Source organism: Sphingomonas sp. GC_Shp_3 (assembly GCF_026540945.1).
GTDB lineage: Bacteria > Pseudomonadota > Alphaproteobacteria > Sphingomonadales > Sphingomonadaceae > Sphingomonas.
Map to the genome: position 1 here is coordinate 1 of NZ_JALNUT010000013.1, position 55,382 is coordinate 55,382.

General features: G+C 65.9%; 57 protein-coding genes. 21 read left to right on the forward strand and 36 right to left on the reverse strand.

Going from position 1 to position 55,382, the window contains the following annotated elements; genetic code table 11:
- Positions 1-162: 162 nt before the first annotated feature.
- From OXR00_RS17610 to OXR00_RS19830, 3 genes are all read right to left on the reverse strand, one after another.
- Entirely contained in the window at positions 163-405 is a 243-nt protein-coding gene (locus tag OXR00_RS17610) for a hypothetical protein (RefSeq protein WP_267389535.1), read from the reverse strand.
- A 63-nt stretch (positions 406-468) separates the two neighbouring features.
- A complete protein-coding gene (locus tag OXR00_RS19825; RefSeq protein WP_346732012.1) occupies positions 469-696 on the reverse strand; it encodes a hypothetical protein in 228 nt (75 codons plus the stop codon).
- Between the two features lie 157 nt (positions 697-853).
- Positions 854-1,417: a TonB-dependent receptor gene (locus OXR00_RS19830; RefSeq protein ID WP_346732015.1), complete on the reverse strand. Its 564-nt coding sequence runs from the start codon at positions 1,415-1,417 to the stop codon at positions 854-856.
- A 477-nt stretch (positions 1,418-1,894) separates the two neighbouring features.
- Here OXR00_RS19830 and OXR00_RS17620 point away from each other — a divergent pair, with 477 nt between their 5' ends.
- On the forward strand, positions 1,895-2,170 hold the full coding sequence (locus OXR00_RS17620; RefSeq protein WP_267389536.1) for a helix-turn-helix domain-containing protein: 276 nt from the start codon (positions 1,895-1,897) through the stop codon (positions 2,168-2,170).
- Between the two features lie 172 nt (positions 2,171-2,342).
- On the opposite strand, the gene OXR00_RS17625 is transcribed toward OXR00_RS17620, so the two are convergent.
- From OXR00_RS17625 to OXR00_RS17665, 9 genes are all read right to left on the reverse strand, one after another.
- The gene (locus tag OXR00_RS17625; protein WP_267389537.1) at positions 2,343-4,124 is read right to left on the reverse strand and encodes a sensor domain-containing phosphodiesterase; all 1,782 of its coding nucleotides are present in this window, start codon (positions 4,122-4,124) and stop codon (positions 2,343-2,345) included.
- Positions 4,125-4,300: 176 nt separating this feature from the next.
- Positions 4,301-5,272 carry an FAD:protein FMN transferase gene (locus OXR00_RS17630; protein WP_267389538.1) on the reverse strand — a complete coding sequence of 324 codons (972 nt, stop codon included), beginning with the start codon at positions 5,270-5,272 and terminating at the stop codon, positions 4,301-4,303.
- A gap of 10 nt (positions 5,273-5,282) precedes the next feature.
- Positions 5,283-6,122, reverse strand: a complete 840-nt coding sequence (locus tag OXR00_RS17635; protein WP_267389539.1) for a DUF4198 domain-containing protein — start codon at positions 6,120-6,122, stop codon at positions 5,283-5,285.
- A 9-nt stretch (positions 6,123-6,131) separates the two neighbouring features.
- Complete coding sequence (locus tag OXR00_RS17640) at positions 6,132-6,626, reverse strand: DUF2271 domain-containing protein (protein WP_267389540.1); 495 nt, start codon at positions 6,624-6,626, stop codon at positions 6,132-6,134.
- An 11-nt stretch (positions 6,627-6,637) separates the two neighbouring features.
- Positions 6,638-7,297: a PepSY-associated TM helix domain-containing protein gene (locus OXR00_RS17645; RefSeq protein WP_267389541.1), complete on the reverse strand. Its 660-nt coding sequence runs from the start codon at positions 7,295-7,297 to the stop codon at positions 6,638-6,640.
- Between the two features lie 479 nt (positions 7,298-7,776).
- The gene (locus tag OXR00_RS17650) at positions 7,777-8,733 is read right to left on the reverse strand and encodes an alpha/beta hydrolase (RefSeq protein ID WP_267389542.1); all 957 of its coding nucleotides are present in this window, start codon (positions 8,731-8,733) and stop codon (positions 7,777-7,779) included.
- Positions 8,734-8,810: 77 nt separating this feature from the next.
- Positions 8,811-9,833, reverse strand: coding sequence for a glycoside hydrolase family 43 protein (locus OXR00_RS17655; RefSeq protein WP_267389543.1), 1,023 nt, complete (start codon positions 9,831-9,833; stop codon positions 8,811-8,813).
- 98 nt (positions 9,834-9,931) lie between these two features.
- Positions 9,932-11,770, reverse strand: a complete 1,839-nt coding sequence (locus tag OXR00_RS17660; protein WP_267389544.1) for a glycoside hydrolase family 15 protein — start codon at positions 11,768-11,770, stop codon at positions 9,932-9,934.
- Positions 11,763-12,575 carry a glucose 1-dehydrogenase gene (locus OXR00_RS17665; protein WP_267389545.1) on the reverse strand — a complete coding sequence of 271 codons (813 nt, stop codon included), beginning with the start codon at positions 12,573-12,575 and terminating at the stop codon, positions 11,763-11,765. The genes OXR00_RS17660 and OXR00_RS17665 overlap by 8 nt, the downstream gene beginning before the upstream one ends.
- 400 nt (positions 12,576-12,975) lie before the next feature.
- On the opposite strand from OXR00_RS17665, the gene OXR00_RS17670 reads away from it, so the two are divergent.
- The 4 genes from OXR00_RS17670 to OXR00_RS17685 all read left to right on the forward strand — a co-directional run bounded on the left by OXR00_RS17670 (position 12,976) and on the right by OXR00_RS17685 (position 16,644).
- The gene (locus OXR00_RS17670) at positions 12,976-13,626 is read left to right on the forward strand and encodes an opacity protein (RefSeq protein WP_267389546.1); all 651 of its coding nucleotides are present in this window, start codon (positions 12,976-12,978) and stop codon (positions 13,624-13,626) included.
- 114 nt (positions 13,627-13,740) lie between these two features.
- On the forward strand, positions 13,741-14,835 hold the full coding sequence (locus tag OXR00_RS17675; protein ID WP_267389547.1) for a spore photoproduct lyase family protein: 1,095 nt from the start codon (positions 13,741-13,743) through the stop codon (positions 14,833-14,835).
- A complete protein-coding gene (locus tag OXR00_RS17680) occupies positions 14,832-15,338 on the forward strand; it encodes a metallophosphoesterase family protein (protein WP_267389548.1) in 507 nt (168 codons plus the stop codon). The genes OXR00_RS17675 and OXR00_RS17680 overlap by 4 nt, the downstream gene beginning before the upstream one ends.
- Positions 15,328-16,644 carry an AarF/ABC1/UbiB kinase family protein gene (locus OXR00_RS17685; protein WP_267389549.1) on the forward strand — a complete coding sequence of 439 codons (1,317 nt, stop codon included), beginning with the start codon at positions 15,328-15,330 and terminating at the stop codon, positions 16,642-16,644. The genes OXR00_RS17680 and OXR00_RS17685 overlap by 11 nt, the downstream gene beginning before the upstream one ends.
- On the opposite strand, the gene OXR00_RS17690 is transcribed toward OXR00_RS17685, so the two are convergent.
- Positions 16,632-17,696, reverse strand: a complete 1,065-nt coding sequence (locus tag OXR00_RS17690) for a spore photoproduct lyase family protein (RefSeq protein ID WP_267389550.1) — start codon at positions 17,694-17,696, stop codon at positions 16,632-16,634. The two genes, OXR00_RS17685 and OXR00_RS17690, sit on opposite strands and share 13 nt — an antisense overlap.
- 79 nt (positions 17,697-17,775) lie before the next feature.
- Between OXR00_RS17690 and OXR00_RS17695 the strand changes: the two genes are divergently transcribed.
- Complete coding sequence (locus OXR00_RS17695) at positions 17,776-19,125, forward strand: FAD/NAD(P)-binding protein (protein WP_267389551.1); 1,350 nt, start codon at positions 17,776-17,778, stop codon at positions 19,123-19,125.
- A gap of 38 nt (positions 19,126-19,163) precedes the next feature.
- On the opposite strand, the gene OXR00_RS17700 is transcribed toward OXR00_RS17695, so the two are convergent.
- Positions 19,164-20,180 carry an LLM class flavin-dependent oxidoreductase gene (locus OXR00_RS17700; RefSeq protein WP_267389552.1) on the reverse strand — a complete coding sequence of 339 codons (1,017 nt, stop codon included), beginning with the start codon at positions 20,178-20,180 and terminating at the stop codon, positions 19,164-19,166.
- 88 nt (positions 20,181-20,268) lie between these two features.
- Positions 20,269-22,281, reverse strand: a complete 2,013-nt coding sequence (locus tag OXR00_RS17705; protein ID WP_267389553.1) for a PAS domain-containing sensor histidine kinase — start codon at positions 22,279-22,281, stop codon at positions 20,269-20,271.
- A 125-nt stretch (positions 22,282-22,406) separates the two neighbouring features.
- Here OXR00_RS17705 and OXR00_RS17710 point away from each other — a divergent pair, with 125 nt between their 5' ends.
- Positions 22,407-22,586, forward strand: a complete 180-nt coding sequence (locus OXR00_RS17710; protein WP_267389554.1) for a hypothetical protein — start codon at positions 22,407-22,409, stop codon at positions 22,584-22,586.
- Between the two features lie 48 nt (positions 22,587-22,634).
- Here the strand turns inward: OXR00_RS17710 and OXR00_RS17715 are convergent, their stop codons facing one another.
- A complete protein-coding gene (locus OXR00_RS17715) occupies positions 22,635-23,066 on the reverse strand; it encodes a DUF488 domain-containing protein (RefSeq protein ID WP_267389555.1) in 432 nt (143 codons plus the stop codon).
- 104 nt (positions 23,067-23,170) lie between these two features.
- Here OXR00_RS17715 and OXR00_RS17720 point away from each other — a divergent pair, with 104 nt between their 5' ends.
- On the forward strand, positions 23,171-24,085 hold the full coding sequence (locus tag OXR00_RS17720) for an NAD(P)/FAD-dependent oxidoreductase (protein WP_267389556.1): 915 nt from the start codon (positions 23,171-23,173) through the stop codon (positions 24,083-24,085).
- 7 nt (positions 24,086-24,092) lie between these two features.
- On the opposite strand, the gene OXR00_RS17725 is transcribed toward OXR00_RS17720, so the two are convergent.
- The gene (locus OXR00_RS17725) at positions 24,093-24,350 is read right to left on the reverse strand and encodes a hypothetical protein (protein WP_267389557.1); all 258 of its coding nucleotides are present in this window, start codon (positions 24,348-24,350) and stop codon (positions 24,093-24,095) included.
- Between the two features lie 179 nt (positions 24,351-24,529).
- On the opposite strand from OXR00_RS17725, the gene OXR00_RS17730 reads away from it, so the two are divergent.
- Together OXR00_RS17730 and OXR00_RS17735 are read left to right on the forward strand one after the other, a co-directional pair.
- A complete protein-coding gene (locus OXR00_RS17730) occupies positions 24,530-24,667 on the forward strand; it encodes a hypothetical protein (protein ID WP_267389558.1) in 138 nt (45 codons plus the stop codon).
- Positions 24,668-25,085: 418 nt separating this feature from the next.
- Positions 25,086-25,772 carry a hypothetical protein gene (locus tag OXR00_RS17735; protein ID WP_267389559.1) on the forward strand — a complete coding sequence of 229 codons (687 nt, stop codon included), beginning with the start codon at positions 25,086-25,088 and terminating at the stop codon, positions 25,770-25,772.
- 107 nt (positions 25,773-25,879) lie between these two features.
- On the opposite strand, the gene OXR00_RS17740 is transcribed toward OXR00_RS17735, so the two are convergent.
- The 3 genes from OXR00_RS17740 to OXR00_RS17750 all read right to left on the reverse strand — a co-directional run bounded on the left by OXR00_RS17740 (position 25,880) and on the right by OXR00_RS17750 (position 31,319).
- Complete coding sequence (locus tag OXR00_RS17740; protein WP_267389561.1) at positions 25,880-27,295, reverse strand: glycosyl hydrolase family 28 protein; 1,416 nt, start codon at positions 27,293-27,295, stop codon at positions 25,880-25,882.
- Between the two features lie 139 nt (positions 27,296-27,434).
- Positions 27,435-30,404: a TonB-dependent receptor gene (locus OXR00_RS17745; protein WP_267389563.1), complete on the reverse strand. Its 2,970-nt coding sequence runs from the start codon at positions 30,402-30,404 to the stop codon at positions 27,435-27,437.
- A 90-nt stretch (positions 30,405-30,494) separates the two neighbouring features.
- A complete protein-coding gene (locus tag OXR00_RS17750) occupies positions 30,495-31,319 on the reverse strand; it encodes a fumarylacetoacetate hydrolase family protein (RefSeq protein ID WP_267389564.1) in 825 nt (274 codons plus the stop codon).
- Positions 31,320-31,672: 353 nt separating this feature from the next.
- Here OXR00_RS17750 and OXR00_RS17755 point away from each other — a divergent pair, with 353 nt between their 5' ends.
- On the forward strand, positions 31,673-33,613 hold the full coding sequence (locus OXR00_RS17755) for a glycoside hydrolase family 97 protein (protein WP_267389565.1): 1,941 nt from the start codon (positions 31,673-31,675) through the stop codon (positions 33,611-33,613).
- A 324-nt stretch (positions 33,614-33,937) separates the two neighbouring features.
- Here the strand turns inward: OXR00_RS17755 and OXR00_RS17760 are convergent, their stop codons facing one another.
- Positions 33,938-34,207 (reverse strand): HU family DNA-binding protein, encoded by a 270-nt coding sequence (locus tag OXR00_RS17760; protein ID WP_242148385.1) that lies wholly within the window; start codon positions 34,205-34,207, stop codon positions 33,938-33,940.
- A 155-nt stretch (positions 34,208-34,362) separates the two neighbouring features.
- Here OXR00_RS17760 and OXR00_RS17765 point away from each other — a divergent pair, with 155 nt between their 5' ends.
- Entirely contained in the window at positions 34,363-35,013 is a 651-nt protein-coding gene (locus OXR00_RS17765; RefSeq protein WP_267389566.1) for a UPF0149 family protein, read from the forward strand.
- Here the strand turns inward: OXR00_RS17765 and OXR00_RS17770 are convergent.
- From OXR00_RS17770 to OXR00_RS17790, 5 genes are read right to left on the reverse strand one after another with little or no spacing between them, the layout of a single operon-like run.
- Positions 34,994-35,188, reverse strand: a complete 195-nt coding sequence (locus OXR00_RS17770) for a hypothetical protein (protein WP_267389567.1) — start codon at positions 35,186-35,188, stop codon at positions 34,994-34,996. The two genes, OXR00_RS17765 and OXR00_RS17770, sit on opposite strands and share 20 nt — an antisense overlap.
- Positions 35,189-35,198: 10 nt before the next feature.
- Complete coding sequence (locus OXR00_RS17775) at positions 35,199-35,795, reverse strand: hypothetical protein (RefSeq protein WP_267389568.1); 597 nt, start codon at positions 35,793-35,795, stop codon at positions 35,199-35,201.
- Positions 35,795-36,391 carry a DUF6468 domain-containing protein gene (locus OXR00_RS17780; protein WP_267389569.1) on the reverse strand — a complete coding sequence of 199 codons (597 nt, stop codon included), beginning with the start codon at positions 36,389-36,391 and terminating at the stop codon, positions 35,795-35,797. Before OXR00_RS17780 ends, OXR00_RS17775 begins: the two co-directional genes overlap by 1 nt.
- Positions 36,388-37,404 (reverse strand): flagellar motor switch protein FliM, encoded by a 1,017-nt coding sequence (gene fliM / locus OXR00_RS17785; RefSeq protein ID WP_267389570.1) that lies wholly within the window; start codon positions 37,402-37,404, stop codon positions 36,388-36,390. Before fliM ends, OXR00_RS17780 begins: the two co-directional genes overlap by 4 nt.
- Entirely contained in the window at positions 37,401-37,928 is a 528-nt protein-coding gene (locus OXR00_RS17790) for a flagellar basal body-associated FliL family protein (protein WP_346732013.1), read from the reverse strand. The genes fliM and OXR00_RS17790 overlap by 4 nt, the downstream gene beginning before the upstream one ends.
- A 139-nt stretch (positions 37,929-38,067) precedes the next feature.
- Between OXR00_RS17790 and OXR00_RS17795 the strand changes: the two genes are divergently transcribed.
- From OXR00_RS17795 to OXR00_RS17825, 7 genes are all read left to right on the forward strand, one after another.
- Positions 38,068-38,811, forward strand: coding sequence for a flagellar hook-basal body complex protein (locus OXR00_RS17795; RefSeq protein ID WP_242148398.1), 744 nt, complete (start codon positions 38,068-38,070; stop codon positions 38,809-38,811).
- Positions 38,812-38,830: 19 nt separating this feature from the next.
- On the forward strand, positions 38,831-39,616 hold the full coding sequence (flgG, locus tag OXR00_RS17800) for a flagellar basal-body rod protein FlgG (RefSeq protein WP_242148400.1): 786 nt from the start codon (positions 38,831-38,833) through the stop codon (positions 39,614-39,616).
- Entirely contained in the window at positions 39,613-40,062 is a 450-nt protein-coding gene (gene flgA / locus OXR00_RS17805; RefSeq protein ID WP_267389572.1) for a flagellar basal body P-ring formation chaperone FlgA, read from the forward strand. Before flgG ends, flgA begins: the two co-directional genes overlap by 4 nt.
- A gap of 27 nt (positions 40,063-40,089) precedes the next feature.
- Positions 40,090-40,842 (forward strand): flagellar basal body L-ring protein FlgH, encoded by a 753-nt coding sequence (flgH, locus tag OXR00_RS17810; RefSeq protein ID WP_242148405.1) that lies wholly within the window; start codon positions 40,090-40,092, stop codon positions 40,840-40,842.
- A gap of 283 nt (positions 40,843-41,125) precedes the next feature.
- Positions 41,126-41,944 (forward strand): flagellin, encoded by an 819-nt coding sequence (locus tag OXR00_RS17815; protein ID WP_267389574.1) that lies wholly within the window; start codon positions 41,126-41,128, stop codon positions 41,942-41,944.
- Positions 41,945-42,049: 105 nt separating this feature from the next.
- Positions 42,050-42,493, forward strand: coding sequence for a hypothetical protein (locus tag OXR00_RS17820; protein WP_267389575.1), 444 nt, complete (start codon positions 42,050-42,052; stop codon positions 42,491-42,493).
- A 255-nt stretch (positions 42,494-42,748) separates the two neighbouring features.
- Positions 42,749-43,120, forward strand: coding sequence for a hypothetical protein (locus OXR00_RS17825; RefSeq protein ID WP_267389576.1), 372 nt, complete (start codon positions 42,749-42,751; stop codon positions 43,118-43,120).
- 389 nt (positions 43,121-43,509) lie between these two features.
- Here OXR00_RS17825 and OXR00_RS17830 read toward each other — a convergent pair whose 3' ends face one another.
- The 8 genes from OXR00_RS17830 to OXR00_RS17865 all read right to left on the reverse strand — a co-directional run bounded on the left by OXR00_RS17830 (position 43,510) and on the right by OXR00_RS17865 (position 52,473).
- A complete protein-coding gene (locus OXR00_RS17830) occupies positions 43,510-44,187 on the reverse strand; it encodes a flagellar hook capping FlgD N-terminal domain-containing protein (protein WP_267389577.1) in 678 nt (225 codons plus the stop codon).
- Between the two features lie 13 nt (positions 44,188-44,200).
- On the reverse strand, positions 44,201-45,304 hold the full coding sequence (locus OXR00_RS17835) for a flagellar hook-length control protein FliK (protein WP_267389578.1): 1,104 nt from the start codon (positions 45,302-45,304) through the stop codon (positions 44,201-44,203).
- Positions 45,305-45,325: 21 nt separating this feature from the next.
- Positions 45,326-47,407 (reverse strand): flagellar biosynthesis protein FlhA, encoded by a 2,082-nt coding sequence (flhA, locus tag OXR00_RS17840; RefSeq protein ID WP_267389579.1) that lies wholly within the window; start codon positions 47,405-47,407, stop codon positions 45,326-45,328.
- Positions 47,408-47,415: 8 nt separating this feature from the next.
- The gene (locus OXR00_RS17845) at positions 47,416-48,726 is read right to left on the reverse strand and encodes a sigma 54-interacting transcriptional regulator (protein WP_267389580.1); all 1,311 of its coding nucleotides are present in this window, start codon (positions 48,724-48,726) and stop codon (positions 47,416-47,418) included.
- A 5-nt stretch (positions 48,727-48,731) separates the two neighbouring features.
- Positions 48,732-49,070, reverse strand: a complete 339-nt coding sequence (gene fliN / locus OXR00_RS17850; RefSeq protein WP_267389581.1) for a flagellar motor switch protein FliN — start codon at positions 49,068-49,070, stop codon at positions 48,732-48,734.
- 11 nt (positions 49,071-49,081) lie between these two features.
- Complete coding sequence (gene fliF / locus OXR00_RS17855) at positions 49,082-50,674, reverse strand: flagellar basal-body MS-ring/collar protein FliF (protein WP_267389582.1); 1,593 nt, start codon at positions 50,672-50,674, stop codon at positions 49,082-49,084.
- A gap of 273 nt (positions 50,675-50,947) precedes the next feature.
- Positions 50,948-51,718, reverse strand: a complete 771-nt coding sequence (locus OXR00_RS17860) for a hypothetical protein (RefSeq protein WP_267389583.1) — start codon at positions 51,716-51,718, stop codon at positions 50,948-50,950.
- A 188-nt stretch (positions 51,719-51,906) separates the two neighbouring features.
- Positions 51,907-52,473 carry a carboxymuconolactone decarboxylase family protein gene (locus OXR00_RS17865; protein WP_267389584.1) on the reverse strand — a complete coding sequence of 189 codons (567 nt, stop codon included), beginning with the start codon at positions 52,471-52,473 and terminating at the stop codon, positions 51,907-51,909.
- A 97-nt stretch (positions 52,474-52,570) separates the two neighbouring features.
- Here OXR00_RS17865 and recF point away from each other — a divergent pair, with 97 nt between their 5' ends.
- Both recF and OXR00_RS17875 read left to right on the forward strand, forming a co-directional pair.
- Positions 52,571-53,632, forward strand: a complete 1,062-nt coding sequence (gene recF, locus OXR00_RS17870; protein WP_267389585.1) for a DNA replication/repair protein RecF — start codon at positions 52,571-52,573, stop codon at positions 53,630-53,632.
- A gap of 85 nt (positions 53,633-53,717) precedes the next feature.
- On the forward strand, positions 53,718-54,521 hold the full coding sequence (locus tag OXR00_RS17875; RefSeq protein WP_267389586.1) for an OmpA family protein: 804 nt from the start codon (positions 53,718-53,720) through the stop codon (positions 54,519-54,521).
- Between the two features lie 60 nt (positions 54,522-54,581).
- Here the strand turns inward: OXR00_RS17875 and OXR00_RS17880 are convergent, their stop codons facing one another.
- Together OXR00_RS17880 and OXR00_RS17885 are read right to left on the reverse strand one after the other, a co-directional pair.
- A complete protein-coding gene (locus tag OXR00_RS17880; protein ID WP_242148431.1) occupies positions 54,582-54,737 on the reverse strand; it encodes a hypothetical protein in 156 nt (51 codons plus the stop codon).
- An 83-nt stretch (positions 54,738-54,820) separates the two neighbouring features.
- On the reverse strand, positions 54,821-55,138 hold the full coding sequence (locus OXR00_RS17885) for a hypothetical protein (RefSeq protein ID WP_267389587.1): 318 nt from the start codon (positions 55,136-55,138) through the stop codon (positions 54,821-54,823).
- Positions 55,139-55,382: the final 244 nt, after the last annotated feature.

Genomic DNA, 55,382 nt, shown 5'->3' on the forward strand with positions numbered 1-55,382 from the left:
CTTGATTTGCAATGCCTCCCCGGTCACCACCGCGGGGGCCTTTTGCGTTTCCCACCCGGCGCATAGCCACAGTATCAACGAGGTCGTGCTCGGCAGGCGCGTTCTGGATTTCTAGCCTGTGCCGCAGCCACGGTCTCTTGCTGAAGTTAATGAGCATCGACGTCACCAGCCGACCGCGAATGCCCGCCAGCGCCGGGGTGTTGGGTGGTGCTGATCGAAACGCTGTCGCATGTTCCAGTGCGGTGACCTTTGCAGCGCCACGGCCATCGCCGTTCGCCGGGATAGTGCGCCGCATACACCGCAGGTCACCAGCTCGGTGAGCAGGTGGGCTGGGCGCTGCGCGCCGCTCAGCAGATTGCCGGCCAGCTTGAACTTCGCGCCCCCGCGCGCTGCGCGATAGCGCATGCCTCAAACGGCCATGGTTTCAAGCTGCCAGTCTTGCCGATGCGACCGGCAGCCAAGATTAAGCTAGAAGTTCACGCGGGCGCCCAGCCGCAGTGTGCGCGGCTCTACGACGCGGCTCAGTCGCCCATCGCTCGGACCGGTAGTGTCGAACGCGGGAATGTAGGACTCGTAATAATAGGCGATATCCTTGTCGCGGCTGTTCAGGATGTTGAGCAGCTCACCATAGACCTGAAAGCGCCCAATCCTGCGTGCCGCACGCAGATTGACGACCGTGCTCCCGCTCTCGCGCACGCTATTAGATCAGCGGATAGGGCCCGAGATGACGCACCCGGATACTTGCTTCCCAGGGATCAAGCACGATCGATGCTCCGGCCGAAGCGGCGTTCTCGAACGCGTTGGGAATGCGGTCGCCGTTGTCATAACGTGAGTGGCTGGCGATAAGTTGCCGTCAAGCGCCAGCCACGGCAGCGGCCGCCAGAAGGCGACCAACTCGTAGCCGTGCCGCTTGCTCGCCCCGGTCGGCTCGACTGCATTGGAGTCGCCGACGAAGCGCAGCTCGCTGTCGACGTCGAGCCACCATTAGGTCGCTGTCAGCATCAGCCCCGATGCCTGCCAGCGTGCGCCGACCTCGCGACCGTCGCGCGCACCAGCACCGGCACCGGGTGTCGACGTTCACCGCACCGCGCACGTCGTTGGAGTGAAAGCCACGGCCCCAATTGGCATACAGCTCCACATGCTCAGTCGGGGCATAAACGACCGACGCCTTGGGTGAGACAATCGCATCGTCACCGCAGCCTGTTCCTGCCGCCGCTGCCGCGCTGTTCTGCGCGCGCACGGCGTAATGATAATACTCGCCACGTAGCCCGCCGACCGCTCGCACGCCGGCGAGTGGCGTCCACGTCGCTTCACCATAGAGCGAAGTCGACGCCTCCTCGACGTGGTAGCGACCGAGCGAGAACAGAAACGCACGCGCGGCGGTGCGGTCGACACCGACGCGTCTGGTGTGGTCGATATGCCCCGCTTCGCCATCACCGCCGTCGCGCCGTCAACAGCCAAAGGCTGCGTGCGTGCTTCGGCCGGGGTTAGCATCTCGATCGGCTTGCCGCCGAGGCCCGCAGGCGCATCCAGTCCCATCTGCATGTCGGGCGCTGCCTTGGGCGGCTGCGTGCTGATTGCAGGCGGCGGGGGCGGGGCGGCGCGCTGACTGCACGCGGCGATTGCGCGAATACGCCTGCAGATGCCGTCATCAGCGCGGTGGCCACGACACCGAGGATAAGTGGCTGTCTTGAGATCATGCGTTCCTCCTCTCACTCCAGGCATGAACAATCGAGCGCTTCGCAACCTTTCTGTACGAAACCGTTCCGAACATGCATGGGCACAGGAGAAGCAATGGCGACGATCGTGCCCATCAGTGGCACAACATCGCCCGCCGCCCCGAACAAGCGGCAACCGTCTGCTTGCTGCGGTCGGGCAGAGCACGTCATTGCGCATGGCGCTGCTGCGGTTCGCGCACGTCTTTATGTTGCAGATGGGACGCAACATCGTGTCCTCACTGGCGCATTCGATCGACCGCCGAATGGCCCGCTGGATCCTGTTGTATCATGATCGCGTGCAAGCCGATAAGATTTGCATGACGCAAGAGGAATTTCGTTTGATGCTGGGCGTGCGGCGCAGCAGAGTTACCGACGCACTTCATCGCCTTGAGGAGGGGCGGGCGATCCAAGCCGTACGGGCCAAGGTGCTGGTCGTCGACCGCGCCAGCTGATGGCGTTGGCGGGTGATACGTATGGCTACGCCGAACAGGAATACGCGCGCTTGGGTGACGTGATGCGGTACGGAGCAACTTATTGGTTGCTAAAGTCTCCGCAGACGCGGCCTCCCAAATTCAGGAGATCGGCACTAGGCAAAGGCAAAGCAGAATTCGGGTAAGCTTTGCGTCAGGCGGCTTTCATAGAGGTCCGGCCGCTGTCACCGCCTTCTGTCATCCAGCGCTCAAGTTGGATGGCTTCCATCGGTCTTGCGAATAGGAAGCCTTGCGCTTCCTCGCATCCGGCGTTCGTGAGGATCGCTGCCGCTTCCGGCGTTTCCACGCCTTCGGCGACGACACGGTAGGCCAGCTTGTGTCCCAGGCCGATCATCGTTTCCACCAGCACGAAGTCCGGCCCGTGGTTCTCTATGAGATCGCGCACGAAGGACTGATCGATCTTGACGACCTGCGCCGGCAACTTCTGCAGATAGGCGAGACTGCTCTGGCCAGTCCCGAAATCATCGATCGCGACGCAGATACCGGCATCTGCCAACTCGCGCAGCATTTCCAGCGCCTGATCCGGCTGATCCATGATTGCGCTCTCGGTAAGCTCGACTTCGAGTTGGTCAGGGCGCAGCTGACGTTTGAGCAGGCCAAGCTGTATACGTTGTATCAGGTCGGCTTCCGCAAGATTTGCAGCCGAAATGTTGATCGAAAGCGTGAGGCCGATGCCGCGCGCTGTCCAGGATGCCAGCTGATCCAGCCCGGCATCCAGCACCCACTGCGTGACCGTTCGGGCCAGCGATGTTTGTTCAACCAAAGGGATGAACTCGCTGGGAGAAATTTCGCCCAGCATCGGATGACGCCACCGTAGCAACGCTTCAGCGCCAACGCAGCGTCTGGTCGCCAGATCGATGCGTGGCTGAAAGACAAGCCGCAATTGGTCCGTCGCATCCAATGCCGTACCGAAGTCTTGGAGCAAGCCGTACTGACGGCGATGAGTCCTATCCCGGGAGGCAGAGTACAGGCTGATTGCTCCGTCCGTCGAGCGGGCATCTTGTGCTGCACTCATGGCGCCGCGCAGAATGTCGTCAGCCGATATCGCGCCCAATGTAAAAGGACGCATGCCTATGGAAACGCTCGTAACGAAGCGGACCGAAGACGATACCCGTATCTGCTCGAACCCGGACCGCAGGATCTCCATATATGCCTCCTGTCCGAGTCCCGACGGCGACAGAAATGCGAACTGTGTGGCGCCTACATGATAAACGGATCGGCTAGGCCCAAGCGCTTCGCGAAGCGCCAACGCAGCTTCACGGACCATCTCGTCTACCCGGCCGCTACCCAAGGCGCGGGTCATCTTGCCGACTTGATCGTCGCGGGCGAGGTCGACCACGACAGCAAAACGCTCTTCGCCCGGCAGATCACGCGCGAGATCGGTCAGGTCATCACGGAACTGAGTCCGGGTGGGCAGGCCGCTGACCGGATCGATGCGCCCGAACGCGTGTTGCAGCTCGATCTGCCCCATCACCATCGCCGCGAGGTCGGTAAGCGCTCGCATTTCCGCTGGTGACGCGTGCCGCGGCTCGGTACCCAGAACGCACAACGAGCCAAGTCCATAGCCATCGCTGGTGACGAGCGGGGCACCGGCATAGAAGCGCGTTCCAGCGCGTGCCAGCAGGCTATCCGCGTAACATGGGTCGGCGAGGAAGTCGGTGATCACCAACGGGCTGGCGGTTTCGGCCACCTCGGCACAAGGCGCCTTGTCGCGCGGGATGCTCCAGTGATCGATACCGACGCGTGACTTGAACCACTGCCGGTCGCGATCCGTCAGTGAGATGGCGGCAATCGGCAGATCGAAAATCTGGCTCGCCATGCGCGTGATCCGGTCGAAGCTCTCGCTTGCTGGAGTATCCAGCAGTTTGAGTTGACGCAGGGCGTCTAGCCGAGCCTCTTCCTGATAGTTACGCACTGATTGCTCCTTCGAGCGCGACGATACCGTGGCCGAATTAACAACTTGCTGCCGTTCTGATTGCCAAGGGTCGCCAGTCGCAGAGCGTCCGTGCCGCCGGCGTTTCGCCCGCCTTCGCGAGGAAATAGCATTTTGCAGGATGCTACCTGTCCGGGGTATGTATGGAGAGGCAGCGATCAGTCGCTCACCATCGCCGATAGACCGGGGGTGAAATATTCTCGGACTGTGCCGTCGATCACCGTGACGATCCGGGCGGCGATCCCGAAATCGTGCGCGAGCTCTAGGCCGCCCTGACCCAAAACGGTGAGCGCCGTCGCCCAGGCGTCGGCGTCCAGTGCGGTCTGATGGATCACGCTCGCGGATACGACGTGCGTTTCGACCGGACGACCGGTGCGCGGGTCGAGCGTGTGGGCGCCGCGGCGATAGTTGCCCGAGGTCGCCACGGCCATTCCGTGCAGCGCTATACGCAACGCGGGGAGCGCCAGTCCCGGCGGGCTTTCCAGATCGACCCACCAGGGATCGCCATTTGGCTTGATGCCCCGACCGACGAGTTCACCGCCGATCTCGACCAACGCGTTTAAAATGCCGGAGTTATGCAGAAGGTCGGCGATGGCGTCGACCGCGTGCCCCTTGGCGATCCCCGACAGGTCAAGCGCCAAGCCGCCCGGTTGGCGAAGATGGGCGCCGCTGGGCGCGAATACGAGCCGGCGCCAGCCCGATGACGCCCGCGCCGTCTCTACTTCAAGTCGGCTGGGCACGTGCGTGACGGGGAAAACGCCGAAACCCCAGGCATCGACGAGCTTGCCGATTGCGGGATCGAACGCCCCGGTCGTTGTTTCGGCGATCGCAAGGCCGCGCGTCATGACATGCGCGAAGTCGGGCGGAAGCGTCGTCCAAGTGCCGGGGGGCGACCGGTTGAAGCGGGACAGCAGAGAGTCCGGCTCCCAGTGGCTCATCTCCGCGACGAGGCCGCTCAGTCGCGCGACGATCGCCTTGCGGATCGCCGTTGCATCGACGCCGGCGGGCGCAGCGAAGCGCACACTCCACGATGTCCCCATGGTCTTGCCGTGCAGATCGAGCACCGCCGCCGACGACTCGCGCGCCGCGAACGCCGCGGCGTCGATCGTTGGCGGAAGCGCAATCCTCATGCCGAACGCCTCAGGGCGTCAGGACTTCGAGCGTCGTGGCGTAGCTCATCCGACGCTCGGTCGCGCGTGGCGAGGTTGCTTTGGTGTCGGTCAGTGTGGCGTTGAGCCAGTACATGCCAGCTGCCGGCCACGAAACGCGCAACATCCCGTCAGCGCCGGTGGTCAGCTCGCGTGCACCCTCGTCGTTGCGATAGCGCTTGCCGCCGGGGATCACCGTGACCTTCAGGCCGGCGGCGGGCTGGCCGTCGACCAGGAAGCGGAAGCTGGCGGTCTCGCCCGCGACCAGTTCGTCGGGGTGCGTGACCGGTGCGAACTCGAGACCCTTGCCGGTCGTTTTGAAGACGGTGGTGGTCGGCGCGCCTGCTGTCACGAAGATCTCGTTGCGGCCCGATACCTCGGTGACCTTCACATCGGTCGCGTTGGCGGGGATGTCGGCGATGGTCAGCGGGGCGGGTGCGTTTGGCTGCGGCGGGCCGCGACGACCGCCGATCCGCTTCTCGACCCCATCGACCTTGAAGCTACCCATGACGGCGGACATCTGCGCGCCGATCTTCCAGGTGCCAGGCTTATCGAGCTTGACGTCGAATACCGAGCGATAGCGCCCGGTCGCGCCGTTCTGGAGAATGCCTTCGCTGCCGTCGGGCTGCCAGACCTTTACGCCATCGAGGCGGAGCGGCTGGTGATCAAAGAAGAACAAGTCGTTTGAGACGGCGGCGTCGACTGTCACCCAGCCGTCGGTGCCAGAGAACACGGTGGCCGACGGCAACAGCCACATGCGGTGCGCAGACAGTGCGGCGGGTACTGACAATAGCGCAGCGGCGACCATCATGCGTATGGCAAAAGGCTTCATGATACATCCTTAGCGGGCGGAGACGGAGACGGTGCCAAGCTCGGTCTTGCCCGTGGTGCGGGCTCCGGCGGCAAGCGGTACGGAGACAAGCTCGCGACCGCCGGTTTCGCGCGCAGCCTCAACGTTCAGGACGTATTCGCCGGGCCTGACGTCGGCGGGCAGGGGGATGGTGTACTGGCCCGGCGCGCGCGTGGCGCCGCTGAGGCCATCAGCGGGCATTGTCATGCTCCGGCCGCCCTTGCGCCACCATGCGCGCAGGTCCGCGAGCCATTTGGTGCCAGGGTCGTTCCCGCGCTTCTTGAGATCGTACCAGACCGCCAGCGTGCGCGACGCACCGCCGCCGACCGGCTCCAGCCATATCGCCACATAGGGCTTGTGATATTCGGCGACGCGCAGCCGCGGGATGGCGATCGTGATGGTGCCAGCGGGCGCGGCGCTGGCCGGCAACGACAGGGCCGGCGCGGTGATCACCCCGCCAAGCAGCAGGAACACGGTAGAACGCATGGCAGGACCCCTCAATGTGCGAACAGGAAGACAAGCAGGATGGGAATGGCGAGCCCGGCGGCCACGATCGGCCAGGTCGTCGGCCGATGCCGCGCATGCAACTGGAGCAGCAGCAACCCGGTCAGCGTGAACAGGATGCAGGTGCCGGCGAACATGTCGATGAACCACGCCCATGCCACGCCCGTGTTGCGGCCTTTGTGGAGGTCGTTCAGATACGAAATCCAGCCGCGATCGGTCGTCTCAGCCGTTATGCGCCCGGAGGCACGCTCGATACTGATCCAGGCGTCGCCACCTGCCCGGGGCAGCGCGACATAGGCGTCGGAATCGGACCACTCGACTGGCTTGCCGGCGGGATCGAGGCCGACCGTGGCCGCGACGCTTTTCGCGACCGGCGTGGGCAGAGGCGAATCCGGGGCGCGTGATGCCGTCAGCATGCGCTGTAAGGAGGGAGGCAGCATCCCGTTCTTTTCGACGACCACGGGAGTGGCACCGATCGTAGCCGCATGGTTGAGCGTGATGCCGGTGATCGCGAACAGCAGCATACCGGTCAGCGACAAAGCCGCGCTGATCCAATGCCAGCTATGAAGCTGCTTTAACCACAAGCTACGCCACCTTTTCCGATCGCGGCTGACGGACGCTCGCCTAGGTGTAGAAGGAGATTGGGATGTCACGCCTCCGCTTAAGGCGAGTCGAGATGTGCATCAAGGCTAATGCGAATAATTATCATTATTGAGATGTCGTTCGCAACCACTCAGTCTGGCTGACTGACTATGGCAGCAGAAACTGAATCGCGCGAAGGCTGCTGCCGATTGCGCGGAAAGCTGGATCTGGCTTTGCAAGCTGCGATGCCGGTCGACGCCGACAACACCAAGCTGCGCCGAAGCAGAGCTGACGACACCGAAGTGGTGGCCGCCGTACCCGGACGCCAATACGACATGCGCCACACGGCTGGCAGCAGGAGAACTTCGGCGTGGGGCTCCGGCGGCCGTCGTCGTGGGTTCGGCAGCCACCGGGTCTGGCTAGCGTGGATTACCCAACCATCTTCACCGCATCACCGCGCGGGAGGGATGTGATCCGGCAACTTTCGGCCCAACGTTAGTGATGCGTGCCACGGCAGCCGGCCAACACAGCTCCTACTGCCGATCGCATTTCAGCCTTTAGGCTTCATCCAATCGTGCATCGTCATCCAGCGCGCGAACTCGTCGAACCAGCCGGTGCTGGTCGTCTTCTTCGGGTACATGCCAAAGCCGTGTCCGCCCTGTTCGAACAGGTGGAATTCGATTGGCCGCTTGGCCGCGCGCCAACTGTCGATCAGCCCGAATGATCCGCCGCCGAACAACGGGTCGTCAGCGGCGAGCGCCACGAAGATCGGCGGTGCGTCCGCTGGCACCGTCATTGCGGAGACCGGTCCGTAAATGTCGCCGACGAATGCCGGCTTGGCGTCCGGCTGGCCGTTCAGCGTCGTCGCCATTGTCAGCATCGCACCAGCCGAAAAGCCGACCATGCCGATCTTGGCCGGGTCGACGTGCCACTCTACGGCCCGCTTGCGGATCAGGGCGAAGGCGGCGCGGGCATCGGCAAGCTGGGGCGCCAGCTTCGCCATCATCGCCTCGGCAGTTGGCCGTGGTGCGCCGCCGGCGCCAAGGTTCTGTAGCGATTTCTGATAGGCGGCCATGTCGCCCGGGGTCTGGTTGAGCCGGTACTTGAGGACGAACGCCGCGACGCCGCGTGCGGCAAGGGCGCGCGCAACGTCCCAGCCTTCGTTCTGCATCGACAATGTCGTAAACCCGCCGCCGGGAGCGACGATGACCGCCACGCCGCTTGCGTTCGCTGGATCAGGCAGGAAGGGCGTCAGCGTTGCGACCGTCACATTGCGGGCAAACACGCTGTTGTACTGGCTGTGCCAGGACTCCTTCGCCGTAGCGCCGGGGAGGGCGCCCGTCCCGAGCACGATGGCGTCGGGCTGAACCGGCACCGCAATCGGCATCATCCGATCGGACTGCGCCTGAGCAGGCGAGATCACCGCCGTGGATGCGGCGAGAGCCAGGGCGCAGGACCGCACGCCGACCCGCGCGGCCGCAAGTTTATCGTATAAGAACCTCAGCATGACATCTCCCTCGTTATGGTTTTTACCCGTGTTACGGCTGCGCGCTGAGTTTGATCCTGCCGCACCGGCCCGTGCTGCTAAGACCTCTTCGACGATTGCTCTTCTGCCGGGGCCGAGACACCCGCCTCGGTCTGGATGACCGGCTTCATCGTGCCGTCCGGGTTATAGTAGAGATGTTCCACCGTCACCGCGCGCCGCCCGATCGCGCCGCTCTGATCGCCGATCGCGAGCGTGGCATTATGGAGGAACAGATACCAGTTACCCTTGAACTCGGCGATGCCGGGATGGATGGTGAAACTGTACTTTCCCGAGCCGGTGAGTTCGCCGCGATAGGTCCACGGCCCGGTGATCGCAGGCGCTGTCGCGTAGGAGACATGTTCATCGCGCTGCGTTGCCCGGTCGAGCGAGGCATACGTCAAATAGTAGAGCTTGCCGCGCTTATGCAGCCAGGGACCTTCTTCATAATGCGGCAGCGTGATCTCGGTGATCGGCCCGTCGAGTTCGATCATGTTCGGCTTGAGTTTGGCGATGTAGCACTCGCGATTGCCCCACGCGATCCAGGTGGTGCCGTCGGTGTCGGTCAGCACGGTGGGATCAATGTCCTCCCAGCTATGCTTACCCTTTGGCGTCATTTCGTTGGTGATCAGCGCTGATCCGCGGGCGTCCTTGAACGGACCTGTCGGCGTGTCGGATACGGCTACCCCGATCGCCTTGCCAGGATGGGTGCTGTCATGCTCGACGGGCGCGTAGAGATAGAACTTCCCGTTCTTCTCGATCGCCTGCGGCGCCCAGGCGTCCTGCTTGGCCCATTTGAAATCCTTGACGCTCATGATCGGCGGGTGCGCCGTCCACGTCTTCATGTCGGTGGTTGAATAGACCAGCCACTCGCGCATGTTGAACATCTCGTCACGCTGCGCCTCGTCGTGGTCGACATAGAGATACAGCGTGTCGCCAACGACGAGAGGCGCCGGGTCTGCTAAGAACTTGTCACGAATGATCGGGTTCGAACCGGGAACATGGGGACTGTGATCGACCATTGTCGGTGCAGTCGTCGCCGCGGACAACAGGAGCGCCGCTAGCGACATTCCAAACCAAACCATCTGCCATCTCCCGGAGAACGACTTGTAGGGTAGTGCAACGGTTGGATTGGTCAACGGGGGATGCCGCCCATACGGTCGGTGCAACCATGTGTCGCCGTCTATGGTTGCCAGTTCGGTCGATAGCTAGGATCCAGCCGACGATCGATGAAGTACGCCGCGCTGATGAACGCAAGATGCGTCAACGCCTGCGGGAAATTACCAAGCGGCAGACCACGCACGTCGACTTCCTCCGAAAACAAGGCGAGCGGATTGGCGTAGGCCATCCCCTTGCCCAGCACGATCTGCGCCTCGTCGAGCCGGCCGGCACGGGCGAGGCATTCGGCATACCAGAACGTGCAGGTGGTGAACGCACCTTCGCCGCCCTCCAGGCCATCGGCGTTGCGGTAGCGATAGACCAGGCCATCGTCGCGCAACTGCGTGCCGATCGCATCCAACGTCTTCAGCCATACCGGGTCGGTCGCGGGCACGAAGCGAACCAGCGGCATCATCAGCAGCGCCGCATCGAGTTCGGTGCCGCCGCGTTCCTGCACGAAATAGCCGTGCTCCGGGTGGCGGAAATTCTCCCACACATCTGCCACGATCGCGTCGCGACAGGCCGTCCATTCCGCCATCGGCGCGGTCAACGACCGCTTGTGCGCCAGCCGGAGCGCACGGTCGATCGCCACCCAGCACATCACCCGCGAATGAAGGAAGTGGCGGGCCTCCCCGCGCATCTCCCAAATACCGGCATCCGGCTCCTGCCAATGCCGCATGACGTATTCGACGATGCCGCGGACGTGCTGCCAGCCTTCGTGGCTGATCGCGGCGCCATATTTGTTGGAAAGGTACACGCTGTCCATCAGCTCGCCGAAGATATCGAGCTGGGTCTGGTCGTGCGCGGCATTGCCGATCCGTACCGGGCGACTACCGGCATAACCGGCGAGGTGCGGCAGTTCCTGCTCGTCGCGGGCCTCCGATCCGTCGAGCGCATACATGATGCGGATCGGGTGTTCGGGGTCGGCGACCATCACCCGCTTGGCGGCCCAGCGCCGGAAATCCTCCGCCTCGTCGGTAAAGCCGAGCCGCATGAAAGCGTACACGGTAAACGAGGCGTCGCGGATCCACGTCGCGCGGTAATCCCAGTTGCGCCCGGCGCCCGATGCTTCCGGCAGGCCGAACGTCGCCGCCGCCGCGATCGAGCCATGCTCCGCCGAGGTCAGCAGCTTCAGCGCCAGCGCCGACCGCAGCACAGCCTCGCGCCACCGTCCCTTGTAGCTGGCTTGATGCAGCCAGTGGCGCCACGCCGCGACGGTTCCGTCGATAGCAGCGGCGAGAGCAGCGTCGTCGGCAGGCATGGTCAGCGTTTCACCACCGAGGATGAACCACGCGCTTTCACCGACGTGTAACGTAAAGCTGCTCCGCGCGGCGCCCTCCGCACACGTCAGCGGAACCGACGCGAACAGCCGCAGCGTGAGGCCCGGTCCGCTGAAACACACTCCCCCCCCCACCGGGGAGACATCCGGCACCGCGCGTGCGTAATCGAAGCGTGGCGCGCAGTCGGCGGTGAAGGCGACCGTGCCTTTCGTCACCGTGACGCGCCGGATCAGGCAGCGCGCGCCGTGATCGGGGCGGGGGTGCGCATCGGGATGCGGCATCAAGTCGACGACCTCCGCACTGCCATCTTCGCCCATCCAGCGGGTCGTCAGCACGTTGGTGTCGGGAACGTAGATCTGCATGTGGCGCGGGTTCTGGAGCGCCGGCGTGATCGCGAACGCGCCGCCGCTGCCGACATCGAGCAGGTCGGCGAAGATCGTCGGGCTGTCGAGCGCAGGCCAGCACAGATAGTCGATCGTGCCGTCGCGCGCGACCAGCGCCGCAGTGGTAAGATCGCCGATGATGCCGTGATCGCCGATCGTGCGGAGCGACGGCACGCCGTCCGAGCGGTGGCGTTCAACCATTGTCGCGGAACTCGGGGTACAGCGACATGCCGCCATCGACGAACAGGGTGGTGCCGGTGACGTAATCCGCCTCGTCCGAGGCAAGCCACACCGCGGCACGGGCGACATCCTCGGGATCGCCGATGCGGCCGTACGGGATCAGCCGCAACAGCTTGCTGAGCGCCTCGTCACTGTCCCAGGCATCCTTGTTGATCGGCGTCTTGATCGCTCCCGGCGCGATCGCGTTGACGCGGATGCCGTCGCTTGCGACCTCCTGCGCGAGCGTGCGGGTCAGCATTCGGATGCCCCCCTTGGCCGAGGCATAGTTGATGTGGCCGGCCCAGGGGATCACCTCATGCACCGAACTCATCGCGACGATGACGCCCGCGCTGCGCGCCGGGCGGCCCGCCGCCGGCTGCGCGCGGAAATGCCGCACCGCCTCACGCGCGCACAGAAACTGACCGGTCAGGTTGATGTCGATGACGGTGTTCCAGTCCTCCAGCGTCATGTCGGCGATCGCGGCATCCTTCTGCACGCCGGAATTGGCAACGAGCACATCGACCCGGCCGAATGCGGCGGCGGTCTGCTCGAACAACGCGGCGACCTCGTCCTCCTTCGACACGTCGGCCTGCACCGCGATCGCGCGGCCGCTGCCGGCGGTGATGCGCGCGACGAGGTCTTCGGCGGCGTCGCGACCGGAGCGATAGTTCACCGCCACCGCCGCTCCCGCGCCGGCTAGCGCCTCCGCCACGGCAAGACCGATGCCGGAACTCGCGCCGGAGACGATGGCGACATGGTCGATCAGTGGCTGGTGTTGCGTCGGCATCGGGATCTCTCAAATGGTGCTGTCGCTAAACACTTCAACGACGAATGGGATGCCCGCGCCGGTCGCAATCGCCTGAGCGCGCGCTACGCCGCTCTGCAGCAGCATCAGGCCCCGATCGACCTCCAATGCCTTAAAGTTGCCGCAAAATCGGGCGGAATACACGGCTCAATAAGGGGACGTGCTAGAAAGCGCCGCGAGTCGCCCCGCAAGTACGGCGAGATGAGCGTGCCAGCTATATACAGCGGCAAATTTGTTCATCGAGGAGCAAGAAACCGTTGCAGAAAAGTGACAATTTCCGGGTTCCCGGCTTTTTTCACTTCGCAGTGCAACAAGTCGCCACAAAGCAGGTTCAGTGGGCTCTGGGTTCAACCATTCCGTAAGCTTGTAAGGTCTCAAACAGATGCTGAAAATCAAACTCGCCGCCGCCGCTCTCGCCGTGTTCGCAGCCGCCCCTGCCATCGCGCAGGACACGTCGGCTCCGATGCCTGCGGACACCTCCACCCCGACCGCACCGGACGGCAGCAAGGCGTTTGGCATCGTGCCGTATGTCGGCGTGATGGGCAGCTATGAGTCGTTCGACAACCAGCCGAACCACGGCATCCCGCAGGCGCTGAACTCGAATGGTTCGCTGCGCAACAACTACCGCCTGACCGGCGGCCTGGTTGAGGGCGTGGTCGGCTTCAACGTGCCGCTCGGCCCGGTGTTCGTCGGTGCGGAAGGTACCGTTGCCAAGGGCTTCACCGGCAACATCGATTGGGAATACGGCGGTGCAGGCCGTTTCGGCGTGCGCGCTGGTGACAGCGGCCTGTTCTTCGGCAAGGTCGGCTACAAGTGGGTCAACTTCGACCACTACGCGCCCTATGTCAGCGGCAACCGCAACGACAAGACGCATGACGGCATGGATTACGGCATCGGCTTCGAAGTCGGCCCGCAGGACATCGGCCTGAAGGGCATCACCGGCAACGCCGGCTTCCGCATCCGCGGCGAAGTCGACACCTTCGGTGCGTTCCACAGCTTCACCCCGAAGCTCGGCGTCATCACGCACTTCTAAGACTTCGGTCCTAGGATGCTGCCGAAAGGGCGGGGAACGGCGACGTTCTCCGCCCTTTTGCGTATGCGGCACCTCGGGTCTGAACGCCTTGCTCACTCAACCGTTTAGGGTGGGATGACACCCGCTCGCCCCGATCCCGCCCCGCGTGAAAGCGCGCGTGAATGGCTGCCGCGCCGGGTGCTGCTGACCCGCAGCGCGCGCGACTGGCCGCACGCGCGCGCCATCGCCGGACGCGCGGCGGCGCGCGGCGTAGAGGTGATCGAGCTGGCGAACGATCGGCTGTCGCTCGATCTGCCTGACGATCCGCGCCGGGCCTATGCCGCGGCCAAGGCGACGCTCGCGGTGGTCGTCGCGCCCCCCTCCAAGCGCAAGTTCCAGCCGATCGCGCCCAGCGCGGACTGGCGCGTCGATCTTGCCGAGGGCTGCCCGGCGCATTGCGGCTATTGCTACCTCGCCGGCTCGCTGAAAGGCCCGCCGATCACCCGGGTCTATGCCAATCTCGACGAGATCCTCGCCGCCGTGCCCGCCTATCTCGGTCAGGGCACGATCACCTCGCGCAGCACCGCGCGCGCGCACGAAGGCACCACGTTCGAGGCGTCGTGCTATACCGATCCGCTCGCGCTCGAACCGCTGACGGGGTCGCTCTCCACCGCGATCACCTGGTTCGGCAGTTGGCAGGCGGACGCGCAGCTGCGCTTCACCAGCAAGTTCGCCGATGTCACGCCATTGCTCGGCCTCGCCCACAACGGTCGCACGCGGATGCGCGCCTCGCTCAACCCGCGCGCTTTTGCGCGGTTCGAGGGCGGCACCTCACCGGTGGCGGAGCGGCTGCGCGCGCTGCGGCAGATGGCGCAGGCGGGCTATCCGATCGGGCTGACGATCGCGCCGATCATCGCCGCTGACGGCTGGCGCGAGGCATACGCCACGCTGATCGACGATGCCGCCACCGCGCTCGCCGATCTGCCCGCGCTCGACCTGACGGTTGAACTCATCACCCACCGCTACAATCCGGGATCGAAGGCGGTGCTGGAAAGCTGGTATCCCGGCTCGTCGCTCGACATGGGGATGGACCGGCGCACCATCAAACGCACCAAGTTCGGCAGCGAGAAACTCGTGTATGACGCTGCGACGATGCGCGAACTGCGCAGCTTCTTCGAGGAAAAGATCGCCGCCGCGCTGCCGCTCGCGCGGGTGTTGTACTGGACATGACCGTGTTCTTCACCGCCGACACCCATTTCGGCGACCACCGCACCATCAACATCTGGAAACGCCCGTTCGCGAACATCGCCGAGATGGACGCCCTGATCCTGGAGCGCTGGAACGCCACCGTCACGCCTGAGGATGAGGTGTGGCACCTCGGCGATGTCGCGCGGCGCCCGGCGGATGTGGCGGGCTGGCTGGCGCGGCTGAACGGCCGCAAGCACCTGCTGCGCGGCAACAACGATTCCGACACCACGCTCGCCGCAGACGGCTGGGCAAGCGTCGGCGACTATGCCGAGATCGAACTGGACGGGCGCAAGCTCGTGCTGTGCCACTATCCGTTCCGATCGTGGAACGGGCAGCATCGCGGCAGCCTCAACCTGCACGGCCACAGCCACGGCCGCCTGAAACCGATGCCGCGCCAATATGATGTCGGCGTCGACGTTCACGAATACACGCCAGCCACCCTCGCGGCGGTGCTGGCCAGCAAGGACACACAGCATGGCGGATGACAACGGACGCGCGATCCCGAGCGGGCGGCTGTCGCGGCTCGGCCGGTTCGGGCGGATGGCGGGCGGCATCGCCGGCGGCGTGGTGGCGGAGGGCGCGCGCAAGCTGGCGAGCGGCGAACGCCCGCGCATGAGCGACCTGCTGCTCACCCCCGCCAATGCGACGCGGGTGGCGGATCAGCTCGCCCATCTGCGCGGCGCGGCGATGAAGCTTGGCCAGATGATTTCGATGGACGCAGGCGACATGCTCCCGCCGGAACTCACCCGCATCCTGTCGCGGCTGCGCGACAATGCGCACCACATGCCGCCGCAACAGCTCGACAAGGTGCTGATCGCCGAGTGGGGCCGCGACTGGCGGCGGCGCTTCCGGCATTTCCAGGCGCAGCCGGTCGCCGCCGCGTCGATCGGGCAGGTCCACCGCGCCGAACTGCCCGACGGGCGTATCCTCGCGATCAAGGTGCAATATCCCGGTGTGGCGGCTAGCATCGATGCGGATGTCGACAACGTCGCCACGCTGCTGCGCGTCTCCGGGCTGCTCCCGCGCGAGGTCGACATCGCGCCGCTGCTCACCGAGGCGAAGCGGCAGTTGCACGAGGAGGCGGATTACACGCGCGAACGCACCATGCTGGAACGCTACCGCACGCTGATCGGTGACGATCCCGCCTACATCGTCCCCGCTGCCGAGCCCGCGTTCAGCACCCCCAACGTGCTGGCGATGGACTTCATCACCGGCGAACGCATCGAGGCGCTGGAGACACGCGGGCAGGAAGAACGCGACCGCGCCGCGCACGCGCTGATCGCGCTGGTCTTACGCGAACTGTTCGCGTGGGGTACGATGCAGACCGACCCCAACTTCGCCAATTATCGCTGGCAGGCCGACACCGGCAGGCTGGTGCTGCTCGATTTCGGCGCGACCCGCGATATTCTGCCGGAAACCCGCGCCGGCTATCACCGCCTGCTGATGGCCGGGCTCGTTGGCGATCGGGATGCGGTGCGCGACGCGGCGGTGGCGGCGGGGTTCCTCGGGGAACCGGCGGTGACGCGGCACCGCCCGGCGGTCGACCGGATGATCGACGTGATCCTCGGCGAGATGACGCGCGAAGGCCCGTTCGACTTCGGCGACCGCAGCTTCGTCGGCGTGATCCGCGAGGAGGCGCAGGCCATGGCGGAGGATCGCGCGACCTGGCACGTACCCCCTATCGACACGCTGTTCGTGCAGCGCAAGATCAGCGGCACCGCATTGCTGTGCGCGCGGCTCAAGGCCAAGGTCGAGGTGCGCGGAATGATCGAGGCGTATCAGAACGCGTAACGCACCGTGCAATACGGCATCGCCTCGCCCAGCCAGCCGAGGAAGCGGTCGAGCCATTGCCGCTTCCACGCCACCTTGTAGCGCAGGTTGCGCATGCCCGACTGGCTCCACTTGGTTTCCTGGATATCGGGCCGCCACAGCCATTCCTCGGCGCGCGGGTGCCATTGCAGGTTGGTGTCGTGGAGCGCTTCGTTGTGCGTCAGGAAGATCACCTCGCATTTGAGCTGCGCCTTGGCCGCCGGGGAGAGCGTGTCGTTCAGCTCGGCGAACAGCGCCTTCCACTCCGGCTCCCAGTTTTCATGCACGATCACCGGCGAGAAGTTGACGTGCACCTCGTAACCGGCGGCGACGAAATCGTTGATCGCGGCGATCCGCTCGAACACGGGCGAGGTGCGCACGTCGACGATCTTCGCGATCGTCTCGGGCATCAGCGAGAAGCGGATGCGCGTGCAACCCTGCGGATCATAGTCAAGCAGATCGCGGTTGACGTATTTGGTGGCGAACGATCCCTTCGCATTCGGGATGTCCCGAAACGCCGCGACTAGATCGCGCACGTTGTCCGACAGCGCGGCATCCAGCGACAGATCGCCATTCTCGCCAAGATCGTACACCCAATCGACCGGATCGATCGTGTTCGGCTCGGGCTTCACGCCTTGTTTGGCGGCATGACGCGCCAGCGCCCGCGTAATATCGTCGATGTTGACGAAGATGCTGATCGGGTTCGCATAGCCCTTGCGCCGCCCGACGTAACAATAAGCGCACGCCATCGCGCAGCCATTCGAGGAGGACGGCGCGATGAAGTCGGCCGATCGCCCGTTGGGCCGCATCGCCAGCCCCTTTTTCACGCCGAGCACGAGGATTTCGCGCTTCACCCGCAGCCAATCCTCGGCGAGCGCGGGGTCGGAAAGCTGCTCGATCTTCCAGTGGCTCGCCACCTCGACCAGCTCGGCAGCGGGAAAGCGCGCCAGCACCTCGCGCCCACGCGGGTAATCGCGCACGGCGGGTTCGAGGTAGATCAGGCGGGGGTCGATCAGCGTGCGCGGCAGGGCCATGTCGGTTCAACGCGGGCGCCGCCGGCCGGGTCCGCGCGAGCCCTCGCAATCGCCGCGCGGAGATGCGATGGAGCGGGGCATGACGAACACCATCGCGATCATCGGCGGCGGCTTCACCGGTACGCTCGCCGCCATCAACCTGCTCCGCCACGGCGATGCCAAGCTGTTGCTGATCGAACGGCATGCCGCCGCCGGCGAGGGGCTGGCTTACGGCGCGGCGCACCCCGCCCATCTGCTTAACGTGCGCGCCGCCAACATGAGCGCCTTCCCCGACGATCCCGAGCATTTCCGCCGCTGGCTGGCCGCGCGCGACGTGTCGGCCGATCCCAACCCGTTCGTGCCGCGCCTGCGCTACGGCGATTACCTGCGCGATCTGCTGGGCGAAGCGCAGGCGGCGGCGGCGGGGCGGCTGGAGATCGTCCACGGCGACGCGGTCGATGTGGTGCGCGCGGACGGCTGCACCCACGTCACGCTCGCCGACGGGCGTGTCGTCACCGTCGATACCGTCATGCTCGCGGTTGGCAACCTGCCGCCGCACTCGCCACCGGGCATGGGTGATCTGCCTGCCCATCTCTACGCGCCCGATCCGTGGGCGAAGGGTGCGCTGGACGGGCTCGGCAAGGGCGACACGGTGATGGCGCTCGGCACCGGGCTGACCATGGTGGACGTGGTGCTCGCTTTACGCGCGCGCGGTTTCGCCGGGCGGATCGTGGCGATGTCGCGGCGCGGACAGTTGCCGCACCCCCACGCCGCCGCCGGCGCGCCCGCCGATCCGCTGCGCGAACGCCCGCGCGAGACGGGTGCGGCGCTGCTCCGCCGGGTGCGTGCGCGCGCTAACGAGATCGGGTGGCGCCCCGCCATCGACGAGTTGCGCCGCTTCACGCAGGATATGTGGCGCGCCGCCAGCGATGTCGAACGCGCGCGCTTCCTCCGCCACCTGCGGCCGTGGTGGGACATCCACCGCCATCGCATCGCCCCCTCGGTCGCCGATGCGCTGGCGGCGCTGCGCCGCGACGGCACGCTGACGATCTGCGGCGGGCGTATCCTCGGCACCGAGGCGGAGGGTCATTGCCTCGCCGTGTCATGGCGCCCGCGTGGCGAGACGGACGCGCAAACGCTCCGCCCGGCCCGCATCATCAACTGCACCGGCCCGCAGGGCGATCTGCTCCGCGCCGACGAGCCGTTGCTGCGCGCGCTGGTCGCACGCGGCACGATCCGCCCCGATACCCTGCGTATCGGTATCGACGTCGATGCGCAGAGCCGCACGGTCGCCACCGACGGCACCGGCAACGACTGGCTCTATGCGCTTGGGCCCATGACGCGCGGGGAATTTTGGGAGATCGTCGCGGTGCCCGACATCCGCGTGCAGAGCTGGTCGGTCGCGCGCCGCCTGGCCAACGCGCAATGGGTCGGCTGGGAGGGGCTGTAACCGAGCGGCGCGGACTGTGCCCGTCCGACGAAATCCGATTACCGCCAGCCGAGTGCCGGTGCGACGTGCGTCAGAATGGCATCCAGCACATGCGCGTTGTACTCGACGCCAAGCTGGTTGGGCACGGTCAGCAGCACCGTATCCGCCTCCGCGATCCCCTCATCCTCGCGGAGCTGCTTCACCAGCACGTCCGGCTCAGCGGCATAGGAACGGCTGAACACCGCGCGCATCGAATCGATGATGCCGATCTGGTCGCTGCTCTCGCCCCGCCCAAAATAGGCGCGGTCGCGATCGTTCATCAGCGCGAAGATCGAGCGCGAGACGGAAACGCGCGGTTGCCAATCATGCCCGGCCGCCTTCCACGCCTCCCGGTAGAGTCGGATCTGCCGCGCCTGCTGGACGTGGAACGGTTCACCGCTCTCATCCGCCTTCAGGGTGGAGCTTTGCAGGTTCATACCCTTCTGCGCCGCCCACACGGCGGTGGCGTTCGCGCCTGACCCCCACCAGATCCGCTTTCGCAACCCTTCCGAATGCGGTTCCAGCCGCAGCAGGCCGGGCGGATTGGGGAACATCGGGCGCGGATTGGGCCGGGCGAAACCCTTGCCGTCGAGCAGATCGAGGAACACCTCGCCGTGACGGCGGCCCATGTCCGCATCGCTCTCGCCCTCGGCCGGCGCATAGCCGAAATGCCGCCATCCTTCGATCACCTGCTCGGGCGAACCCCGGCTAAGGCCAAGCTGGAGCCGCCCGCCGCTGATGAGATCCGCCGAACCGGCATCCTCCACCATGTAGAACGGGTTTTCGTAACGCATGTCGATCACACCGGTGCCGATCTCGATCCGGCTGGTCTTAGCGCCCACCGCCGCGAGCAGCGGAAACGGCGAGGCGAGTTGCTGCGCGAAATGGTGAACGCGGAAGTACGCACCATCGAGGCCGATCTCCTCCGCCGCAACGGCGAGGTCGATCGATTGCAGCAACACGTCCGAGGCCGAGCGCGTGGCGGAGTGGGGCGATTCGGACCAATGCCCGAACGACAGGAAACCGATGTTTTTCATAAGCGAGGATGTGGTGCCGCCAGTCGGGGCTGTCGACCACGCGTTCGCGAAACGCTCCGTCGCCGCGCGTGCACCGATCGCCCGGCGACTAGCGCCCGGTCAGACGCAGCACGTTCATCAATCCCTCGACGGAATAGGGCTTCCGCAACAGGGTGAAGCCGTGGTCGCTCTCCTCGGCGAGAACGTGGCTGTAGCCGCTGGTCAACACCACTTCGAGATCGGGCCAGCGCGCGGCGATGGTCTGCGCGAGTTCCAGACCGTTGATCCCAGGCATGATGACGTCGGTGAAGACGAGGTCGAACTTGTCCGCTGCCGCTTCGAGCAGGTCTAGCGCGCTTTCGCCATTCGGCGCCCAGGTGACGATCTGGCCGAGCTCCTCCAGCAGTCCGCGCGCGAACTGGCCCACCGCCTCGTTATCCTCGACCAGCAGGACGCGCAGCGTGGTCAGGTCCTGCTCACGCATCTGGCGGGCGGGCGCGGCGGCGGCGATCTGATCCTCGCGAGCGACGGGCAGGTACAAGGTAAAGGCCGCACCCCGGCCCGGCTGGCTCTCCACGTCGATCTCGCCGCCGGACTGTTTGGCGAAACCGTGCACCTGACTGAGCCCGAGCCCGGTGCCTTTGTTGAGCGCCTTGGTGGTGAAGAACGGCTCGAAGATTTGCTTCAGCGTTTCCGGCGCGATGCCGCTGCCGGTGTCCGCCACCCGCACCGCCACGAACCGGCCGGTCGCCGCGCCGTGGCCACGTACCGCCGGCAGCGCGCCGACCAGCCGGCTCGTCACCGACAGCACACCGCCCGCCGGCATCGCATCGCGCGCATTGATGACGAGGTTGAGCACCGCCGTCTCGAACTGGTTGAGGTCGGCGTTGACGACGCCCGCCTGCTTCGCGTCGATGGTGACGCGCACGGTCGAGCCGACGCTGGTTTCGAGCATGGGCAGCATCGCGACGATCCGCTGACCGACGTCGAAGATTTCGGGCTTGAGCGGCTGGCGCCGTGCGAAGGCAAGCAGTTGCGACGTGAGCGCGGCAGCGCGATCGGCCGTGTCGGAGATCGCGTTGAGATACATCTCGCGCTTACCCGGAGTGAGGCCCGGCATCTTGAGCAGGTCTGCGGAGGAGCGGATCACGGTCAGCAGATTGTTGAAATCGTGTGCGACCCCGCCGGTCAGCCGGCCCACCGCTTCCATCTTCTGCGCCTGCGCCATCGCCTCGCGGGCGCGCTCGGTTTCCTGCTGCGCCTGCCAGCGTTCGGTCAGGTCGCGCGTCACCTTGGCGAAACCGACGAGTTCGCCGGATTCGGCGAAGATCGGGTCGATCAGCACGCCGGCGCGGAAGCGCGAGCCGTCCTTGCGCTGGCGCCACGCCTCGACCTCGTACTTGCCCATCTCGCGCGCGACCCGCAGCGCGCGTTCGGGTTCGCCGGCCTGCCGGTCCTCCTCGACGTAGAAGCGCGAGAAATGCTGGCCGACGATCTCGTCGGCGGTGTACCCCTTGATCGCCTCCGCCCCAGGGTTCCAGTTGCTGACATGGCCGAGCGGATCGAGCATGTAGATCGCGTAATCGCGGACGCTGTGGACGAGCAGCCGGAAGCGTTGCTCGCTTTCCAGCAGCGCGCGCTCGGCGGCGCGCTTGTCGGTGATGTCGCGGGTTACCTTGGCGAAGCCGATGAGGGTGCCATTCTCGTCCACCACCGGATCGATGACGACGCTGGTCCAGAATTGCGTGCCATCCTTGCGCACGCGCCATCCCTCGGCCTCGAACGTGCCGGTCGTCCGCGCGATCTCGAGCGCACGCTGCGGCAGACCGCGCGCGCGGTCCTCATCGGTGTAGAATCGGGAGAAATGCTGACCGATGATCTCGTCGGCGCGATAGCCCTTGAAGCGGCCTGCTCCGGCGTTCCAGCTCGCGATATAGCCGTCACGATCGAGCAGGTAGATCGCGTAATCCTTGATCGCGTTAACGAGCAGTTCGAAACGGCGGTCGCCACCGAGATGTTCCAACTGACGGTTCTGATCCACGGACACTTCAACCATTGCTACGCTGCGGGTGAGATACCGGACGCGGACAGGCATGCCAACCGGCAGATCCGTGTTCGCCATATCCTCCACAACGGCGGCAACCGTACGCTCGCGAAAGTCGGCAGCGCGTGCCGCAGCGCCATCCTCGCGTCCCCATGGAACGCAAGCAGACCGATACGGTTGATGACACGAACGAGGAGAATGTCATGGACGAATCCCGAACGTCGGGCAGCAATGCGCGGCCACTGGACGAGACGATTGCCGGCACCGGCCCGGGCATCGCCGACGATGCGCTTGCCCCCGGACAGGACATGCCCGAACCGCCAGGCGATGCCGAAACAGCGGAGATCGCCGACAAGCTCGGTGTGCCGTCGCCGGACGTTTGAGCGTTCGCGTTTGAGGGATGCTGATCGGCGGCGATAACGCGGCGGTCCTTATGGATAGAGGTCGACGACATCCGCCTCCGGCAGCGCCGCCGCAACTAACAGCGAGCGGTGGCACCCGGATGGGTCGCGCTCAAAGCACAACAGCGCGGTCGGTCGTTCTGTCGCCAGGGTGCGCAGCTGCGCCATTTGCGCCAGCGCCTCCGGCAGTTCGAGCTGCCCGGCATACACACTAGCAAGCCGCGCGTGATCGTGCTTACGCGCGGCCTCTCGCCCCTCGGGCGGCGTGCCCAGCGCCTTCAGCCCGATATAGTCGATGCCAGCCTCACGCAGACCGGCCGCCAGCACGTTCTTGGAGAAGCCCGGCCGCCGCGACAGCGGCACGGCGCGCACATCCGCCAGCAGCGTCACCCCGGCGGCGGTCAGCGCCGCGACGAGATCAGCCTGCGCAACACCCTCGTAGCCGATCGTGAAGATGCGCATGCTGTTCGTCCCCATCATGTCGCGTTCGACTACACCTCCCCCGCACGCTTGGGAACCGCGTGGCCGGTGACGCGCTGAACTTGGCTCATGTAGCGGAGGGCAATGTGACAGAACCCGTGGATTGTCTGGTGGTCGGCGGCGGCCCGGCCGGGCTTACCGCCGCGATTTATCTCGCGCGGTTTCACCTGCGGCTGCACGTTGTTGATGCCGGACGAAGCCGCGCGGCTTGGATACCGCGCACGCGCAACCACGCCGGGTACCCCGGCGGCATCGCCGGCACCGACCTCCTCGCTCGGATGCGCGAACAGGCGGCGGAGTTCGGCGCGACGGTTTCGCCCGGCGTCATCGAGACGCTGCGGCGCGATGGGGAGCTGTTCGAGGCGCTGGTCGATGGCACTTGGATCCCCGCGCGGACGGTGCTGCTGGCGACCGGAGTCGTCAACAACCGTCCGCCGATCGCGCCCGATCTGCACGATCTCGCGCTGGCGCGCGGTTTGCTGCGCTATTGCCCGATCTGCGACGGCTACGAGGTCACCGACCAGCGCGTTGGCGTGATCGGCACACACGCCCACGGTGTCAGGGAGGCGGTGTTCATCCGCATGTACACGCGCGACGTGACGCTGATTTCGCCAGATGCGGATCATGCCCTATCGGGCGATGAACGGGCGCGGTTACAGGACCTCGGCATCGCGATCGTTGACGGCCCATGCGCCCCGCTGAGCATCGAGGGGGACGCGATGCTCGTCACCACACCAGGCGGCACTTTGCGCTTCGATTCGGTGTATCCGGCACTCGGTTCGGTCATCCGCTCCGAACTTGCCGTGAGCATCGGCGCGGATGCCGGCCCGGACGGCTGCCTCGTCGTGGACGACCATCAGCGCACCAGTATTACGGGCCTCTACGCGGCCGGGGACGTCGCACGCGGACTCGACCAGATCAGCCACGCGATGGGTGAAGCAGGCGTCGCGGCGACCACGATCCGCAACGATCTCGCCAAGGTGCGGCCGCTCGTCCGCTGACGCGCGATCACAGCCCGACCTTGTCGAGCGCGGACGCCAGTTCCGGGTCGATCTCCACCGATGTCTTGGGCGTGAGGCGGTTGAGTGCCGTCTGCACGCGGGCCTGCGCGACTTGCAGTGTCTTGTGCCGAACCTCCCGCGTGGCGTTCGTACGCCAAGACCGGCTCTCGCCGAGCAATGCCGACCATTTCGCTTCTTCGGACGCCAGTATCGCCAGCGCGAGGCGCAGACCATCACGCCGGCCATGGGCGTAATCGTCAGACATCGGGCACCTCCAGCAAGCGTTCGTGGCGACAAGGTCTAACGCCACAGACGTATGCGCGCCAGAGGCGGGCTTATAGCCTCCGACCTTGTGCTTCTGCGTGCAAATCAATGGTAATGCGGAACTCTACCCGAGGTCAGTCGCTATCATGAGAACGCACACCCCATTGAAAGCAACACGCCATGCCAGGAACCGATATCGCGCAAGACCACGACGCTGACGCACCGCTGTCGCCCGAGAACGCGGGGCAATCGAGCACCGATCCGGCCGAAGGATCGGATGAGACGCCCGCTCCGACCAAAGACAGCCCACAGGGTTGAAATCACACGGGGGAGGCGGTCTCTCTCCACGATGAGAAAGCTCGGCCAACGGCGGCTGAGGTATCGTCGGTCCTTTGCATGGTAGACGCTCCGCGCAGCTGTACGGATCACCGCTCCCGGACCGGCAGTTGAGCCACCGAGTTGCAGGGACGGTCGATCGTGTTTCGCCACCCGGCGCGGGACTGTTTGATCGCACCATCGTTCTTGCAGCGTTCATCCGTTACGCGCTAAGCGCGCTGCGACGGACTATCTGGACACGACGATGACTTTGCGTGCGATCCTTGGCTGGGGCCTGCTGGCTGGACTGGCGCTGGGCATGGCCGGTTGCGCTACGACGCCGGTGGCGCCACCGCCACCGCCGATCGTCGTGAAGCTGCCGCCGCCACCGCCGCCGATGCCGATAGGCGGCTACCTCGGCATGAAGATCCCGCCCAAACTGGCGAACGGCACCTACGGCACGCCCAATATCAACAACACCGACTCGGCCGCCGTGTGGCACCTGCGCAATGCGCTGAATGTCGCCGCGCTGGGCTGCGATCGCGCGGGCGGCGGTGTCGTGCAGCCTTACAACACGTGGATCACGACGCACGCCGCCGTGCTCGACCATGTGTTGCAAACGTACCTGAAGGAATGGCAGGCCCCCGGCTGGGCGGACTGGCGGCGGGTGTACGACGATAACCAGACCCGGATTTACAATTTCTACAGTCAACCGACGATGCGGTTGGAGTTTTGCGCGGTCGCGCGCTTAGAAATCGCTCAGGTCGGTCAAGTCACGGATGCCGATCTGCCAACCTTCGCCCGTGCGGCCCTGCTGCGATTGGATAAGCCATTCGTCGCTTTCTACGCGGCATTCGATACCTGGCGCGATCACTATAAACCGGCGCAGGCAGTTGCCGGCACCACCGATACGCCGGTCGCGGCGCCGGCACCAGCGCCGATGGTGACGCTGGACGGGACTGGCGGGGCCACGCCGGAGGCCGCGCCGCCATCCGTTCCCACGCCTGACGCAGCTCCGATCGCGGTTGCGACCCCTTCGCCTTCGGTGACGACGTCCGCTACGGCGCCGGTCGCGGGTGCCGAAACGCCGGTAGTCAAAGCCCCCTGACGCGGCGCGCCCTCGTCACGCAGGATGTTGGGCAGAGACAACGACAAGCAAGCGTCCGATGACTTTCTCGGCGGATCCGTAAGCGACCCTTTCTGAAGGTATCGCTCCTAGTTGGGCGCACCGGATGGTTGACCAAGCCGATACTGCCCCGCCTCCTGAATGACGGGAGGCGGGCGCGGCACCGACGGGAGCGTTTCCGCTCCGTCCAGCCCACGGCCGCTCACACCGGACGCAGCGATCTTCGGTCCTGAAGCGACGGCGACGTCGATCCGATCCAGCACGACATCGCGCATGTTGGCGAGAGTGATGCCACGACCGGACATGCCGGCAAAGTCGCGCATCACGAAGCGGTTCAGCGGTTTGTCCGGATGGATATCGACCGCTTCGACCAGCACGGGAACATGCTTTACCCGCACACGCTCGAAAACAAGGTTTCGCACCGTCGGGATACCTGCCGGTCCTGGAACCGGGAACGGATCCTGTTTTCCGCTGTCGAGCAAGTTCAGGCGCAGGAAGCCGCCGCCGGCGCCCGCTACATCGAGATCGCGCATCGTTATGTCTTCGATGAACGCGCCGCGACCCGGTCGGCTTTTGATATATATGCTGAAGGTATATGCGGAAACGAAGGTACACCGCTCGACCAGAACGCGGCGGATGCCGCCGGAGGTCTCGCTGCCGATGCCGATGCAGGCCCAGCGGCGGTCGCGGAACGTACAACCGGTGATCGTCACGTCCTCGGTCGGCCGGGCGAGCATCGCGCCTTCCATGCCCCGACCGGATTTGAGCGAAATGCAATCATCGGCTGTGTCGAAATCGCATCCGCGCACCTCCACGCGCTGGCAGGAATCCAGATCGATCCCGTCGGCGCCGCCTTTGATCGTCAGCCCGCTGAAGGTCGCATCGGTGCAATAGACCGGGTGGATTGACCACATGTCGTTCTGTTCGGTGACGAGATCCCGCACCTCCAGTCCATGCACGGCAACGAACTCCAGCAGTGCCGGGTTGCGCAGCCCTGATGGTGCCATGCGCCCGGGGATCGCGCGCGATCCGACGATCCGGCCATCGCCGCTGAGCACGATGCCGCGCGCGTCTTGCGCCCACACCAGGCCGACATGGCCCGGCACCCATCTCCCCTCCCATCGTACCTGTACGATCGGGTAATCGGCCACATCGGCAGACCCCTGCAACGTCGCGCCTGCTTCGATCCGCAGTTCCGTATTTGAGCCTATCCGCACCGCGCCGGTCAGGAACGTGCCCCCCGCCAGAGCCACCACGCCGCCGCCGAACACCGCGCACCGGTCGAGCGCCTGCTGGATTGCCGCCGTATCCTTGGTGATGCCATCGCCGGTCGCGCCAAACGCCCGTGGATCCAGCCGCACACCCGTGTGCGGCTTGCGCCGACGCTGCGGCAACGTAGGCGCGGCCCGGCCGACGTGTCGCGCACCGACCGCTGCGGGCATGACCGCAGCGGCGAGCGCCGTCATTCCGCCGATGGAAAGAAGCGAACGGCGTTCTATCATCATAACGACCCCATAGCTTTCACGCAGATGCGGCGTACCCTCAGGTCACAGACGCAGGTTACCTCAGGGGAACTGCCGCGCCTGCGGTGACAGGACAAAATGGAGGGGCAGCTGGCGCCGCCCCTCCAGTGGGGAGATCAGGTCAGAACTTCACGCCTACGCCGAAGTAGATCTGGCGGCCGGTATGCGTGTTGATGAACGGGCTGTTGCGGTCGGACCCCTGGTACTGGTCGACCGCTGCGTCGGTCAGGTTGAGACCCTGCACGGTGATCTTGACGATGCTGTTGAGCTGATACGACAGGTTGGCGTCGATCGTGGTGATCTTGCTTTGCCCGTTCACATCATTGCCGGTGTTGCCGCCGGGCACGCTGACGAGGAAGCCGCCGCGATACGCGATCGAGCCGCGGATCGAGAATCGGCCGTCGTCGAAATAGGCGGTGGCATTGGCGGCGTTCTTGGACAGACCGACCAGTGCGGCGGTGGTGGTGAGGATCGGCACGCCGCCCGCACTCGTCAGGATGTAATTGATCTTCGAGGTGACGTGCGTGTAGTTCGCGAGCACACCGAAATGGTTGAGCCAATCCGGCAGGAAATTGAACGGCAACGCCGTCTGCGCGTTGATTTCAAAGCCTTTGAGCGGACCACCCGGCGTATTGAACGGCCGGCGCGAGGTGAAGATGTCGCTCGTCACCGTGGTGGAATTGGCGAGCAGCGCGGGATCGAGGCCAAGCTGATCGAACGGCAGATCCTGCTGGAGCGTCTGGATGTAGGTGCTGATCTTCTTGTAGAAGAACGCACCCGACAGCAACGCGTCGCGGGTGGGATACCATTCGACCGCGAGATCGAGCGTCTTGGCCTTGATCGGATCGAGATCGGGATTGCCGACCGATACGCTGCGGGCGCCGGTCACGGTGATCGATCCGCCGGGCGTCAGATTGCCAAGGTCGGGCCGTGCGATCACCTGCGACGCGCCAAGGCGGAAGATCAGCTTGCTGGTCGGCGAGTACGCAAGATTCAGCGAGGGCAGCCAATTGTCGTAGCTGCGCTTCGCCGTCACCAGCACCGGCGCCGAACCGACAAGCTGATAGCCGTTCGAGGATTGATCGGTCACGACATAGCGCACGCCGACATCCCCGCGCAGCGGGAAGCCGAACAGCGTATCGCCGTCGAACTCGACCTGCCCGTAGCCGGACTTATCGTCCTCCGTTACGCCGCGAATGTTGCCGCGCGCGCTGCTGTTTGTGACGCCGGTCTGCGTGAAAGTGCCAGTGTTCGAGAAGATGTCGAACACCTTGACGAACTTGCCGACATCAGGCGTGACCCAGGAGGTCGGCGTCGGCGAGGGCACCTTGAAGCCTTCGCCGAAGCCGGTCAGGACGCGCGTCAGATCGGCGACGGTCGTGCCCGCCGGCAGCGCCGGCACGAGCAGCGAATTGGCGGCGCGCGAGGTGGCGAAGGATTTAAATTCGAAACGCTTGTACGATGCGCCTAGCTTCAGGTTGAGCCCCTCGACGAGCTTCATATTGCTTTGAAACTGCGCGTTCTTGAAGGTGTTGACCGAACTGCTGGTGCTGAGCCGGATTTCGGACGTGTTGTTGATGAAGCCGAAGTTGCTCGGATTGGTGACGTCGAAGCCGTAGTTGAGGATCGGGTGGCGGCTGTCCTGCCGATAGTCCCAGCTGTAATTCTGGCTGTTTGGACGGTCGATCGTCAACGTCGTGTCGATCGGCACCTCAAGGTCGGATTTGGAATATCCGATCGCACCCGTCACCGTCCACCAGCTCGTCAGATCCTGCTTGCCGTTCAGCGTATACTGTTGAAACTTTGTGGTAAAATCGGTGTACCGCGTTTCCGAACGGATGTCGACATTGTCGAACACGCCATACACGAGGTCACCCGCGCCGTTCACCTCCGCCTGGCGCACCGCCGTCTGCGGCTTGCCGTTATTCGACAGCGCGCGGCTGAACGAGAATGCTTCGATGAAGTTCTCCTCCCGCGTCGCGTGATAGTTCGAGTAGAGCGCGTCAAAGGTGAGCAAGGTGTGGCTGCTCGGTTGCCACTGGATTGAACCGGTCAGGCCCAGCCGCTTCTGATCGTGCGTCAGCCGGCCATAGCGTGGCAGCCGTGGCGCATGGACGTTCGCACCGCCGCCGGCGGCGACGGTGTTATAGGCTGCGACGTTTCCCGGCGTATTGGCCGGGCGGGCGACGCCGGTCGAACAGGAGGTCGCGGTCGTGCCGGTCGACGCCGACAGCGGCGGGTTGGTCGGCGCGTAGCCGACCGGTGCGCAATAGCCACCATTGGTGCCGGTGGTATCGAAGCCGACCGAGCCCGCGCCGTCTTCATATTTACGGCTGCGCGAGTAGGCGGCGGACGCAAGGATGCCGACGGTGCCATTGAACAATTTAGTGGTGAACAGGCCGGCGAGTCGCGGGTCCACCGCCTTGCGCAGATCGTTGTAATTGCCCTGCACCGATGCCGCGAACGTCGTCTTCTTGTAATCGAGCGGGTGCGCGGTCTGAAGATCGACGGTCGCGCCCAGCGAGCCTTCGTCGACCTCCGCCGACTGCGTCTTGCGCACCGTGATCGAGCTGAACAGTTCCGATGCAAACACGTTGAAGTCGAAGCCGCGACCACGGTTCGCACCACCCGAACTGTCCGTGGAGGTCGTGGTGCTCAGCGCCTCCATCCCGTTGATGCGGATACGCGTGAATTGCGCACCCAGACCGCGCACGGTGATGCTGCGGCCTTCGCCGGCATCGCGCGCGATCGACACGCCGGGAACGCGCTGGATCGATTCCGCAAGGTTGTTGTCCGGGAACTTGGCGATGTCCTCCGCCTTGATGACGTCGATCGCGCCGATCGCCTCGCGCTTCGCATTGATGGCCGAGGCAAGGCTGGCACGGAAACCGGTGACGATGATGTCTTCGGGGTTCGCCACCGGATCGCCCTTCTGCGACGTTGCCGTCTGGCTGTCGTTCTCGACCGAGGCCGGTTGGGGTGCCGACGGTGTGGTCCCGGGCCCCGGCGGTGCCGTTTGCGCGGACGCGGCACCTGCCGCCAACGCGATGACCGACGAACAAAGCGCAAGCTTGGTGATCTGTGCTTTCATGGGTTCCCCTCTCGTTTTTATCCGGCGGGCCTGTTCGGCTTCTGACCGGATCGTTTAATGATCTTCATGGTATCTTGCGGCGGCGAGATTTCAGGTCGGTTCGTCACTGCCGTTGGGCGTGGCGCCTACCAGTCTGCACGACAGCCGAACGGTGCCGCCGAACGTGACGGTCGCCTTGGCGCCCACCGCCGCCTCGTGAACGCCGGTGACCGCTCCGGTCGAGATGAGCATCCCGGCGCTCAGCGGCAGGCTGCGTTCGGCTGCGGTTTCCAGCAGGAAGCGGACCGCGCCGATCGGGCCGTCCATCATCGCCGCGGCCGTTCCCGTGCCGACCTCTTCGTCGTTCAGGCTGACCGATACCGGTGCCGTTTCATACCCCGATGCCCGCCAGTCGTGGATTTCCGGGCCCAACACCAGACCGGCATTGTTGCCGAAATCGGATATCGTCACGGCGGAACCGTCCGTGTTTATGCTCGCCAGCGGCGAACTGGCGATCTCGATCCCGTAATATAGATGCGTGACCAGCGCGGCGGCTTCCGCGTGCGTGAAGCTTGTCTTGCCGGCTGGCACGCTGCCGATCTCTGCGACATATTCCGCCTCGACCGCTGCGAAGCCGCCACAGAATACCGGCATGTCGACGGTTGCATCACCGATCGCGACCACCACCTGTCGCTTGAAGATCGGCCCGGCAAGCCGCACCGCACCCAGCGCGGGAACCTGATCGGGCGGGATCCTGCCGACCTTCCATCCGGCTACGTGATCGGGCCAGTTCGCTACGGCGTGCGCCTGAATGGCGTAAGCGGTGTCAAGATCGGTGGGACGTACCCCCGGATAGTCCGAGATCGCACGGGCGTCTTGGCGCGCGGTGACGAAGGCTTGCGCTATTGCCTGCTCGCTGCTCAACAAAGTGAACACCCCTCCTCTCCGAGTTATCCATCGAGACGAAATCGGAACGAGCATGCAGGTGCCCCGTCCGGACCATGCCGAACGCTGCCTTTCCTAAACACCCTCTCCCGAACGACCGCAGATCGCTTCGCTCTTTTCTAACGATCCTGTTACTTTCACGTTTTGGCACCGGTGTCATCAGATTTTTTCACCTCCATATTCATCACGTCACTTTGGCTCAGCAGCCAACATGCGGTGCTGAAGCGACGCCGGGCGCGCTGCCAAATCGGCGTTGAAGCCGCACGGCCTTCACCTTTCGGGTCGCAGCCGTTGCGATCTTCTGGCAGGCGCTGCCGGAGTCCATCATCCAGTCGGAAAATTGCATGAAAAAGGTTCTCGGCGGCCTCGCCAGTGTGGCCGCCCTGGCAAGCTGCACGCCTCTCACACAAAGGGAAACGACAGCCGATTACGTCATCTCTCGCAGCAGGCATGTCACCATCAAATCCGACGTGACGCGCAGCGGCGGGTTGGTGATTGCAATACGGCATGGCTCGTCGCTGCTCATCGCGCCTTCGCCAGTGAGCCTGGAGTTAGCCCGGCAACCGTTCGGCGCTTTGACCTTGCTCAGCCGGTCGCGCATCCCCGCCGGAGCGAGCGACTGTGCGCAGGGAATCATGACCGCGCGCGAACGCAGCGGTTTGCAGCGAGAAATCCGGCTGGAGACGCGCGCCTGCGATGATGGCGCCGCGTTCAGGCTTATCATTCCGCCACAGCGCACGATCCCGCTGATCAAGCTCGCCTCTGAGCAGACCCGTTTCGTAGTGCCACGCAACGATCAATGCCTCGGCGTCCGGCATAAGAAATACTTTAACAGTCATGAGGGTGACGAGGTTGTCGTACAAGCTCGGGATATTGCGCCAGGCGAACTCTACGACCTTCCGCTCACCTGCGTCACCGGTCGCGGCGGAGAGATTTATGCCCTCACCGAAAGCAACATCGAGAATTACTCGGCTGCATATCTGACCGGCATCAGGGATCGTAGCGCGATCGCCGTTCGTCTCACGCCGCGCCCCGACAACGATGCCGTGTCTGTGAAGATCGCGATGCCGCGCCAAGGGTTCGCCACGCCGTGGCGCGTGGTGATGATCGCGGATCGGCCGGAACAGATGATTGCCAACCGGCTCGTAGACAGGCTGGCTGCACCGTCCCGCATTAGTGATACAGGATGGGTAAAGCCGGGCAAGGCAGCCTGGGGCTGGTGGTCGGGACTGCTCGCGCCAGACGTGCCCAACGCCGGTCACAACATGCCAACGTATCGGCGCTACATCGACTTCGCCGCGCGGATGCATCTGCCATATTATCTGATAGACGAAGGCTGGGCGGCCAAGTCAGACCCGAACACGCCCGCCGACGTGACCGCGTCGGCCGCAGGGATCGATATACCCGAGCTTGTGCGGTACGCCGCCCAGCGGCACGTTCGCCTGATACTATGGGCCGACTGGAATTCGGTGAAGGATCGGGTGGAGCCCGTGCTCACGCAGTGGCAGCGCTGGGGCATCGCCGGCATGAAGGCGGACTTCATCTACCGGCAGGACCAGGACGTCGTCGCCTTTTACCATCGCTTGCTCGCAAGCGCCGCGCGGCATCACCTCCTGGTCGATCTGCACGCCGCGTTCGTGCCGCGTGGTCTGGACCGTACGTATCCCAATTACATCACGCAGGAAGGCGTGATGGGCAACGAATACAACCGCTGGAGCCGTGATGTTACGGCCGGCTACAACGTGCGCACCGCGTATTCGCGCGCCACGATCGGCCCAATGGATTATACCCCCGGTGGATTTCGCAACGTAACACCGGCAGAATTCCGATACCGCGCGCCGGCGCCTGAAGTCATGACCACCCGCGCGCATCAACTCGCCTTGTTTGTGGTCTTTCCCAGCCCGCTGATGGTGCTGGCCGATGCGCCCGTCGCCTACCACACCTCGAATGGCAATTGGGCGCCGGGCGTTGATTTTCTGCAAGAGGTGCCGACCGTCTGGGACGAGACGCGCGGTATCGCTGGCGCGTTCGGCGAATGGATCGCGGTTGCGAGACGCCACGGCAAAAACTGGTACGTGGGCATGATCACGAATGAACATGGCCGCACGGTTTCGTTGCCACTGACGTTTCTTGGCACAGGCAAGTGGCGCGTGCAGGCTTGGGTCGACGGGAAGGCTCCTGTCGCGATCGACCGACGTACGGGCATCCTCTCTGCCGATGGCAACCTCATCGTGCCGCTGGCGCCGAGTGGCGGTGCGGTCCTGACGTTGGTTCGCGATCGCTGAAGCGAGATTACCGGACGCGGCGGACTGCTTGGTGCAGACGCGCTGGTCCGGCGTTTTTGCCGCGGTACGGATCGGCAATGCGTCCTTGAACTATCGACGTTCAGCCTCTTGGCGAGCGGTAAAGAAAACGGGGCCGAAAGAAAATCTTTCGGCCCCGTCCAACCGCCTTAAACGATCGCTCGTCTCGGTCGGCTTGGGATATGACTGGCTAGATACCACTCGAGCAGCAAGCGCTGTTCCGTGAGTTGAGCGTTTCCAAGGGTCAGTGGATGCTCTGCGTCCACGTGTACCCGGCTGTCGCCCGAAGTGGCCGCCACGCTGATATCAGAGCTTGTCCTTCAGCCCCTTGGCGGGCGTGAATGCCACCTTTTTCGATGCCGCGATGGTGATCGCCTCACCGTTTGACGGATTGCGGCCCTGACGCTCCGGACGATCCTTCACGGCAAACTTGCCGAACCCCGGGATGGAGACTTCCTCTCCTTTCGCTGCGGCATTCGCGATCTGGTCGAATACGGCCGTGATCGCCTTTTTCGCGTCAGCGTCGGTCGAGCCAGTCGCCTCTGCGACGCCTTTGGTCAGATCGGCGATGTTCATGATCTTCGTACTCCCTTTCGAAAAACTGGCGGGACTTTACCGATAGCCGGTGCTTACGCAATCGACGTGGTGATCGGCGTAGTCCGTTTCCGTCCCAAATGACGCCAGAATACCGAATAGCCTGCACAAATCGTGAAGTTAGCGCCTATGGGGATATGCCCTCTCCGATTTTCCGGTTCCCTTCGCGCTTCCGCCGCCTCGACGAAATTCTCGCCGACCTGCCGATCGACGATCCGCTGCTGCTGACCGAACTCGACGGCTATCTTACCGCGGTCGCGGTCTGCCCGGAACGAATGGTGGTGGACGAATGGCTGCCGCCAATCTGGGGCGGTGCCTATGGCGAGGGCGCGCCGTTTGAGGATCCTCTCGACGTGCGGCTGTTCGCCGACATGGTGCAGGCGCGCCTGGATGAAATCCTGCGCGATTTGGCGCGCGGCAGGCATCAGCCGATCCTGGATGTCGATCCGCGTAACGGCGAGCCGTTGTGGGAAGAATGGATCGGCGGCTTTGCGATGGCGATGGAGGTGCGGCCGCAAAGCTGGTCGGCGGCGCAGGGCGATGCTGCCGCCGCGCTGGCCGATCTGCGCACGCTGATCGCGGTGGCCAGCGATGCCGCCACGCTGACCGCCGACGAGATCAACGCCATTTGCGACACCGCGCCGGCGCGTATCCCGGCCGACGTGCTGCGGTTGTTCGCAAGGGACGGGCGTGACGCAGCGGCGGCGCCCGCAGCCTCCGCCAAGCCCGGCCGCAACGATCCCTGCGCTTGCGGATCGGGCAAGAAGTTCAAGCGCTGTTGCGGCTGAACCCGCACACGCTGGCACCATAAGCGTCCAGCAAGCCGGCTACCCAGCCGCCCGCGTAGAAGATCGGCACCGGCAGCACCTTGCCCGCGACACCGGTCGGCCGCCACACGTCGAGGGTCTGGTCAAGGTTGCCGAAGCCAAGATCATGGCCCGGTCGCGCGGCGTACAGTGTCAACGCGTCTGCATCAGCGCTTCGCGGTTGCGCTCGCCATAGCGCCGCCGATCGGACGGGCGGCCGAAAAAGCGGGGCGGGGAATGGTCGGGCGACGGCCGGCCATCGCCATGCTGAGCTTGGCCGCGCCGGTCGGGCTCATCGCCGCGAGGATGGCGGCGGTCGATCGTTCGCGCATGCGCTTGGCGACCATCACCTGCACGTCCAGATCGAGCTGTTCGAACACCGCCGCCGCCTTGGCCGGCTTCATCGCGCCGTAGATCGTCGCGAGCGAATCGATTTCGCTGGGTGCTGCGGGCGTCGCGTGCGCCGGCGCCTGCTGTTGCGGCGCCGCAGCGGCGGCATCCTGCTGCTGCTTCGCCTTCAGCGAGGCCTGGATTCGGTTCTCGGTCGCCTTGACTATCTGTTCGCGCAGTTGCAGCTCGCGCGATTGCTGCGCGGCGGCGGCATTGCGCTGCTGGATATCCTGCGCGATCGATGCGCCCAACCGGCTGACCGGCTGCGCGACGGCGCTCGCTTCGGGCGAGGCCACGGCGTCCATGCCGTTGGCAAACGCGCCGACCGCGGCGGCGCCGGCGGTCAGCATGAGGAGGAGCGGGCGGCGCGCCATTATGCTGCCTCCGCCTGAGCTTCGGCCCTGAGTTGGGTAGCGCGGGCAGTGCGGCCGAGTGGTCCCGACAGCACCGCGCGCAGTTCGGCAAGGCTGGCGGCGATGTCGTCCTTGCTCATCGGCTTGGCGGGTGAACGTGGCGCGCGGGCAGGTGGCTCGCTTGCCAGCGGCGTGACTGGCTGCGGCTTGGGCTCTGGAAACAGATCGTCGAGCAGCGGCTCTGGGGTGCGCTCGATCGGGCTTGGCGCAGGGTCTTCGAAGGACGCCCGTGTCCCGGCGTCGGCAGCGGGGCGGCTGGAATCGCTCAGCCGTTCAGCCATCGAATTGGCGATCTCGATCATCATCTTCAGCTCGTCGCGAATCTCTCGGCCCTCCAGCACCAGCTTCACGCTGCCGGCGAAATCGCCTTCCAGCGTATGCTTCAGGCTGGACAGCACGGCGCGCGCCTGCGCGGTGGATTCGTCGAGCGCGGCGACGACGCTGCCCATCTGATCGTTGCCGACCGCCTTGAGGCTGCGCATCATCCGCACGCTCTGCACCAGCACGGCGAGGCACAGGATCGTCGTCACGATATTGGCGAACAGGGGAAAGCTCATTTCTTCTTCCTCGGGGCGATGCCGGTGAGCAGGCTGACGGCGATGTTGTTGCGGCGCTGGCCGACCTGCCCCAGTGCGAGGCCGACGCCGCCGCACTGGATCTCCAGCGGCTGGTCGGGAACGGCGTCGAGCGCGATGGTCTGGCCGACCTTGAAAGTGCGCACCTCGTCGAGCCGCAGCGTGCGTTCGCCGAGCACGACTTCGAGGGTGATGTCGGCGCGGCGCAGTTCCTGGTCCATATGGCTCTGCCAGATGTTCTCGCGGCCGACCTGCTCGCCCATGAAGCGCTGGATCAATTTGGCGCGCACCGGCTCCAGCGTGGCGTAGGGGAACAGCAGTTGGAACTTGCCGCCGCGTCCGTCGATATCGACGCGGAAGGTGGCGACCGCCGCGACGTTGCTTGGCCGGGCGATCGCGGCGAAGCGCGGGTTGGTCTCGATCCGCTCCAGCGTAGGATCGATCGGGGCGATCGGCTCGAACGCGGTGGCGAACTCGTCGAGCGCTAGGTTCATCATGCGGGTGACGAGATTGGTCTCGATCGTGGTGAAGTCGCGCCCGTCGATCATCAGCGCAGGGCTGCCGCGCCGCCCGCCGAGCAGCGCATCGACGGTGGCGTAGATCAGGCTCGAATCCACGGTCATGATGCCGTAATTCTGCCAAGCGTCGACCCGCACCACCGCGATCATCGCCGGCAGCGGCAGGCGTTCCATAAAGTCGCCGAACCGCACCGACGTAATGTCTTCGAGACTGACGTCGATCGCGTCGGAGGTGAGGCTGCGCAGGCTCGACGAAAACGAGCGCACCATCTTTTCGCACACGACCTCGAGCATCGGCAGCCGTTCGTGGCTGATGATGCGCGATTCGACGACGGCGCGAAGCCCGGCGCGGCGCTCCTGTTCTACCGGCACGTCGCCGAACAGAGCGTCGATGCCGGCCTGGTCGAACGGCGCGAGTTCGACCGGTGCCTCAGGCGCGGCGAACTCCTCCATATCGAGATCGACCGCGTCGCTCATTGCTGGACGAGATCCTGGATCAGCACGTCCTCGACCTTGCCCGTGCCCATCACGTCGGACGCGCGGGTGAGCAGTTCCTCCTTGATGCGGAACACGGCGGCGGCACCGGCGAGATCCTCCGGGCGCAGTTCGCGCAGGAACGGCTGATAGGCGTCGATGATCGCGGGCAGCTTGCCCTTCACCGCTTCACCCGCCGCCGCCGTCTTGGGCACCAGCATGAAGTGGATCTTCAGGTAACGCTGGTCGCCGCCGGCGGTACGCAGGTTGACGACCATCGCGGGAACGTCGACCAGCGCCGTTTCGGCGCCTTCGCCGTGTTCGGACGACGCAGCTTCGGCCGGGGCGGCATCGGCCTCATGGCTGTTGGCCGATGCGGTGCCGAGCATGAAATACGCGCCACCGCCACCACCGGCGAGCAGCACCGCTGCCGCCGCACCGATGATGACGAGCTTCTTCTTGCCCTTCTTGGGGGCTTCTGCTGGCGCGCCGTCTTCCTCCTCGGGCGCGGCGGTAATCTTCTCCATCTTGGACATCGCTTGGGCAGCCCCCTGGGTTCGATCCGAATTTTCGTGGACGCCGACACCGCCGACGCTCGTTTCTCGTCTATTATAGGATGGAGGTCGGCAAAATTTTCCGGCCTGCACATTTTTCAGGACGGCGTGGATGGACATCTCAAGCTACGTGCTGCTCAGCCAGGAACAGGCGCTGAAGCGGCGGCTCGACGTGGTTTCCAACAATATGGCGAACACCAGCACCGCCGGATTCCGGCGCGAGCAGCCGGTGTTCCACGAACAGGTCGAGAATACGCGCGAGGCGAGCGTGGACGATGCCAAGCCGGTGTCGTTCGTGCTCGATTACCGCCCGGTGCACGACACCACCAGCGGCGCGTTCGAACAGACCGGCAACCCGCTCGACGCGGCGATCAACGGCCCGGGCTATTTCGCGGTGCAGGCGGCGGACGGCACCACCGCCTATACCCGCGCGGGCTATGTGCGGGTGTCGGACAGCGGCGATCTGGTCACGTCTGCGGGTCAGAAGCTGCTCGACGAGGGGGGGTCGCCGATCAACATACCGGCCGAACAGGTCGGCGAGCTGGCGATGGCCAAGGACGGCACGATCTCGACCAAAACCGGCGATATCGGCCGGCTCGCGGTGACGGTGTTCGACGACGAGGCCAGCGTCACGCCGCGCGGCGACGGGCTGATGGCGGCGCAGAACGGCCGCGTGCTGCCCGCCAGCGAGACCAGCCTGCGCACCGGCGGCATCGAGCAATCCAACGTCTCGCCGATCATCGAGACGACCAACATGATCGATATCCTGCGGTCCTATCAGAACAGCATCCGCATGTCCGAAAGCATGAGCGACCTGCGCAAGACCGCGATCGGCCGGCTCAGCCGGATCAGCTAAGATTTAAGGAGAAACACCCATGCGTTCCCTCTCGATCGCTGCGACGGGCATGCTCGCGCAGCAGACCAACGTCGATGTGATCTCTAACAACATCGCCAACATGAGCACCACCGGCTTCAAGCGGCAGCGCGCCGAGTTTCAGGATCTGCTCTACGAACAGGTGCAGCGGCCGGGTGCTGCCAGCGGCGGCACCGAGGCGAAGACCGCGGTCGGCATCCAGATCGGTTCGGGCGTGCGCACCGGCGGCGTGTACCGCGTGGCGCAGCAGGGCGCGATGAACCAGACCGACAATCGCTATGATATCGCCATCCAGGGCCACGGCTTCCTGCAGGTCACTTTGCCGTCGGGCGACACTGCCTACACCCGCGACGGCACGCTGCAAGTGTCCGATCAGGGCGAGCTGGTGACCACCGACGGGCTGCCGGTGCAGCCCGGCATCACCATCCCGCAGGGCACGGTCGACGTGACCATCTCCAAGACTGGCGAAGTGCAGGTCAAGACCGCCGGCAATGCGCAGATGCAGACGGTCGGCCAGCTCGAACTCGCCACCTTCGTCAACGAGGCGGGGCTGGAGGCGACCGGCGACAACCGCTTCATCGAGACGAGCGCCTCGGGTCAGCCGACCGTGGCGGCGCCGGGCGAACCGGGCTTCGGCACGGTGATGCAGGGCTTCGTCGAAGCATCCAACGTCAACCCCGTCAGCGAGATCACCGCGCTCATCACCGCGCAGCGGGCGTATGAGATGAACAGCCGGGTGGTGAAGACCGCCGATGAAATGCTCTCCACCACGAGCCAGTTGCGGTGAGCGCGCGGCACCTCCTCGCCGCGCTGGCGCTGGTCGCCACGCCTGCGCTCGCGCAGGTTGCGCCGACCGCCGAGGCGGATGTGCTCGCCCGCCCGGTCGGGCGCGGCGAAGCGTTTTCACAAGCCGATTTCGAACGCGGCACGCTGCCCGCCGCACAGGCGCGCGGTGCACTGCGGGCGAGCGATGCGGTGGGCCGCGAGGCGACGCGCGCGCTGGCGGCGGGGTCGCCGGTGCGGCTGACCGATACGCTGCCGGTGCAGCTGGTGCGGCGCGGCGAGCCGGTGTCGATCCTGGTGCACAGCGGCGCGCTGACCATCACCGCGCCCGGCCGTGCATTGTCCGGCGGCGGGATGGGCGATGCGGTGCGGGTGTTCAGCAACGCCACCGGACGCACGCTCGACGCGGTGGTGTCGGGCACCGGCAAGGTTCTGTTCGCGGCTTCGTGAGACGCTGCGCAAACAAAGGGTAAGGTAATGAAAAAAATTGCAATTCTGCTGATCCCGGCGCTCGCGCTCGGGGGCTGTGGCACGATGGGACGGATCAAGCAGATCGGCAAGGCGCCCAAAATGAGCGAAATGGCGCCGGTCGCCGCGCCCGAGGTCGAGGCGTCGGTCGGCTCGCGCACCGAGGTGGCGATGGCGGAAGGCCGCAACCCGCAGGCGGCGGCGGTCAACAGCCCGTCGCTGTTCCGGGTCGGCGCGGGTGCGCTGTTCCAAGACCAGCGCGCGACGCGGGTCGGCGATATCCTCACCATCAAGGTCAACATCTCCGACAAGGCCAACGTCGGCAACACCACCACGCGCACCCGCGACGGATCGGAAAACTCCGGCGTCAGCGCGCTGCTCGGGTTGGAAAAGATCGCCAAGCGGGTGGCTGGCGTCGACCCCAGCACGTTGGTGAGCACCAACACCAAGTCGAGCTCGGCGGGCGCGGGCACGGTCAACCGCAGCGAAGTGGTCAACATGACGATCGCGGCGGTGGTGACGTCGGTGCTGCCCAACGGCAACCTCGTCATCCGCGGGCGGCAGGAGACGCGGGTCAACTACGAACTGCGCGAGCTGCTCGTCTCCGGCATTGTGCGGCCGCAGGATATCGCGCGCGACAACAGCATCCAGCATACTCAGATCGCCGAGGCACGGATCAGCTATGGCGGGCGCGGGCAGTTGACGGATGCGCAGCAGGCGCGCTGGGGTCAGCAACTGATGGACGTGCTGTCGCCGTTCTAACGCACAGGCTACGCGCCTCAAAACGCGTCGCGCCGCAGGCAATGCGACGGCAACGTCGCGGCTATCGCGTTCAGCGACAGGCTAAAATCGGCCCGGATGCGCGACCTGCGCGTCCGGGCCGTTTCTTAGGTGGTGAAGCACGCGTCTGCGTAAGGTTTCGCTAACCGCGAATAGTTCGAGGATGATTTCCGGCATCCCATAATCCTTCCCACAATAGAGAGGTGAGGCGGTTGCTTCATCGGGGCAGCAGAAGCCACCCCGTATCTTCCAGAAGGAAATACCTATGACTCTCTCGGTAAACACCAACCTCGGCGCGATGGCCGCTCTTCAGAACCTGAATGCTACGCAGAAGGAACTGACCACGACCCAGAACCGGATCAACACCGGCCTGAACGTGTCGTCGACCAAGGATGATTCGGCCAAGTACACCGTTGCACAGACGCTTCGCGGCGACCTGGGCAGCCTGTCGGCGGTCAGCTCGTCCTTGAGCACGGCGAAGAGCACCACCGACGTCGCCATCGCCGGCGGCGAGCAGGTTTCCGACCTGCTCAACCAGATGAAGGCCAAGGCCATCGAGGCCTCGGACGCCGGCATCTCTGCGGACAGCCGTTCGGCGCTGTCGCAGGACTTCGACGCGCTGAAAAGCCAGATCGGCACGATCATCAGCTCGTCGACGTTCAACGGCGTCAACCTGCTCGACGGCGGCACCGGTGCCGTGTCGGCGCTCCAGTCCACCGATACCAACCAGGCTCCCCTGGCGGTAGCGAACCAGGACTTTGCAACCGACATCACTAACCTGGGCGCGACCTTCACCGATGCCGCTACGGCAAAGACGATGGTCGCCAACCTGGAAACCGCGTCGAAGAGCGTTCTGGGCAAGCTGAGCACGTTGGGCTCCGCGTCGCGCCAGATCGACGGTCAGTCGACGTTCGTCAGCAAGCTGTCGGACGCGATCACCGCAGGCGTGGGCAACATCGTGGATGCGGACCTCGCCAAGGAATCGGCGAAGCTGCAGGCGCTTCAGGTCAAGCAGCAGCTTGGCGTGCAGGCCCTGTCGATCGCCAACCAGGCGCCGCAGACCATCACCTCGCTGTTCCGTTAATCCGGAACCGCATGCGGTGGCCCCCTGTATCCGGGGCCACCGCACCAAGGGGCCGGGCGTACCGTCCGGCCCCTTTTTTCCGCTTTTCAAATTCGGCGTAGGCTCATGACCATCAGCTTCGCACCCGCGCCTGCCCCAGAACCCCGCCGCATCCGCGAGATCGAGGATGCTTTCGGCACTTGCCTGCGGCTGTGGGTCGAACCGCATCCCGCCGGCGGCGTGATCGCGATGGAGCGGGCCGATCTGCCCGGCTGCCCGCGTGTCCGGCTCGATGTGTTCGGCGCCGAGATGCTCTCCGCCATGATCCTATCGGCGCGGATGACCAACACGGGAACCACCATTCCGGAGGAAACCGTCGATGGCCAATTCCCGGCACGGTTCGACCTGATCCAGCATCCCCAGCCTGCCGTGCGCCTGTCCTGCGGTGTCGGCACGGAGCACGCCGGCTTCGACCTGCCTGCGCTGCTATGGGACCGGATGTTCGTGGAACTCACGCTTGCTGCGACCGTCGCGCGCGAGTTGGCGCGACGCCCGTGGACGCTCCACTGAATAACACCAAAATGGATATAAATCAGGGTGAGACGTTACGCGTGCGACAGCGCGCGAGTTCGTCGCATCTTCACGCCGTGTCAGGCGCGTTTCTTGAACAAACTTTTGCTGTCTTGGCCGCGCGGCTTCCGTAGCAGCCCTTAACGGCGTTTTGCGCAATGTTCTTCCGGCGGCGGTGCGGCGAAAAGGACGCCGTCAGGAACGGCTGACACTGCAGGAACGCGCCGCCACCCAGGCGGCTTCGGAAGGAAGACGATGGCTCAGTCGATTGCCATGTACGAACAGGATATCGAGGCCGGGCAGACCGGTGAACGGTTCCGCGTGAGCTTCGATCTGGTCGTCACCGATGCCGAAGCGCTGTGGCATGCGGCGGCGCGGATCGCCTTCCGGCAGCCGGGCATCACCATCGCCGAGGTGGAGGATGTGCTCGGCCCGACCGAGGACCCGATGCTGGCGGAGTGCCTGGCGATGCTGACCGCGCCTGATGCGGTGCCCGGGTGCACGCCGCTCGGCTTCGCGGTCACCGCCGTTGCCAGCCCGCACCTCGCACAAGTGCGTGAACACACGATGCGCACGCTTGCGGTCCGCGATTTTCTTGCGGCAAGCGGCGTGGCTACCAAGCAGTAGGCGGGCGGTCTGGGGGAGCGCTCCCGAAGGGGAGCCGATCCGGGTGCCGCTTCGGGGGAAGCGGCAGGGGATACGGATCGAGCCGGTGATGCGCGTGGGGACGCGCGTCACCGGCTTTTGCCTTGCGGCGAGCAGGCTAGCGAAGATCGCTCGATACGCTTCAGTAGAAGCCGCCCATCCGACATTGTTCGCGGGTATCGCTGCGAGATTTGAGCGCCACAAACGTTTCGAGCCGGTGATGCGCAAAGGGGGGACGCATCACCGGCTCTAGCGTTTTTCGGACCGTTACAGTCCGAACCGTAGTGACAAGGGGCTTAACGATCCAAGCTCATCACAGTTTCATTATAGCGGCGAATCGGTGCTTTTCGGCGATCTGGCGCGCCTCCGGATTAGTCCTTATCCGCCGCCGACACGCCGAGCAGCTGCGTCGCAGGGTAGGTCGTGCCGCCGACGTTGACCGATACGACGCCCGCCGCGGCCGATACGCCATCGACCACGCCGAGCCCGTTGACCGTGCTGGTGACGTCCCCGCCCGAGGCGTCGGTCGCCTTGACGGCGAGCGAATAGGAGCCCGCCGCCGCCTTGCTGCCGTCATCCTTGGTGCCGTCCCAGGTGAAGCGACCGTGGCTGGCGGGGTCGATCGGGCGCGTGGCGACGACGTTGCCGCTCGCGTCCGTCACGCTTGCGGTGAGCGAGGATGCGCCACTGCCCGCCGTCCAGTTCCATGCCGCAGGCTTCGCGCCGAGCGCGGACGAGCTGCTGTTGAAGCTCGCTTCCTTGCCGATGTACGACGAGGCCTGCGCCATGTCCTGTGAGGTCAGGCGGGTGAGAATGTCCTTCAGGGTGCCGGTCTGCTGCACCGACTGCTCGACCTGCGAATATTGGACGAGCTGCTGCGTGTATTGCGACGTGTCCATCGGGTTGAGCGGGTCCTGATTTTGCATCTGGGTGGTGAGCAGCTTCAGGAACATGTTGAAGTCCGCGCCGATGCCCTTGGTCGCTTCCGCCGTGGTGGCGGATGCGGTGGGCGTGGTGTTGGCGCCGGTGTTGGTGGTGACGGTCGTCATGATCGATGATCCTTCATGCTAAACGGTCGAGCACGCCCAGCCCGCCGTGCAACGGGCGGAAGCGGGGGAGCGGGGTGTCTTCGGTCTGATCGCTGGCGGTGTGGTTCCAGCTTTGCGCCGATCCCTGCGGCGTGCCGCGCGGCTGGCGCTGGCCGCCGTCGGGCTGGCCCTGCGAATCGAAGCTGAACGACTGCGCATCGGTGCGCACGCCGGCATGACCAAGCGCGCGGCCGAGATCGCCGCTGTCCTTGCGCAGCATGTCGAGCACGGTGGCGCTGTCGGCGGAGATCACTGCGCGGAGAGCGCCATCCTCGGCGAAGCGCATGTGGATCTGGATATGGCCGTGCTCGGCGGGATTGAGGCGGAGCAGGAACTCGTTCTCGCCCGCGTTGATCTGCCGCGCGATCTGGATGCCGGTGTCCGCCGCCAGCTGGCCGGGGCGGATCGAGACGACGGGGGCGTCGGGCGCGGGCAGATGCGCGGCGGCGGTGTGCGGCTGCGCGGGCGTGATCGTCGGGTCGAGCGCGGCCTTGAAGTCGCCGGTCGGCGCGGTCTCGGCCTTGACAGGCGGTGGCTCGGCGGGGGCCGGTGCTGCGTGCGTAGCCTTGGCGTCGGTGGCAGACGCGGTGGCGGCCTTTTCGTCCTTGGGCGAGACTTTCGCGGTCGGCGCGGCGACGTGCGGGGCGGGCGCGAGCGGCGTCGGCGTCGCGGCGAGGACGGGCGCGGTGATCGGTAGCGTTGGGGCTGAAGCGGCGGCCGGCGCGGGCGCGTCCTTGTCGACGGGCTTGGCCTCCGCCTTGGGGTCGGCGGGGGTATCGCCTTCGGGCTTGGCTTCGGGCGCGACGGTCGCGTCGGCTGGCGCGGGAGCGGCCTCGCCATTGGCGGCGGCGATCAGCGCGGCGAGCGTGGTGGTGGCGGTGGCCTGCGCAGTGGTCGCCGGCGTCGGTTTGGCGGCGGGTGCGGGCTTGGCGGCGTCCTGCACCGTCGGCGCGCGCGGGGTGGGCGCGTCTGCGCCGCCGTCGCCGACCAGCGCGGCGAAGCGATCGTCACGGTCGGCCGCTTTGGGCGCTGCGGGCGGCGCTGTGGGTGCGGGCGCGGGGGCCGCGATCGGGGTCATGGACGTATTATAGGACGCACATCAGCCGATCGCGCCGAGCGCGCGGACGCGGGCGCGCGGGTGGATCTCGTTTTGCGACAGCACCACCGTGGCGGGGCGCACACGTTCGATGATCGAGCGGACGAACGGGCGGATCGACGGGTTGGTGAGGATGCAGGGAATCTCGCCATCCACCGCCATCCGGTCGAACGTGTCGCGGACGTGGGCGATGAACTTCTGGAGGTTGGAGGGTGCCATCGCCAGATGCCGCTCGTCGCCGTCGCCGATCACGCTTTCGCTGAACTCGCGGTCCCACTCCGGCGAGAGCGTGACGATCGGGATCGCGCCGTCGCGCGCCTGTTGCGCGGAAATCTGCCGGGCGAGGCGCGCGCGGACATATTCGGTCATCTGCGTGAGGTTGTTGGTGAGCGGTACGGCTTCCGCGATGCCCTCCAGGATGGTCGGCAGGTCGCGGATCGACACGCCTTCCGCGAGCAGGTTCTGGAGGATGCGCTGCACCCCCGACACCGAAATTTTTGAGGGCACCAGATCGGCAGCGAGCTTCTCGCTGTCCTTGTGGAGATCGCCGAGCAGCTTCTGCGTCTCGCTGTACGAGAGCAGATCAGCGATATTGTCCTTGACCAGTTCGGTAAGGTGGGTGGTGACGATCGTGCCGCAATCGACCACGGTGAGGCCGCGGAAATTGGCCTCGTCGCGGAGATCACGGCCGATCCACAGCGCGGGCAGGTTGAACACCGGCTCGCGCGTCTCCTCGCCGGACAGGCCGGTGGCGGTGCCCGAGGGGTTGATCACGAGCAGCCGGTCGAGCCGCACCTCGCCGCGCCCGACTTCGGTTTCGCGAACGTAGACGACATAATCGTTGGGCTTGAGCGCCATATTGTCGAGAATGCGCACCGGCGGCAGCACGAAGCCGTAATCGGTCGCGAACTGGCGGCGCAGCGCGCGGATCTGGTCGTCGAGGCGCGGTTCGGCATTGGCGCCGTTCGCCATCGGCAGGAGGGCATAGCCGATCTCGATCCGCACCGCGTCGATCGCCAGCGTCTGCGAAATCGGTTCCTCGACCTGGTTGGCCGCAGCGTCGGCGGCGTTCGCATCGGCGCGGGCGAGGACCGCCTTGCGCTCGGCCTGCTTGCTCATCGCCCAGGCGGCATAGCCGCAGATGCCGGCGAGCGTGGCGAAGGGGATGAACGGCAGCCCCGGCATCAGCGCCAACCCGCCGAGCAGGAACGCCGACATGCCGAACGCCTTGGGGAAGCGCCCGAGCTGATCGCCCAGCGCCGCACCGGTCTGCCCGGTAACGCCGCCCTTGGAGACGAGCAGTCCGGCGGCGGTCGACACGATCAGCGCGGGGATCTGGGTGACGAGGCCGTCGCCGACGGTCAGCGTGGTGTAGGTGTTGAACGCGGTGAAGAAATCGACGCCGTGGATCGCCACGCCGAGGATCAGCCCGACCACCGCGTTGATGCCGGTGATCATCAGGCCGGCGACGGCATCGCCCTTCACGAACTTGGAGGCACCGTCCATCGCGCCGAAGAAGCCGCTTTCCGCCTCCAGCTCGCTGCGGCGTTCGCGCGCGGTCTTCTCGTCGATCATGCCGGCGTTCAAGTCGGCGTCGATCGCCATCTGCTTGCCGGGCATCGCATCGAGGCTGAAGCGCGCGGCGACCTCGGCGATGCGGCCCGCGCCCTTGGTGATGACGACGAAGTTGATGACGATCAGGATCAGGAATATGGTGATGCCGATGATGGTCTGCCCACCCATCAGGAACTCGCCGAACGCGGCGATCACGCCGCCCGCCGCATGCGTGCCTTCCTGCCCGTGCGACAGGATCAGCCGGGTCGAGGCGAGGTTGAGGCCCAATCGCAGCATCGTCGCGATCAGCAGGATCGTCGGGAAGGCGGAGAGCTGAAGCGGCTTTTCGATGAATAGCGCCGTCATCAGGATCATCACCGATACCGTGATCGACAGCGCGAGGCCGAAATCGAGCAGCCAGCCCGGCATCGGCAGGATCAGCATCGCGATGATCGCGACCACCGTGCCGGCAAGCGCGAGATCGCGGCCTGCGCCGATGCGTTCGAGGAAGGCGTTTACGCTGGTGGGCATGGTCTAGCTCAGCAGGGGGAGACGGGGAAACCCGCATCTATAAAGGTGCGCAGCTTGTTGCGCATGGTACGCACCGAGATGCCGAGGATCGAGGAGGCGGTGGTGCGGTTGCCGCGGCACTTTTCCAGCGTGTGCAGAATCAGTTCGCGCTCGACCTCAGCCATGGTGCGGCCGACGAGGCTGTCGACCGGCGTGCGGACGGGTGCGCGCGCGGCGGTGAGCACGATGTCGGCGGCGGCGATCGGGCGGCCACCGGCGAGCATCGCCGCGCGGTGGACGGTCGCCTCCAGCTCGCGGACGTTGCCGGGCCAGTCGTGACGGCCGAGCAGATCGAGCGCATCGTCGTCCACCCCGCCGTCGTGCTGTTGGCACTGTATGTTGGCGGTGTGCGCGAAATGGCGGGCGAGCAGCGCGATATCGCCGCCGCGCGCGCGCAGCGGCGGGAGCGCCACCTGGATCATGCCGAACCGCGCGAGCAGATCGGCGCGGAAGCTGCCGCTGGCGACCTCGGCATGGAGATCACCGATGTTGCTGGCGATCAGCCGCGCGCTCTGGTCCATGCGCGGGCCGCCGATGCGGTGGCCGACGCTGCCCTGCAACAGATCGAACAGTCGCGCTTGCGTATGCGCGGGCAGTGCGCCGATCTCGCGCAGGAACAGCGTGCCGCCACGCGCTTCGTCGATGCGGCCGACGCGGCGCGCCACCGCGCCGGGGAAATCGCCCGCCTCATGCCCGAACAGTTCGGATTCGAGCACCGCTTCGCCGAGGCATGCGCAATCGACCATGACGAACGGTCCGCTCAGCCGCGATGCGTCGTGGATGGTGCGCGCCATCAGCGCCTTGCCCGCGCCATGTTCGCCGGTGACGAGGATCGCCGCGCCGGCGGGGGCCATCGCCAGGCCGAAGCGGACCGCCTGGCGCAGCGCGGGTGCCTCGCCGATAATCGCGGCGGGGCGTCTCGCGACGGCGGCGATCGCCGCGGCGATGAGCGCGCGTTCGAGTGGCAGCGGCACGTAATCCCACGCGCCGGCGCGTACCGCGGCGACCGCGCGTTCGGCGGGCGCGCCGATGCCGCAGGCGAGCACCGGCACCGCGAAGCGTTCGGCGCGCAAGGCACGCAGGAAGCCGGGCGTATCGATCGCGACGTCGATCATGACGAGATCGCTGCCGTGTTCGCGCAAGGTGGCGAGCGCGTGCGCGGTATCGTCGGCGAGCGTCACGTCGGCGCCGCTATCCTGCGCCATTTCGGCGGCGTGGCGGATTTCGGTGCCGGGCGGGCCGAGCAGGATCATGCGGATCGGTATCGTCTCGTCAGGCATCGTGCTCAATTCTCGTGCCGGACGATTTCGGTGAGCGTGACGCCGAGCGCATTGTCGATCATCACCACCTCGCCGCGTGCGATCAGCCGGTTGTTGACGAGGATATCAATCGATTCACCGATGCGGCGATCGAGCTCGACCACCACGCCGGGGCGCAGCGCCATCAGGTCGGAGATCGGCATGCGTGCGCGGCCGAGGATCGCCTGGACGCGGACGGGCACGTCGAACAAGGCTTCGAGGCCGGCGGGCTCGCGCGCGTTCAGCGCGACATCGTGGCCGGTATCGAAGCTGGTGCCGAACGCGGCAAGGTCTGGGGCGGGCTGGGAAGATGCGGGGGCGTCCATGATATTCTCCATCACGCGTTCATCCATTGCCGGATGACGGAAACCGATTCAGCGGGGTTGGCGGTGATCGTCTCGCCGATGCGGCGCAGCGAGGAGGCCTTGATGCCGCCCTCGACCTGGGCGAGCGCGATCTCCTGGTCGATCTGTTCCATGTGCGACACGCCGTCGCCCGCGGGGAGCGCCGCGAGCGCCGGGGCACCGGTGATCGCGGGCGGCAGGATGCGGCCGAGGAGCGTCTGCTCCTGCACGGCACCCTCGGGCAGGTCGGCGCCGCCGCCACGGGTGCGCATCATCTTCAGGGCGAACAGGCCGATCGCGCCGATCACCACCAGTTTGAGCAGGTTGAAGATCTGGTCCTTGGGCAGGCTGCTAAGGAAACTGCCGAGCGGGGCGACCTCCTCGGGCTGGGCGAAGGGCATGTTCTCGATCGCGACGCTGTCGCCGCGCTGCGCGTCGTAGCCTACCGCGTTCTGGACAAGGGTGGTGAGGCGCTGGACCTGGGCTGCGGGGAGCGGCTTGGCGCCGCTGTCGATCATCACCGCGACGGTGAGGCGCTTCAGCGTGCCGGGCTGGCGGACGACGACCGCGTTGGTGCGGGTGTTGTCGTAGGTGGTGTCTTCGGAGGTCTGCTTGCTGTTCGCTTGGCGGGTATCGCTGCCGCCCGCGGTGGGTGCCGGCGCGTTGCCGGGGAGCTGTGCGGACACCGACGCGCCCTGTGCGGCGGGGTTGCCCTCCTGGCTTTGGTCGCCCGATTCCACCGAGGTCTGGTGCGCGATCACCTGCTTGTCGGGATCGAAGGTCTGCGACTCCTCGCGGCGGCTGTCGCGGTCGATATTGGCGGACACCTCGGCGCGGACCTTGCCCGCGCCGACGATCGGCTCGACCAGGCTTTCGATCTGTGCGCGCAGTTTCTCCTCCATCGCCTGCTGCATCTCGTCGGTCTCCGCGTTGGTGGCGGCACCCGCGTCGCCGGCGCGGGCGAGCAGGCGGCCGGTCTGGTCGACGATCGACACCGATTCGGGCGACAGTTCGGGGACGGAGGAGGAGACGAGGTAGCGGATCGCTTGCACGTTTTCGGGCGAGAGCCGGCCGCGCGTGCGCACCGTTACGCCGGCGGTGGCCTTGCGCCCCTCGTCCGAAAACACCGCACGTTCTGGCATGACGATGTGGACGCGCGCGCTCGACACCGCCTCGAGCGTCGCGATCGAGCGGGCGAGTTCGCCCTCGGTCGCGCGGGTCTCGTCCATCTTCTCGCGACTGGAGGACAGGCCGAACGGGCTGGCGCTGTCGAGCACGTCGTAGCCGATCTTGCCGCCGACCTGCTCGCCGGCCATGCTCATGCGCAGTTGCGCGAGCTGGTCGGTCGGCGCCATGATCGCGGTGCCGTCGCCCGATATGCGGAACGGCACGTTCTGCGCGGTGAGCTTCTGCGAGATGCTCTGCGCGGCGGACGGATCGAGATCGGTGTAGAGATAGCCCAGTTCCGCCGAACTGCCGCGAAACGCGAGAAAGGTGAGCGCCGCCAGCATCGCCACCGCGACACCGCCCATCAGGTACATACGGCGCGTGCCGATCTGTTTCAGGAAGGATTGGATCGCGTTCACGCTGGACCTCGGCACAAGTGCGGGGCCTGAATGTCCCCATGCCGATATTATAGGATGGTCCGGGCGGCCGATTTTTCCGCTAGGCAAAAATTTCCGCGTGAAGGGCGGGCGCGTTCCTCTCCCTTCACGCCCCGTTCGTGTCGAGCGAAGGCAAGACACCTGCTCTGCCTGACCATCCCTCGACTACGCTCGGAACGAACGAGCGGGCAGGGGGGGCGGACCGGCTCGACGGCGGGCTGAGTGCGCGGCGTGTGTCGCGCCAAGCTCGCCCGGCTATTCCTTCGCGGCGCGCCTGGTAAAGTAGATGTGGATGCGCACCCACGCGCCGATCAGCGGCTTGCCGCCGACGCGCGGCGGGCGGACGAGGAACTGCCACGCCGCCAGTCGCATCGCGCGGGAGAGGCCGGAGCCAATTGGCGATTCACCAAGCGAGCGGCAATTGTCGACATGGTACGATTCGATCGTGCGGCAGGCGATGTCGGCGTATTCGGGGTCCTGCACGTTCTTGGGCATATAGCCGTTCAGTTCGGCATCGGTCGGCTCGCGATACCATTCGGCATTGTACAGCCGCTCGCCGCCCGGACCCTCGCCGGGGCCATAGGCCGCACCACCCTTGTTGCCGCCGCCGGGCTTGTCGTCACCGCTGTCGCTGCCGTGGGTGGGCAGCTTGGAAATGTCGGTTGCGGCGAAATCGTCCTGGCTCATGGTGATGAGTTTGGGCGGGACCGGCACCGGCGGGGGTGGCGGCACGATCTCCGGTTTAGGCTGGGTGACTTTGGGCGCGGTGGCCTTCTGCTGGTGCTGGACGGTGGTCTTCTCGCCCTTGGCGGCGGGTTTCCTGGCGGGGTCGGGCAGTTCGGAGGGGACGAACAGGTGCAGTTCGCTCGGCTTCGGCGGCACGGCGGCGGGACGCTGCGATCCCCACAGCAGCACCAACAGCGCAATGAGCAGTTCGATCGCCAAAGCGAGGCCGAACGCGAAGGCACGACGCCGGAAGGACCGGTCGTGCCAGCGCCAATATTCGTAACCGCCTGCCAGCATCATCCGCGCAAAAGACCCACGCCCCGTTCAAACCACCGCCCGGCCCGCGCCCCGCCCGGTGCCCGTTCCTACGAACAGGCAATGGAGCCATAGGGGCTAAGGGGTGTGCGCCGCAACGCCCGGATAAGGCGCTCTACATGGACGCGAACGAACGGTGAAATGACGTTCGCGTCATGTCGGAAATAGGGCAATCAGTCGCGTTCCGGCACCGGCACGTTGAACCCGTTGAGCGTCATCGACACCAGAGCATACAGGCCGACGAGATAGATCAGCTCGTTCGCGCCGTGCTGGCCGAAGGTTTCCACGGCGAGTCGGTAACAGGGTTCGGGCAGCACGCCGCCGTTCACCAGCGCGAACGCGACGTCGTATGCGACGCTCTCTTCCGGGTTCAGATCGGCTGGCTTGATGTTGGCGCATAGTGCGGACAGGCGCGCGGGCGGCATCTTCTCGCGCTCGGCGACGGCGATGTGCGCGTAGATCTCGTACGCGGCATCGAAATGCGCGCCGGTGACGAGGATCGCGATCTGCCGCGCCGTATCGGGCAGCGTCGCCTGCATCGACATCGCCTTGGTGAGGTCCCACACTGCCTTGCCGATGACGGGTTCGTGCAGCCACGGGTTCCACGGCCCCATCAGCGCGCCGTTGTCGGCGAGCACCTTGAAATCGTTGAAGTTGCTGGCGATGCCGGTCTTCATGTCGTCATAGAGCGGCTTCTGTTCGGGCGAGAGCTCGGCGGGGGCGATCAGGGGCAGGCGCATCGGGGTTCTCCTTTGAGGTGCCTGCTCAATAGCCGGGTCGATGCGACGGTTGCGTGAAACTGGCGTCATGGTCGCGATTGCCGCTAAGGCACCCGCGATGCTGTCGCGCCTCGTCCTCACCGATTTTCGCAATCACGCCGATCTGACGCTGGAGCCGGGCGCCGGCTTCGTCGTGCTGACCGGCGAGAACGGTGCGGGCAAGACCAACGTGATCGAGGCGGTGTCGCTGCTCGCGCCGGGGCGGGGCCTCAGGCAGGCGGCGCTCGGCGAGATGGCGCGGCAGGGCGGTGCCGGCGGGTTCGGCGTGGCGGCAACCATCGGTGACGACGTGCAGATCGCGACCGGCACGGTTTCCACCGCGCCCGAGCGGCGGATCGTGCGCATCCAGGGCGCCGCCGCCGCCGCGACCGCGCTCGCGGAATGGACGACGGTGTTGTGGCTGACCCCGGCGATGGACCGGCTGTTCGTCGAGCCGGCATCCGAGCGGCGGCGCTTCCTCGACCGGTTGACGCTGGCGCTGGCGCCCGGCCATGCCGTCCACGCCAACCGCTATGATGCGGCGATGCGCGCGCGCAACCGCCTGCTCGGCGAAGCGGCGGAGGGTGCGCCGCTCGACGCCGACTGGGTCACGGCGCTGGAGGCGCAGATGGGCGAGCACGGCGCGGCGATCGACGCCGCACGGCGCGAGACGGTGGCGTCGCTCGGCGCTGTGCTCGCGGATCAGCCGGACGGGCCGTTCGCGCGCGCCGGGCTGGTGCTGGAGGGGTGGACCGGGCAGGGCGACACCTTCGCCGCCGATCTCGCCGCCGGCCGCCGCCGCGATATGGCGGCGGGGCGCACGCTGATCGGCCCGCACCGCGCCGACCTTGCCGTCACACATCTTGGCAAGGGGCAGGCAGCGGCATTGTGTTCCACCGGCGAGCAGAAGGCGCTGCTGCTCGGCACCGTGCTCGCGCATGCCGGGCTGGTCGCGGCGCGCACCGGGCGGCATCCGGTGCTGCTGCTCGACGAGGTGGCCGCGCATCTCGACCCGCGCCGGCGCGCCGCGCTGTTCGACGCGCTCGCCGGGACCGGGCAGGTGTGGATGACCGGCACCGAGGCCGCGCTGTTCGACGAGGTTCGCGGTGCCGCTACCCGGATCGGGCTGCCGATACGCTGAACGGCACCTGTCGGCATGGCTCACACGGCGTTCAAGCGCGTTCGGGCAAACCTGCACCAAGAGTGGGCCGACAAAGGAATTTTACATGAAAACGACCAACCGTATGATCCTCGCGGTGGCGACTGCCGCCAGCGCGCTGCTGGTCGCGGTGCCGGCATCCGCACAGGGCCGGTGGGACTGGGCGCCGGGCGATCACCCCTATCGGCTTGCCGGGCCGGGCGTGCCGATGCTGTACCCCGAGCTGCGCGGCACCCCCCGTGGCCGCGCGTTCGTGATGCGCAATTTCGACTTCAACCGCGACGGCTACGTCAACCGGCGCGAGGCGGACGCCGCCGACCGCGCCTTCGCCGAAGTGGCCGGGCCGGACCGCGCACGCTTCAACTGGGATCGCTACGGCCCCGGCCGCACGGTGCGCGAGGAGGTGGTGGTCGTCGATCGCGGTGGCCCCGGTGGCGGGCCGAATCGCGGTCACTGGGATCGCGGTGCGATGCGCGACTATCACTTTCGCCAGACGCCCGAGGGCGCGCGCATGACCTTGCAGGAGGATGTGCTGTTCCAGACCGATTCGGCGGTGCTGCGCCCGCACGCGATCGACAAGTTGCAGGCGCTGGCCGGCTATCTGAAGGACAATCCCGGCGTGCGCGTCTCGATCGACGGCTTCACCGATTCCCGCGGCACCGATGCGCATAACCAGGACCTGTCCGAACGCCGCGCGGAAAGCGTGCGCACCGCCTTCGACCAACTCGGCGTGGTGCGCGCCCGCTTCCGCGTACGCGGGCATGGCGAGGGCGATCCCGTCGCGACCAACGCCACGCCGGCGGGAATGCGACTCAATCGCCGGGTCGAGGTGACGTTGCTGGGGCAACGCGCGGACAGCTTCGATCGGTAAACCGACGCGAGGGGCGCCGATCGGGTCGGCGCCCCCGAAGCCTGACGTCCGGCGGGTGCCCTAATCGCCGGGCGAAATCCACAGGCCGAGCGCGAACGCCACATCATCCACCAGATCTGGGCGGATGTAATCGCACGCGCGCACCGCATTGGGCGCGACCGCAAGCTCCCCGGCAACCGCGCGCAACGTGTCGTACAACACGTTCAGCGCGCGCAACCGCTGGTGCCGATCGTATCGCCGGGCGAGCCGGCATGGCGGGGCGAGACGCGCCGCCAGCCTCTCGAAAGACGATTCCGACCCTATCGCGCGCCTGTGACGCGTCGGTTCGTCCGGGCGTGATACCCGGCGATCCCGGCGATCAGCAGAAACTGGGTCGGGTACGCACCCGTCCCGCTCAAAATCGCGTAGGCGAGCGGCGACATGCCCGTATCCACCAGATGCTCGAGATGTGTCGAGGCGGATAGCAACTGCAACGCGCACATCGTAAGCACCCACCAGCGCGGATCGCGCAAACCCACCCGGCACAACGCGATCAGCAGGGTCAGATCGACAACCATGACGGTCGGTTCGAGTTGCTGGAAGCTGTGGCCGAACAGGGCCATCAACAGCTTTTGCATCGAGGATGCCAAAACGCAGGACCATGCGACAATTCGCTCCGTCGTGCCGCCCCACCGGATCGCCGCGCCGAGCGTGAGCAGGCACAGCGGCAGGAAAGCATTCACATAGATCTGTATAGCGGTGTGAAGCATGACCGGGCGGAAGCAGGATGCCTCGGGCCAGTCAAGCGGCCATCAGGCGAAGATGGCGCACGTCATGTGCGAGGATTTCGCATCGGGACGACAGCGATCTTGGCGTATCGCG

What these genes read in the sequence shown, in the direction of transcription:
- flhA (WP_267389579.1), bottom strand. Translation starts at nt 47,407, where the DNA reads ATGCCCACCAGCGTAAACGCCTTCCTCGAACGCATCGGCGCAGGCCGC.
- OXR00_RS17830 (WP_267389577.1), bottom strand. Translation starts at nt 44,187, where the DNA reads ATGACGACCGTCACCACCAACACCGGCGCCAACACCACGCCCACCGCA.
- OXR00_RS17825 (WP_267389576.1), top strand. Translation starts at nt 42,749, where the DNA reads ATGGCTCAGTCGATTGCCATGTACGAACAGGATATCGAGGCCGGGCAG.
- flgG (WP_242148400.1), top strand. Translation starts at nt 38,831, where the DNA reads ATGCGTTCCCTCTCGATCGCTGCGACGGGCATGCTCGCGCAGCAGACC.
- OXR00_RS17675 (WP_267389547.1), top strand. Translation starts at nt 13,741, where the DNA reads ATGACACCCGCTCGCCCCGATCCCGCCCCGCGTGAAAGCGCGCGTGAA.
- OXR00_RS17740 (WP_267389561.1), bottom strand. Translation starts at nt 27,295, where the DNA reads ATGATGATAGAACGCCGTTCGCTTCTTTCCATCGGCGGAATGACGGCG.
- OXR00_RS17760 (WP_242148385.1), bottom strand. Translation starts at nt 34,207, where the DNA reads ATGAACATCGCCGATCTGACCAAAGGCGTCGCAGAGGCGACTGGCTCG.
- OXR00_RS17730 (WP_267389558.1), top strand. Translation starts at nt 24,530, where the DNA reads ATGCCAGGAACCGATATCGCGCAAGACCACGACGCTGACGCACCGCTG.
- recF (WP_267389585.1), top strand. Translation starts at nt 52,571, where the DNA reads ATGCTGTCGCGCCTCGTCCTCACCGATTTTCGCAATCACGCCGATCTG.
- OXR00_RS17795 (WP_242148398.1), top strand. Translation starts at nt 38,068, where the DNA reads ATGGACATCTCAAGCTACGTGCTGCTCAGCCAGGAACAGGCGCTGAAG.
- OXR00_RS17875 (WP_267389586.1), top strand. Translation starts at nt 53,718, where the DNA reads ATGAAAACGACCAACCGTATGATCCTCGCGGTGGCGACTGCCGCCAGC.
- OXR00_RS17845 (WP_267389580.1), bottom strand. Translation starts at nt 48,726, where the DNA reads ATGCCTGACGAGACGATACCGATCCGCATGATCCTGCTCGGCCCGCCC.
- OXR00_RS17725 (WP_267389557.1), bottom strand. Translation starts at nt 24,350, where the DNA reads ATGTCTGACGATTACGCCCATGGCCGGCGTGATGGTCTGCGCCTCGCG.
- OXR00_RS17695 (WP_267389551.1), top strand. Translation starts at nt 17,776, where the DNA reads ATGACGAACACCATCGCGATCATCGGCGGCGGCTTCACCGGTACGCTC.
- OXR00_RS17865 (WP_267389584.1), bottom strand. Translation starts at nt 52,473, where the DNA reads ATGCGCCTGCCCCTGATCGCCCCCGCCGAGCTCTCGCCCGAACAGAAG.
- OXR00_RS17610 (WP_267389535.1), bottom strand. Translation starts at nt 405, where the DNA reads ATGCGCTATCGCGCAGCGCGCGGGGGCGCGAAGTTCAAGCTGGCCGGC.
- OXR00_RS17780 (WP_267389569.1), bottom strand. Translation starts at nt 36,391, where the DNA reads ATGAGCTTTCCCCTGTTCGCCAATATCGTGACGACGATCCTGTGCCTC.
- OXR00_RS17685 (WP_267389549.1), top strand. Translation starts at nt 15,328, where the DNA reads ATGGCGGATGACAACGGACGCGCGATCCCGAGCGGGCGGCTGTCGCGG.
- OXR00_RS17635 (WP_267389539.1), bottom strand. Translation starts at nt 6,122, where the DNA reads ATGAAGCCTTTTGCCATACGCATGATGGTCGCCGCTGCGCTATTGTCA.
- OXR00_RS17680 (WP_267389548.1), top strand. Translation starts at nt 14,832, where the DNA reads ATGACCGTGTTCTTCACCGCCGACACCCATTTCGGCGACCACCGCACC.
- OXR00_RS17655 (WP_267389543.1), bottom strand. Translation starts at nt 9,833, where the DNA reads ATGGTTTGGTTTGGAATGTCGCTAGCGGCGCTCCTGTTGTCCGCGGCG.
- OXR00_RS17860 (WP_267389583.1), bottom strand. Translation starts at nt 51,718, where the DNA reads ATGATGCTGGCAGGCGGTTACGAATATTGGCGCTGGCACGACCGGTCC.
- OXR00_RS17690 (WP_267389550.1), bottom strand. Translation starts at nt 17,696, where the DNA reads ATGGCCCTGCCGCGCACGCTGATCGACCCCCGCCTGATCTACCTCGAA.
- OXR00_RS17745 (WP_267389563.1), bottom strand. Translation starts at nt 30,404, where the DNA reads ATGAAAGCACAGATCACCAAGCTTGCGCTTTGTTCGTCGGTCATCGCG.
- OXR00_RS17640 (WP_267389540.1), bottom strand. Translation starts at nt 6,626, where the DNA reads ATGCGTTCTACCGTGTTCCTGCTGCTTGGCGGGGTGATCACCGCGCCG.
- fliM (WP_267389570.1), bottom strand. Translation starts at nt 37,404, where the DNA reads ATGAGCGACGCGGTCGATCTCGATATGGAGGAGTTCGCCGCGCCTGAG.
- fliN (WP_267389581.1), bottom strand. Translation starts at nt 49,070, where the DNA reads ATGGACGCCCCCGCATCTTCCCAGCCCGCCCCAGACCTTGCCGCGTTC.
- OXR00_RS17670 (WP_267389546.1), top strand. Translation starts at nt 12,976, where the DNA reads ATGCTGAAAATCAAACTCGCCGCCGCCGCTCTCGCCGTGTTCGCAGCC.
- OXR00_RS17620 (WP_267389536.1), top strand. Translation starts at nt 1,895, where the DNA reads ATGGCGCTGCTGCGGTTCGCGCACGTCTTTATGTTGCAGATGGGACGC.
- OXR00_RS17705 (WP_267389553.1), bottom strand. Translation starts at nt 22,281, where the DNA reads ATGGCGAACACGGATCTGCCGGTTGGCATGCCTGTCCGCGTCCGGTAT.
- OXR00_RS17710 (WP_267389554.1), top strand. Translation starts at nt 22,407, where the DNA reads ATGGACGAATCCCGAACGTCGGGCAGCAATGCGCGGCCACTGGACGAG.
- OXR00_RS17630 (WP_267389538.1), bottom strand. Translation starts at nt 5,272, where the DNA reads ATGAGGATTGCGCTTCCGCCAACGATCGACGCCGCGGCGTTCGCGGCG.
- OXR00_RS17715 (WP_267389555.1), bottom strand. Translation starts at nt 23,066, where the DNA reads ATGCGCATCTTCACGATCGGCTACGAGGGTGTTGCGCAGGCTGATCTC.
- OXR00_RS17790 (WP_346732013.1), bottom strand. Translation starts at nt 37,928, where the DNA reads ATGGAGAAGATTACCGCCGCGCCCGAGGAGGAAGACGGCGCGCCAGCA.
- OXR00_RS17775 (WP_267389568.1), bottom strand. Translation starts at nt 35,795, where the DNA reads ATGGCGCGCCGCCCGCTCCTCCTCATGCTGACCGCCGGCGCCGCCGCG.
- OXR00_RS17755 (WP_267389565.1), top strand. Translation starts at nt 31,673, where the DNA reads ATGAAAAAGGTTCTCGGCGGCCTCGCCAGTGTGGCCGCCCTGGCAAGC.
- OXR00_RS17660 (WP_267389544.1), bottom strand. Translation starts at nt 11,770, where the DNA reads ATGGTTGAACGCCACCGCTCGGACGGCGTGCCGTCGCTCCGCACGATC.
- OXR00_RS17835 (WP_267389578.1), bottom strand. Translation starts at nt 45,304, where the DNA reads ATGACCCCGATCGCGGCCCCCGCGCCCGCACCCACAGCGCCGCCCGCA.
- flgH (WP_242148405.1), top strand. Translation starts at nt 40,090, where the DNA reads ATGAAAAAAATTGCAATTCTGCTGATCCCGGCGCTCGCGCTCGGGGGC.
- OXR00_RS17815 (WP_267389574.1), top strand. Translation starts at nt 41,126, where the DNA reads ATGACTCTCTCGGTAAACACCAACCTCGGCGCGATGGCCGCTCTTCAG.
- OXR00_RS17820 (WP_267389575.1), top strand. Translation starts at nt 42,050, where the DNA reads ATGACCATCAGCTTCGCACCCGCGCCTGCCCCAGAACCCCGCCGCATC.
- OXR00_RS17885 (WP_267389587.1), bottom strand. Translation starts at nt 55,138, where the DNA reads ATGCAAAAGCTGTTGATGGCCCTGTTCGGCCACAGCTTCCAGCAACTC.
- OXR00_RS17665 (WP_267389545.1), bottom strand. Translation starts at nt 12,575, where the DNA reads ATGCCGACGCAACACCAGCCACTGATCGACCATGTCGCCATCGTCTCC.
- OXR00_RS17700 (WP_267389552.1), bottom strand. Translation starts at nt 20,180, where the DNA reads ATGAAAAACATCGGTTTCCTGTCGTTCGGGCATTGGTCCGAATCGCCC.
- OXR00_RS17765 (WP_267389566.1), top strand. Translation starts at nt 34,363, where the DNA reads ATGCCCTCTCCGATTTTCCGGTTCCCTTCGCGCTTCCGCCGCCTCGAC.
- OXR00_RS17650 (WP_267389542.1), bottom strand. Translation starts at nt 8,733, where the DNA reads ATGCTGAGGTTCTTATACGATAAACTTGCGGCCGCGCGGGTCGGCGTG.
- OXR00_RS17735 (WP_267389559.1), top strand. Translation starts at nt 25,086, where the DNA reads ATGAAGATCCCGCCCAAACTGGCGAACGGCACCTACGGCACGCCCAAT.